Origin of the sequence: Streptomyces sp. TLI_55, from assembly GCF_900206255.1 — a bacterium.
In the GTDB taxonomy this organism is placed as follows: Bacteria; Actinomycetota; Actinomycetes; order Streptomycetales; family Streptomycetaceae; genus Streptomyces; species Streptomyces aquilus.
Genome location: NZ_OAOJ01000002.1, coordinates 344894 through 402564, shown reverse-complemented (window position 1 = coordinate 402564; position 57671 = coordinate 344894). Strand labels below are relative to the sequence as shown.

Genomic DNA, 57671 nt, shown 5'->3' with positions numbered 1-57671 from the left:
CGCACACGCCCTGTCGGCCTACCTTGACCTGGTCGCGCTCAAGCGGGCCGCCGACGCCGGCCCGGCCGAAGCGCTGGAGAAGGCGGCGGAAGTCGGCCAGGGCTGGCCCTTCCTGTATCTGCAGGGTGCACTGCGCCGGGCCCGGCTGGAGAAGATCCCGCCCTACCAGGCGCTTTCCGAGCTCGCCCGGGAGTACGACCTGCCAGTGCTGGACGACGTCGCCGACATCATGCGCGGCTCGGCGACGGACGGCGCCGCCGTCTACAAGGCCCTGAGGGCCCGTACTGCGGCGCTCAACGCCGAACTGCTGGCCGATCAGGCCGCCGAGGCGAACGCGGCCAGCGAAAAGATGACCGCGCCAGGAGCCCTCCTGGCCGTCCTGGTGATGCTGCTGATGGCCTTCCCGGCCGTGATCCGCATGCTCACCGTCTGAACGACCCATTCCAACCCGTCCACGCCCCAGAGAGGCAGAGAACATGAAGCACACCACCCACCGTTCCCGCCGTGCTGTGATCGACGCGACGGCACCGCGCACCGGCTCGCGCGCAGCGTCCCGGGGGCCGGCTCGAGGCCGTCGGCGAGCGCGCGCCTGGGACGGTGCGAACCGTGCGGTCCTACGAGTGGCATCGCGGGTGCGGGACGGCTTCGAGGAGGCCGCCCGCCGTCCGGACCGCGGCGACATCTCCACCACGACCGTCATCATCTGGGTGGCCGCGGTCACCGGGGCCGTTCTGATCGCCGGAACCATCGCCGTCGTGATCGGCAAGTACAACGGCCTGCTCGGCAACCTGTGATGCAGCCTCCCCAGCGGCTGGCTGCCTGGTGGCACGGGCGAAGATGGCACGACGACCGTGGGGACACCAGCATCCAGATGGCGATCATTTTCCCGTTCGTGCTGCTCGCCACGGTCGCCGTCATCCAGGCGTCCATGTGGTACTACGCCCGGCAGATCGCCCTGACCGCTGCCCGCGAGGGTGTCAGTGCCGCCCGCGCCTACCAGGCCGGTCCGGCTGACGGTGCGGCCCAGGCACGCAACGTCCTGGGCCGCACCGCCGGTGACAGCCTGAACGGCTACAGCGTCGCCGCCAGCAGCAGCGGTGAGCGGGTGCGGATCCAGGTGTCGGGCACGGCCCTGTCGATGATCCCGGGTGTTCCGGGCCTGAAGGTCACGCAGTCCGCCTCCGGCCCGGTCGAACGCTGGACGGTCCCAGGAGAGTGAATCACGTGCAACCGATGGCCCGTTGGGCTCGCAGATTGCGCAGCGATGAGGGCAGTGCCGCCATCGAGGCGGCCATCCTCCTGCCCGCGTTGATCATGTTCCTGTGTATGGCGATCGCCGGCGGGCGGATCGTCACGTCCGGCGCGAAAATCGACTCCGCGGCCGAGGATGCCGCCCGTGAGGCGTCCATCCACCGCACGGCTGCGGTCGCCCAGAGCGCCGCCCGGTCAGCGGCCGCCGAGTCCCTGGACGACCAGGGCATCACATGCGCCTCAACCTCCGTCACGGTCAACACCGGCGGGCTGAGTGTGCCGGTCGGGCAAGTGGGCACGGTCACCGCCACAGTGACCTGCACGGTCAACCTTTCCGACCTGCTGCTTCCCGGCGTGCCGGGGGCCAAGACGATGACGTCGACGGCGACCTCGGTCGTGGACCAGTACCGGCAGCGGGGTGAGTGATGATCACCCGCCAGCTGAGCCGGCCGCGAGGCCGATGGAATGACCGCGGCGGTGTCACGGTGTTCGTGGCCGCGTGCGTCATCGCCCTGATCGGCATCATCGGCGTCGCCGTCGACGGCGGCAGCAAAATGCGGGCCACCGAACGCGCCGACTACATCGCCGGCGAAGCCGCGCGCGCAGGTGGACAGGCCATCGACCCCGCCGACGCCATCACCGGAAAGGCCGTGACCGTGGATCCGCAGGCGGCGACCGCGGCAGCCCAGGCCTACCTCGGCTCCGCCGGCGCCACCGGCACGATCACCGTGTCCGGCGACGGCAAGACGCTCACCGTCACGGTCACCAGCACCTACGACACGAAATTCCTGTCGGCGGTGGGAATCGACTCGCTGGCGGTGACCGGCCACGGCACGGCCACGCTCCTGCACGGCGTCACGGCCCCCGACGAAGGAAACTGATGCGTACCACCCCCTCCCCCGCCGCAACGGCAGGCCGCACTCTGGCGCGGATCGGCAAGGCCGTGCTGAGCCTGCTGACCCTGACGGCCGCGGTCGCAGGGCTGCCTCTGCTGCTCGCGTGGGCCACCCCCGTCATCTGGGCCGCCACCCACGATGACGCCATGCACCTGCTGGACCGGCAGGACACCGGCGGCGTCTTCCTGCTGCTGCTCGTCGCCGTGGGCTGGATCGGGTGGGCCCAGTTCGCGTTCTGCACCGTCCGTGAGCTGGTCGCCCAAGTGCGGGGCCGCACCTGGCACGCCCCGCGCGGGATGGGCGCCTCCCAGCGCGCCGCAGCTCTTCTGATCGGCAGCATCATCGTTCTGCTGCCGACGAGTTCAGCCCTGGCCTCCGACGCCCAGGCCGCCCCCACCTCCACAGCAGCCCGCATCCCCGGACAGCCCCAGAGCGCCCACACCTCCGACGCCGACCCGGCAGCAACTGCCGCGGCGAACACACCCGTGTCAGGCAGCAGCATCTACACGGTGCGCGAGACACGGCCCGCCCAGAGCCTGTGGGGCATCGCCGAAAAGGAACTCGGCGACGGCGAGCGGTGGCGAGAGATCGCCGCCCTCAACGAGGGCGCCACCATGGCCGATGGAACGGTCTTCCACGCGAACAGCTTTCTCCAGCCCGGCTGGCAGTTGCAGATGCCCGAAAACGCCGCGTCCCCGACAGGCCTCCGCACTCAACTCGACGCCGGCCCTGCTGCGGCGGGCGAGAAGGGCGAGCACGTCGTCACGGTCCAGGCAGGCGACTACCTGTCGAAAATCGCCGAGGACGAGCTCGGCGACGGCGGCCAGTGGCCCGAGCTCTTCGAGGCGAGTAAGGACCGGCCGCAACCGCACGGCCTTCCCGAAATCACCAACCCGGACATGATTCACCCCGGTCAGCAGGTGACGATCCCCGCAGCCCGGCCCGACAAGCCCGCCCAGGACGATGACCAGGGTGACGCGCCGGACGGCACGGACACCACTGCCCCGCCCGCCCAGGACGGTGACAAGCACACGTCCGAAGGCCAGCCGGATGAGCCGGCACCCGCCCCCAGCCAGGCCACAACGCCAGCACCCTCCACGACAGCTCCCAGCACCCCGTCCACCTCCCCTGGCGAGCACCCCGAGCAGGAGCGCTCTTCTCCGCCCGCCGAAGGAGCCGCCACGCCCAAGCCCACCGTCACCACTGCGCCCTCAGCCGCCGCCCCGCCCGCGGCTACCCCCCATGCGTCTGACTCCGCCGCCCCCTCCCCCGCCGCGCCGACGCCCGCACAGCCGGTGCCAGCCCCCTCCGGCAGCGGTTCACTGAACCTGCGCATCGTGCTGGGCGCCGGCGCCCTGCTGGCCGCCGCCATCACCAGCGCTCTGGCCCTGCGCCGGACACTGCAACGCCGCCGCCGCAAGCCGGGCGAGACCATCGCCATCGTGCCGGAGACCTCCCCCGCTGAGGCCCAGCTGGCCCAGGCCGCCGAGCCCGCCGGTGCGGCCCGCCTTGATGTGGTGCTGCGGACCCTGGCCCACCACGTGGACCAGGACGAGGACACGGTGCTGCCACCGCTGCGTGCCGCCCGCATCGGGGCCCGCACGGTCGAGGTGCTGCCCGAAGACCTCGCCCAGGATCCGGTGACGCCCTTCGTCTCAGGGCAGGCCGGCTGGTGGTCCCTGCCGGCCGATGCGGTACTCCTCGACGAGCAGGCCGCCCGCGACGTGGCCGCCCCGTATCCGGGACTGGTCACCATCGGCACTACCGAAGCCGGCGACCTCCTGCTCATCAACCTCGCACAGCTGCCGGCGCTGCTGCTCGACGGCAACCCGGTCCACATCACCGAAGTGTGCACCTCGCTCGCCCTGGAACTGGGCATGAGCCCCTGGGCCGAGGCCGTCGAGGTCATCACCGTCGGCTTCGGCGAGGACCTGCCGCACCTGCTGCCCACCGCGCGGATCGCCCACATGCGCCAGGCCACCCACGCACTCCGCGATCTGAGTGAACGCCTGCTGGAGGCACATCAGATGCCCGAAACCCAGCACCAGCCCTACCTGATGCTGTGCGCGTCCGCTCTCGACCCGGACACGGCGTGGCAGCTCGCCGATCTCATCGACCGGGCCCAGTCCGTGCCCGTCACCCTGATCGCCCCGGCGAGCAGCGCGGCACCTCACTTCCCCGAAGCGGAGATCCTCAACGCCTCGCTCAGCGAGCCACAGACCATCGACCACGTCGGCGCCGACGTCACGGTGCAGCGCCTGGAGCACGCCGCCTACGTACAGATCACCACCGCCCTGCAGGTGTCCGGCCAGCAGGCCGACCCAGCTGAAGGGCCATGGCAGGACGTCCCGGACGAGCTCGACAACCTGGAGCAGCCAGGGAAGGCAGAGCCGCACAAGCCAGCTGTACCTGCCATCTCCGTTGCCTCCTCACCGGCACAGACAGCGGGTGCGGAGGGCACGGTCTACTCCGCGCTGCTGGCTGCCAGCGCCGATCCATCCGGTGCGCGCCTGCTGACCTCCGCCACGGCATCGCCGGCATCGAGCGATCCTGCCGAGGAAGCGAGCGCGGACACGGACACAGCCGTGCCCTCCGCTCCGGCCTCCGGGGGCGAGACAGGCGCCCCTGCTCCTGCCTCAGGCGCGGAGACTGCTGAAACCCTCCTCCCGGAGAGCACGCCGAAGTTGCCGGCCGAGCCGGAGGACGAAGGAAGTGAAGCGCGAGACCTGCACGTTCCCGAGATCCGGGTGCTAGGGCCGGTTGAGGTGACCGGCATCGACAGCACCGGCCACGGCCCGCGGATGGCGCAACTGGCCGCCCTGCTGTTCTTCCGGCCCGGGCGGAGCGCGGATGCTCTGTGCTCCGACATGGATCCCGTCAGCCCGTGGTCGACGAGCACCCTCAACGCACGCCTGCAGGGCCTGCGCAGTTCCCTGGGCAGCGACTCGTCCGGCAATCTCTACGTGCCGCGCCGCAAGTCGGGCGAGGACCCGTACCGGCTCGCACCCGGCATCCGCTGCGACTGGTCACGCTTCCTGCAGCTGGCCGAACGGGCACTGCCGCTGGGCCCGACCGGCCTGGAGGACCTGGAAAAAGCGCTGACCCTGGTACGGGGCAAGCCGTTCGGCGGCCGCCCGCTGCCCTGGGCCGAGCCCTTCCAACAGGAAATGATCACTCGGATCATCGACGTCGCACACACAGTGGCCACCTACCGCATCCCCCAAGGCCCGCACCACGACCTGAGCGCCGCACACCGGGCCGTCTCGACCGGACTCGACGTCGACGACACCGCAGAACTGCTGTACCGGGACTGGATGAGGCTGGAGGCTGCGCGCGGCAACCGGTCCGGGCTGCACACCGCCATCACCCGCGTACAGCAGGTCAACCGGGTTCTGGACTGCTCTCTCGAGACGGAGACCACGCAACTCATCCACGAGCTCCTCAACGGCTCGGCCAAGGCGGTGCGCAGGGTTCCGTAGAGCCCCCACGGCGACGGGCCGCCGGGGGCGCTACGGAGCGCGGCCGACGTCCCGGGCCGCGTAGGAAAGCAGTTCGCTGAGGGCCGCGTCATTGGATGCCGGCGGCCGGGTGCGCCACTCCCCCAGTGTGTCCCGGACCGTCTGGGCAACCGAGTGCGCATGCTCGGCCAGATCGTCGCCCAGGGCAGCCAGCTCGCCGTCCTGTGCGCGGCCGGTGACGACGACGGGCCCATGGATCGGGTACAGGATGATGCCCCGCCAGGCGCTCGCCAGGGCCCATGCGGTGATGTTCTGACCGAGCCTTCTCGCGTGTCCTTCGCCATGGATGTGCAGAAGGGCTCGACGGTGGTACAGGCCCTGATCGACGGTGCCGGTCGTCCCGAGGTGGTTCCGGATCGCGGCGTGCGCACCGGGATCGGGCAGGTCGATGTCCGTGACGGTGGTGTCTGGATCAATGCGCAGGGCGCGCATGGTTGCTCCTCTCTCGGTGCGCGTGCGCAGTGCGCAGACTGCGGACGGCACCGGCTGCGCAATGATCACCTCGGCTGCGCAATCATGGTCTGAGCTGCGGTTTCTACCGATTGCGCAGTCGTGGGTGCTGACCGAAATACGGGTGCGCAGCGGTGTACCGGCGAGGTCTTTCACTGCTGCTGCGCGTGGTGGCGGGTGAGTGCCTGCCAGCGCCGCTCGAAGTCGACGGCCTGCTCGGCGATGTAGTCCGTGGTGAGAGGCCTGTTGTGCTGCGCAGTGATCCCTCGGGCTGCGCACTCCTGCGCAATCGCATCGAGCGACGGGGCTGCATTGCGCACCCTGTGTTCCACCCAGACGCTGTAGACGCGGAAGGGCAGAAGGTAGCGGCGCAGGGTGCTCGGACTCACCGGCTTACCGCCGCGGCCGGTCATGCCCTTGGTGCTGGCGAGGTAGCCGGAGAGCTGCTCGGCTCTGGGTTCCTCGCCGTGCTCGGTCTGGTATTCCGTCCAGGCAACGTAGTAGCGGTCAACAGTGGTGAGCTCCGCGGGCTCCGAGGCTTCGTCGCCCTCCCCCGGCGGATCCGTAAGGGCGGCGCTCACTCTGGGGCCGCGCTTGTCCTTGGCGGGGTGAGCACCCGACCCGGCCGGTTCTGCAGGCTCCTCATCATCGCCTGCGAGGAGATCGTCTTCGGGCACCCGCGCGGCAGTCTCAGTGGCGTCCTCGGGCGGCGCCGTCTCGTCGAACTCGCGCTGCTGGAAAGCCGCGACGAACTCCTCCAGGTCTTCGCCCGAGATGGGCTGCCCGTTTCCGCCGGTGATCTGGTCACGGGCGTAGACGTACTGGGCGAGGATGGTGGCATCGGGATAGGTTCCGTACTCCTGCGCGTACGTGAGCCAGGCGTTGTAGAAGTAGTCACCCCACCCGTCGTCGGTGGCGTCCTCATCGTGACGGACCTGGGGGTCGTTTCCGTTCCCAGCTGAAGCCGTGTGCCGCTGCTTGAGGAGCTGCAGCAACGGCGCGAGTTGCTCATCCGACAGCGGTGCGCCGGCCGCGGTGGCAATGCCGTACTGGTCTTGGAGCCAAATGGCGAACTGCGCGCTGGTGGGCTCGACTCCGAAGGCCGCGATCCAGTTTCGGTAGGCGCCAGCGAGGTGCTGGGTGTTCCCTTCGTCACCGAGGCCGTGCGGCTGCTCCGCATGGGCAGCCTGTGCGGGCTGCACTCGAGGCCCGGTGGCGCCCACCGGGTCCAGTTCCTCCTCCAGATCGACAGCAACCTCGAGTTCGGGGCTTGGCCGCTGTCCCGGAAAGAGAGCGACGACGGACGGGTTAGCGCGAGGTGTAGATGCCACTATCCAGCCCCAACCATGGTGGAACAGGGCTCTGAGCTGCGGTTGCTTAATTGGAATTATGGCCACGGCGCCCAGGTTAGAAGCAATCTTGATTGCGGCCCGCGATAAAGGAATCGGGACTAGCCAGAGCCGGGGGCACGGAACGCCTCCGAAGTGCGGCATGGAGTAGCACTCGTGATGGTATTGTTCCCAATACTTCCTCGGCTGCCGTGGTGGACGCCAGCTGGTTCCATCCAGCGAGAGGAGGTAGGTGTGAGCATCGGCAATAGTTCCCAGGATGGGGATAAGGAGCCGGTGTGGGCGAAGCTGCTTCGTCGGGCCACTGACGTGGTCCGGCTGGTGGGGGCCGTGCTGCAGGCCGTTTGGTACGGCTTGAAGCTCTGGTGACCTGCATGTAGTTGCAGATAAGGGCCCTACCCTCTCGCGAAGGGCGGGCCCGTCTGCAGTCCGACACCGTTGTGGTACCTGCGCCCCGTGTTGTGCTTGGGAGAGCCTCGCGGGGCGTAGCCATGTGGACTGTTGGCAACCAACTCAGTGGTTGTGCAGCCACGATACCACGACTGACAAATATTCGGTGAAGGCTCCCGAATTTAGGATCACGCCACAAATTCCCGCCATCCCGGAAGACTTTCCGCACCTATCAATTCTTTCTGAAGGTCAACAACTTTCCACCTGAGAAGAAGTTACTCACATTCTCGTGGCAACTTCCTACGTCACCATTCCCGGTTGCCGAACATGAATCAGTGGAAGTTTTCGGCAACAGAAATCTTCAGTCGGCGTCTTCTCCAGCAACCTCTCGGATAACGGGCCAGGGCGTCGAAGCGTCGAGACGGGGGCGTCGTTACGGGGCCGTCTCGACGGGGCGTCGCCCAACGCGGCCCATCGGCCGTACAACGGCGACGACGCGGGTCAACGCATCGTGTTGTTGGGCGTTTGGTCGGTCAACACGGGGGAGTGACCGCGAGGCGGTAAGCGTTCCGACGACGCGTGTACGTCTCGTGGACGACGCTCGTCGCTCGTGTGCGGGCTGGAGACGACGCTGGTCAGAGCGTTGGAACGGGCGATCAACCGATGCGTACGCCGGTCAATTGACCGCGGGTTGACTGTTCGTTCCAGCGGCATGTGTACGGCTCGTGGACGACGCCCCGTCGTCGGTGTACGGGCGGTGACGACGCTGGTCAGCCGTTGGAACGGACGGCACACAACAGGAGGCAAACGCCCCGTTGTTGGGTGGCCCAACGGGGTGTTTGTCTGGGGCGTTGGGGTGGCTGGCCCGTTATCCGAGAGGTTGCCGACCAGCGGACTTGGGGCGGCCGGCCGGGTGACGTGGCGTCACCTGCGGCCCTCGGGATCGCTCTAAGGGGCTCTGCGCGTGCAGCTCTGCGGTACGCCTTTAGGTGCTCGTGGGCGATGCGTTTTCGTGTGCATGCGTGCACACGAAAGGGATGCACATGGATTCGTTCTTGGAGGACTGGGGTTACCTCGCCCGCTGTTCTTTATCGGGACCCAAATGGTCGTTGCGCGCGACTGCTGACAGTCCAGTGGGCCGCTTTGGGTTGTGGTCTCGGGCCTCTGACCTGCAGCCCCACCCTGACGCATCTATAGATGCGTACGGTGACGGCATGCCCTCTGCCGCGCCGCCTCCACCGATCCTGGTCACGCTGCCGGACGGCCAGGAGTTCTCTGGGGAAGTGAGGCTGTCGTGGTGGTGTGCACTTCGGGTTTGTGCAGTTCAGCCGGTCGTGGTCGAACTCTAGCTAGTGCAACAGCTGTAGTGCTATCGCTAGTTGGAGTGTCTCTGATGGCAAGTGAGTGATTTGGCGACGCTAGTGGGGCTCTGATTCACCCGCAGGCCGGCCGCGGCCGGCCGGGTCTCTGCCGCCGCGATGATCGCCTGGTCGATGCCGAGTCGAGGCGTTGCGCTGCCGTACCAGCGACGCCAGCGGGTCGCGTACCGGAGGTCCGTCCCTCACGGCGACCATGTGTCCCGGGTTTGGTCAGACGGCGGCTCCGACGTCGTGGTCTGGATGATGGTGAAGCTCGTGGACCCCCGAGATATATTTCGCTTGTTATATAACAGCGTGTGGCGGTCGCGTCGGGCGATGGCCGGATCGGAAGGGCGGGGATTCTCGGTGCCGCGGTATGTGGATCCGGAGGAACGGGTGCGCGACATCGTCGCGGCCTCCTTGCAGGCCCTCAGCGAGGGAGGACTCGCTGAGCTGACGCTCAGGAAGATCGCGCAGCGGATGGGCGGGTCCATCACGCTGATCACGCACTACTTCGCCAACCGTGAGGCCCTGCTCGACGCGGTACTGAAGTACACGCTGGCCGACGCGGACTCCATCCACGAGGAACTGGACCGGATCGAGGACCCGTGGGAGCGGCTGCGGGTCGCCCTGGAGTGGTTCCTCCCGGATACCGAGGAGGCGCTGACGCAGGAGCGTGCCCGGGTGGCGCTGCTGACGCACCAGGGCGCTGAACCCGTGATCCGGCAGCACCTGGAGCGCATGGAGCCGGCGATGCGGTCGGTGCTGAGGCGGGCCCTCGATGCGCTGGTACCGGCCGGTGAACTGGACGGCACGGTCGACATGGTCCGGGTCTGGGTGTCCGGCATAGCGCTGTCCGTGGTCGAGCACCCGGAGATCTGGACGCCCGAGCGCCAGCACGCCGCGCTGAAGCGCTTCCTCACGGTGCTGTCGTCCGCACCGCTCCCTGCCGGCTGAGCGGAGGGAATGAGCGGCCGGACCGGCCGGCGTCCGGTCGGTCCGCTGCTCTGCCTCAGGAGGCACGCAGGTCCACGATGCGGTCACTGGGCGGTTCGGCACGGAGCTCCGCCTTGGCGATCTTGCCGCTGGAGGTGTGCGGCAGGTGGTCGCGGAACTCGACATAGCGGGGCACCTTGAAGCGGGCGAGCCCCTGAAGGCACCAGGCCTCGATCTCCTGGGCGGTCAGGGTCGCCCCCGGCTTGAGCACGACGACCGCCTTGACCTCCTCGTCGCGCTGCGGGTCGGGGACCGGTATGACGCCGACCTCGGCCACCTCGGGCAGGGCCATGATCTGCAGTTCGACCTCGGCGGCGGCGATGTTCTCCCCGCTGCGGCGGATCATGTCGCGGGAGCGGCCTTCGTAGTAGTGCTGTCCGTCGGCGTCCTTGCGGACGATGTCGCCGGTGCGGAACCAGCCGCCGGGCAGGAAGAGTTCGGCGTTGGTCTCCGGGCGGTTGTGGTAGCCGAGCATCATGCCGGGGCCCCGGAAGCACAGTTCGCCGGGGCGGCCGGGCTCGACCTCGTCGCCGTTGCGGTCGATGATCTTCGTTTCGCGCTGGGGGAAGCACCAGCCCATGGAGCCGGTGCCGACGGTGTCGGTGCGTTCGTACGGGACGTAGGTGCCGTTGCCGACCTCCGTGCTGCCGTACACCTCGCGCGCCCGCAGGCCGAAGCGCCGTTCCAGCGGCTCGTGCAGGGTGGGCGGCAGAGCGGACACCGGTGCCTTCTTCAGGGCCAGTTGACGGTCGGCCTCGCTCTCTGGGAAGTCGAGCATGCCCTCGTCGATCCACGCCATGTCGATCTGGTGGTCGACGAGCCAGTTCATGAACTTGCGCCGGCTCAGCCCCGGCGTGACGTACAGGCCCCCACCGTTGCTGAGCGCCATCATCAGGTAGGCCTGGTTCTGCATGTAGTAGAAGGGGTGGTCCGCGAGGATCCGCTGTGCGTCGCCGATCGCCGCGGCGTAGACGCCGATGTGGACCCAGTAGGTGTGGGTGAGCAGGCATCCCTTGGGCAGTCCGGTGGTGCCGGAGGTGAACTGGATGTTGACCACGTCCCCGGGATCGGGTCGGTGGGTACGCGGCGTCGGAGCCTGCGAGGTCAGGGAGGTGAAGTCCTGCGTACCGGCGACGGGTTCGCCCACGGCGACAATCCGTTCGGCGGGTACCGGGCCGACGCGGCCCTCGGCCAAGTTGCCGGTCACGACCCCGGCACCGGCCACGAGCCAGCGCCCGCCCGCGTCGCTCAGCACGAAGTCGATCTCCCGGGGCGTGTACTTGGGGTTCATCGGCACGGCGACCGCGCCCGCCTCGATGACCGCGAGCCAGGCCAGCGGGAACTCCACCTGGTTGCCCAGCATGATGCCGACCTTGTCACCGGGCGTCACGCCGAGACGTTCGAGGCCGGTGCGCACCCGGCTGATCCGCTCGCGCAGTTCCGCCCACGTCAGCGTGGGGCCTCCGCCCTCGATGTGCGTGAGTGCGAGGTTGTCTGGCCATTGCTCCGCGGCGTAGTCCAGTGCTTCAGGGATGGTCTTGTCGAGCAGATGCTGCTGGTGTGCGGTGAGTTCCATGTTCAATGCCTTTCTACGGCGGTCAGAAGGTGGACCAAAGGGCGCGCAGTGTCGCGACGAATCCGGGCCGCTCCCGGCCCCTGACCTCGGCGCGCAGGTCGGTGACAAGGAGGTGGCCCTGGTCTCCGCGGTCGATGACCTCGCGGACGTGGCCGTGCACGCGGAAGGGGTCGGTGGTGCGGACCACGGAGACGAAGCGCACGTTGTCGAGGCCGTAGTTCCAGGCGATCCACGGGCCCTCGCACCACAGGGAGTGGTTGCACAGCACGTCGAGCAGGCTGAGCAGGTGGAAGCCCTCCACCAGGTCCTCGCCGTATCCGTCCTCGCCGCCATAGGTGTGCGGGTACTCGTCGTGGTACGACGCCTTCTCGAAGTCCTTCGTGCGGTCGTCGTCGACGACGAACCAGGGCGTGATGAACGTCCCGCCCAGCAGGGCCGGTGCCTGGGAGGGGTGGGGGGCGGTCAGGGTGGTGGCTCCCTCGGTGGAGAGGATGCCCATGATCGGCTCCTTTGTGTATCGACTGCTTTATTACGAGGGTGTGGGTCCGCCCGGGCATCGGCGGGCGGCGTGCTCAGGCGGAGCGTCGCCGGGGTTGCCAGCCGGGCCTGGGTACCGCGTCCAGCAGTGCCTGGGTGTAGGGGTCTTGGGGGTGGTTGAGTACTTCGGCGGTACGGCCCTGTTCGACGACGCGGCCGTGCCGCATGACCAGGCAGTGGTCGGTCACCTGCCGTACCACCGCCAGGTCGTGGGAGACGAACAAGAAAGCCACCGTGGTGCGTTCGCGGATGTCGCAGAGCAGGTTCAGCACCTGCGCCTGCACGCTGACATCGAGTGCGGCGACGGCTTCGTCGAGGATCAGGATCTCCGGTTGCAGGGCCAACGCCCGGGCGATCGCCACACGTTGCCGCTGCCCGCCGGACAGGTCGCGCGGGAGTCGCGCTGCATGCTGCTCGTCGAGGCCGACTTCGGCCAGCAGGCCCACCGCCCGTTCCCGGGCGGCGGTGCGCCCGAGCCCGATGCGCACGCGCAGGAGTTCGGTCAGGCCCGCGCCGATGCGCTGGCGGGGATCCAGGGAGGCGAAGGGGTCCTGGAACACCATCTGCACGGGGCGTACGGCCTTTCCGCGGCTGCCGGTGACGGTGACCGTCCCCGCGGTGGCCGCGTCCAGGCCGGCAACGATGCGCGCGGTCGTGGATTTGCCGGAGCCGGACTCGCCCACGACGGCCAGCGAGCCACCGCGTTCCAGGGTGAAGCTGACGTCGTCGACGGCGACGACCGCCTTGCCGTCCCGGGACCGGGCGGGAAACTCTTTGCGCAGACCCTCCACGACGAGGGCGGGAGGCGTGACGGTCCTGGTCATGAGCGCACCGCCTGGGGGAGCTCGGCGCCGATCTGTTCCACTCGATGACAGGCGACCAACCGGTCCTCCACAGTGCGCAGTTGAGGCCGGTCCGTCCGGCATTCCTCGGTGGCGAAGCGACATCGCGCGGCGAACGCGCAGCCCGGGCCCACCTCGTACGCCGAGACCGGACGGCCGGGGATCGGTTGCAGCCGCGTCACGGCCGTGGCGCTGGGCCGGCAGGCGAGCAGTCCGGCCGTGTAGGGATGCAGCGGACGGGAGTGGACCTCCGCGGTGGCCCCCCGTTCGACGATCGTGCCCGCGTACATCACGGCCAGGGAGTCGGTCACGGCGGCGGCCAGGTCCAGGTCGTGGGAGATGAACAGCAGACCGAGGTTCTGCTCCCGGATCTGCTCCTGGAGGATCGCCATCACCTCCGACTGCACGGTCACGTCCAGGGCCGTGGTGGGCTCGTCCGCGAAGACCAGCTTGGGGGCGGGCAGCAGCGCTGCGACGATCATCATGCGTTGCAGCAGTCCGCCGGAGAGCTGGTGCGGGTACTGGGTCAGACGGTGCTCGGGGTCGGTGATGCCGACGCTCGCCATGAGTGCGCAGGCGCGGTCACGGGCGTCGCGCGGGGCGAGGAGCTTGGCCGCCACGACCCCCTCGACCAGGAAGTCGCCCACCGTGCGCAGCGGGTTGGTGTGGGCGCGTGGATCCTGGTGGATCAGCGCGACGTCCTTGGACCGGTAGGCGGCGAGCTCGCGGCGGGAGAACCCGAGCACCGAACGCCCCTCGAAGTCGATCCGCCCGGACGTTACGGCATGCCGGGGCAGCAGCCGCATGGCGGACTTGACCAGCATCGACTTGCCCGAGCCTGATTCGCCGACCAGGCCCACGGTCTCGCCGGCCTTGACGGTCAGGTCCACGTCGCGGACCAGCGTGCGCCGGTCGCGGCGGCCCCCGGCCGTGATGCCGACGCCCCGCAGTTCCAGCAGTGGAGCGGTGTTCATCGGCTCCTTGTGGACCACGGTGTTCATCGCTTCCCTCCGAACCGCTGGGTGAGGCGTTCGCCCAGCACGTTGAACGCCACCACGGTGATCACGATGCACAGGCCCGCCGCCAGGCTCTGCTGCACGGCGCCGTCCAGCACCTCGGACCGGCCGTCGGCCACCATCAGCCCCCACTCCGCCTCGGGCGGCTGGATGCCGAGCCCCAGGAACGACACCGCGCCGAAGTCCACGAGGGCCGACCCGAAGCCGATGGTTGCCTGCGCCAGCACGATCGGCGTCACATTGGGCAGCAGATGCCGTGCGCAGATCCGCCAGGTCGACAGTCCGGCCAGTGCCAGGGCTTCGATGTACGGCAGTTGGCGCTGCCGTACCGCGACACTGCGCACCACCCGGGCTACATAGGGCGTGTAGACGAGTGTCAGGGCCAGGACCGGAGCCCAGAAGCCGGAGCCGAAGACGGCCGCGGCGACGACGGCCACCAGCACGCCGGGAATCGCGAACAACAGGGTCAGCGCCCGGTTCAGCAGCCGGTCGATCCAGCCGCCGTACCAGGCGGCCGCAAGCGCCAGCAGCGTGCCGAGGCCGGCACTGCCCAGCACGATGATCCCCGGGCCCGCGAAGCTCAGCCGGGCGCCGGTCAGGGCCCGGGAGAAGATGTCACGGCCGAGTGAGTCGGTGCCGAACGGGTGTGCGCCGCTGGGGCCTTGGCTCGCGGCGAGGATGTCGGTGGCGGCCGGGTCGTAGGGAGCGATCCAGGGGCCGATCACCGCCAGGACCACCAAGCCGACGGCCAGTGCCGCCGAGATCAGGAGCAGCGGATCGCCGTAGCGCCTGGGCTCCGTGCTGCGCAGGCGGAGAGGGGCTGTGAGTGTCGCCATGGGGTCAGCGTCCTTTCCGCAGGCGGGGGTCGAGGAGGTGCTGACCGGCGTCCAGCAGCGTGGTGACGACGACGAAGACCGTGACGATCAGCGCGCTCACCGCGGTCACCACGGGATAGTCCTTGGCGGAGACGCTCTTGATCAGCAGCGAGCCGATGCCGTCGATACCGAAGGCGGGCTCCACCACCACCGAGCCGGCCACCAGTCCGGCCACGGTCAGGCCGGAAGCGGTCAGGATCGGCAGGGCCGCGTTGCGCAAGATGTGCCGCCGGAAGAGCCAGGCGCGGGGCAGTCCCCGGCCCCGGCCGGTCAGCACATGCTCACCCTCCGCCTCCTCACCGATCGCGCTGGAGGTCAACTGGGCCAGGTAGGCGGCGTATCCGATGGACAGGGCGACCGCCGGGAGTGTGAGGTGCCAGAGCCGGTCGGTGAAGCCGCTGCCCGCGCCGCTGGTGGGGAACCAGCCGAGGTTCACCGCGAAGACCCCGATCAGGATGGTCGTGGCGACGAAGGCGGGCACCGCGATGCCCAGCCCGGTCAGGGCGTTGACCAGCGGGCGCCACCGCGGGCTCGTCCCGCCGATGCCCCCGAGGAACAGGCCCGCGAGCAGGATGAGGACCGCGGACATGCCCACCAGCAGGAACGTGGTGAGCAGGCGGGGCGCCAGCAGGTCGGAGACCGGCTGCCGGTACGTCAGTGACGTGCCGAGGTCTCCGTGCAGGGCGCCGGTCAGCCAGTGCCAGTAGCGCACCGGCAGCGGGTCGTCCAGACCGAGCCTGCTCCGCATCGCGGCGCGCGCGGCGTCCGAGGCATGCGGGCCCAGCAGTTGGGCCACCGGGTCGCCGGGAGCCAGGGCCAGGAGGGCGAACAGGAGGAAGGAGGCGCAGACGATCGTGGCGAGGGGCCCCGCCACGTAGGTCATCGTCACGGCCAGGCCCGGGACACGGACCTTGGCCCGGCCACCGGCCGCGGATGTGGAGGTGGACACGGACATGTCGTCGCTCCTACTTCTTCGCAGCGCCGACGTAGGCCATCTGCGGCATGGACCAGTAGGCGAACGAGGTGATCGCCCCGGTGAGCCGGTCGTTGAGGAAGGTCGTGGTGTTCGTCGAGACAAGCGGGATCACCGTGTTCGCCTTCTCGTACACCGCCTGCATCTCGACGATCGTCTTGGCTCGGCTCGCTCCGTCGAAGGTGCTGCGTGCCGTGTCGAAGAGCTTGGTGACCTTCGGGTCGTCGTAGTCGACGTAGTTGTAGGTCTGCTGGGGCAGATACAGGAAGCCGATGGTCTCCAGCGGGTCAGGGGCGGCGCTGAAGTTGGACGACAGGTACAGATCGACGCCCTTGCGCTTGGTGGCGTCGTAGCCGGCCTGTGCGTAGACCAGCGGCTGCATGCTCTGGATCTTGATGGTGAGGCCGGCTTCGCGGCCCTGCTGCTGCAGCAGCTGTGCGATGCGTGACTGCGCGTCGTCGCCGGCGGCGATCGCCAGGACAATCTCCTGGCCCTTGTAGGAGGAGGCCTTGACCAGCTTCTTCGCCGCGTCCATGTCGAAGGAGCGCGAGGTCTCGAAGGACTTGTACGCCTTCTCGTACTCCGCGCGCTGGGCGGTCGGCCAGGCTGCGGGGGCGATCATGGTGTACATGGGGGTGGCGGCCCCGTGGTACAGCGCCCTCGCGAGGCCCTGGCGGTCGATCATTCGCTGGAGGGCGGCGCGCAGGTCGGCGTCGGCCATCACGCCGTCCGGGCGGCTGACGTAGATGTTCATCGACTGGGAGGACAGGCCGAAAACCAGCCGGCCCTTCTTGGACTTCTGCAGGGCCGGCACCGAGGAGGCGGACAACTCGTACGCGCCGTCGATCTCGCCGGCGCTGAGCGACTGGGCGAGGGCGGTGGCGTCGGTGACGAAAGTGAACTTCACCGACTTGGCGAAGGGGCGCCGGTCGGGGTTCCAGTAGGCGTCGTTGCGGCTCATCGTGATGCTGTCGCCGCTGGTCCACTTGTCGAGTTTGAACGGCCCGCTGCACATCAGGCCGCCGGCCGGGGTACCGAGCTTGGCACCGGCCTTCTCGGCGAACGTCTTCTTCAGCACCACGACGTTGGCCAGTTCGCTGGTGAACATCTCGTCCGGCCGTTTGAACGCGACGGTCACCTTGTCGGCGGCGGTCGCCTTGATCGAGTCGACGTTGGCGAAGAGAAAACTGGTGACCTTCGACGGATCGGCCGACCACCGCAGGCTGTAGGCGACGTCCTCCGCGGTGACCGTGGACCCGTCCCAGAACTTGGTGTTCCGGTGGATCGTGAGCACGAGCTTTGTCGGCGTCTCCTGCCGGACACTGGCCAGATTGGGCTTGAGGTTGAAGTTCGCGTCCAGAGTGAGCAAGGAGTCGCAGAGGTTGCGGACCACCTGACCGCTCTGTGTGGTCACCGCGTTGGCCGGGTCCAGCGTGTCCGGCTCGCCACCTGTGAGGTTCCAGGTGATCCGGTCCACGTCCCCCTTCGCCGGCGGAAGCGAGGCGACCAGGTCGTCGGCGGATACCGGCTTCTGCCCGCCCGACGTGGCGCCGGAACACGCCGTCAGCGTGGCCGCGGCCAGTATGAGGCTGAGCACCGCGGTTCTCTGGATGTGTCGTGTAGCCATCGGGTCGCCCCTTCGTCGCAGCCTGTGGCCGCTTTCGAGCCAGTTGACGGCGAATGTATAGCGAGTGATGTACAACAGGCAATGCGCAATCTCCGGGTTTTCCCGCTCGTAACTTTCGCCAGAGACGACCCTTGACGCCGACGCGGCCGGGCGTTCATATATCAACCGTTGCACAACGTTCTTGAGGAGGCGCATCATGGTGGACGACCGGATTCTGTGGCTCAGCGCCGATGAGCTCGGCCGGCTTTATCGCAGCCGGGACGTCTCACCGGTCGAGGCGGTGGACGCAGCGCTGGCACGCATCGAGCAGGTGGACGGTGTCCTGAACACGATGGTCACGGTCACCGCGGACACCGCCCGTGAGCAGGCCCGGGAGGCCGAGAGGCGCTTCGCGGCGCGCGACGACCTGCCACCGCTGTACGGGGTGCCGATCACCGTCAAGGACCTGACCGACACCGCCGGGGTGCGCACGACCTACGGGTGCGTGGCCTACCGCGATCACGTGCCGTCGGAGGATGCGCTGGCCTGGGCCAGGCTCAAGGCGGCCGGGACCATCCTGCTGGGGAAGACGACCACGCCCGAGTTCGGACTGCTGGGCGTCACGGAAAGCAAGCTCACCGGCACGACCGGCACCCCGTGGGACCCCGCTCGCGCGGCCGGCGGGTCCAGCGGCGGGGCCGCGGCCGCCACCGTGGCCGGAATCGGCCCCCTGGCCTGGGGCTCCGACGGCGGAGGGTCCATCCGCGTCCCGGCCTCACTGTGCGGAGCAGTGGGCATCAAGCCGTCCGTCGGACGAATTCCGCACGCGGGCAACACCGACCCGGACACGACGGAGGGGCCGCTCACCCGCCGGGTGGTGGACGCGGCCCTCTTGCTCGACGCCACCGTGGGTCCGCATCCGCGTGACCGCTTCGCCCTCCCGGCCACCGGTGAGTGTTACGCCGAGGTGGCGAGGGCGGAGGGTGACCTCACGGGTGTCCGGGTGGCGGCGAGTGTCGACTTCGGGCTGGGGCCGGTCGACCCGGAGACCCGCAAGGTCTTCACCGCCGCGCTGGACGATCTGCGGGCCGCCGGTGCGGTGGTGGAGGAAACGGCGATCGAACTCCCGGACCCTCTTGAGTACTTCATCGACTACTGGGGTCCGGAGTACGTCATGGTGGCCGACGAGATGCGTGCGCAGGGCCTGGAAATCTGGCCGCTGATCGAGGACATCGTCGCCCGCGCCAGGTCCCTCCCAGCCGCCCGGGTCAGCTCCGCGCTGCGGGAGACCAAGACCCGCATCTATGAGGCCTATGCCGGCGTCTTCGAGCATGCCGACGTGCTGGTCTGCCCCACAACGCCGGTCCCCGCCTTCCCGCACGTCGGAGACACCGGGGGCCCCGCGCGGGTGGACGGGCACGATGTCCCTCACCCAGGGATCAATCTTCACCGCATGACCGAGTCGCCGAGTCACGCCGGACTGCCCGCCATGTCGCTGCCCTGCGGATTCACCGCTGAAGGATTGCCCGTCGGCCTCCAGATCGTCGCCCCGCTCTACGCCGACGCGCGAATGGTGTCGGTCGCGGCGCGCTATGAAAGGGCAACGGACTGGTGGAAGCGTCATCCGGAGCTGTGACGGTGCTCGGCTTCCGCACCGGTCCGTGAGGTCAGCAGCCTCCTCCTGTTTCCGTCGGGCACGCTTCGAGGTCAGAGCGCCTTGACTGCGCCGTCGTCGATGACGTAGTCGGCGCCGGTGATGTTTGCGGTCACGTCGGAGAATTGACGGACCGCGCCACGGTCGCACGCATCCCCGGACTGCCGCCCTGGCAGTCTTGCCTATCGGTCCGCGGTTCCTTTCTGGTTCAGGGCCCGGGTCAGTTCGCGGTTGGCCGCGCGGGCAGCCTCCAACTCCGCGTCTCTTTCCTCCAGGCGTGCCAACAGCTCGGTGTTCTCTTGCTCCAGTCGGGCAACCTGACGCTGAAGCTCTTCCTGGTCGGCGGGGGCACCGAGTCCCGATTCCCGCCACGCCTGCTCACCCATCAGCTCGGAGAGCCGGCGCTCCAGACGCCGGGTCTGGGCGGTGAGCCGGGTGTTGCGGGCGTGCGCGTTGGCGAGGTCAGCTTGGAGCGAGGCCAGGCTGACCGGGGGCCCGGCCGCGGGGTCCGATGCGGACGGCTGGAGTTCGGCGGCGTGGATTAGGGCGAGCAGGTCGCGGTGGCGGTAGAGGAAGGTTCGGTCGACGCCGGCCTGCCGGGCGATGCCGCTCACGCTGATCGCGGTGCCGTCCTGGGCGGCGTGCTGGATGGCGCTCTTCACGCGCTGTCGGCGGCGTTCGCCGTCCGCGCGGCGGCCGTCTGCCATGGCGGTGCTCATGCGGTCCTCGTGGTGTGGACGTCGGGCAGGGGCTGGCCGATGCGGGGCATGCCGAGCATCACGCTCCGGCTGCGGCGTACGACGGCGACGGCCTCGCCGATCTGGGCCTGTTCCTCGGTGGTGAGGTCACCGAGATCGGCTTTGACGCGCTCGATCAGCCGGCGCACCCGGCGGATCTCCTCCTGGGAGGGCATCGCCTCGCTGCGCGCCCAGTCGTCGGCGGCGAACGCCGACATCAGCCGCTCCCGGCTGCGCAGCAGGTCAGCCAGGTACGCCTGGAGGTCGGGCAGGTAGGACACATCGGTGCGGAAGTGGTCACAGCCCACGCAGCGGAAGCGGATAGGGCAGCTCTGTCCGCCGGCCGCGACGTTCGAGGGCTCCTGGCAGACACCGTAGGGAACGCTGACTTCCCCGATCGCCCGCCGTACGTGCTCGGAGTCCAGGAGCGACTGGGCCTTGCGCCACACGCGGGTGCCGCTGCGGTCGAACTGCAGGGCAACCACCCGGTCCACGGCGTCGCGCCGCCGTTCCTGGCTGACCCGGTAGTAGTTTTGGGTGGTTTTGAGATCGGAGTGGTCCATCAGCTCCTTGAGGAAGTCCGGGGCCACCCCGGCATCCGCGTGCCGCTGGGCGTAGCTGTGTCGGTAGGCGTACGGGAAGATCCGGCTCTTGTCGAAGGGCAGCATCCGGGTGACTGCCTGCCCGTTCTCCTCCACGGTCGTGGGGACCAGGAAGTCAGGCAGCGCGTCGACCCAGGTGCGGTGTCCTTCGCCGATCGAGTGGATCGCCTTGGTGCCGTGCGGGTTGGCGCGCATGCTGGGCAGCAGCTTCAACTCGCCGACGGGAGTGTCCGGGAACATCTCGCGCACCCGCTGCTGCTGGGTGGTGATGACGCCCGCGGTGGCCTTGCCGATTGGCAGCCGCCGCCCCTTTCGGTAGGACTTGTGGTTGTCGTAGACCAGGACCAGTGAGCCGTCGGGGTCGTGCCCCAGGCAGTCGAGGGGCAGGTCGCGGATCTCTTCGGGGCGCCGGCCGGTGTCCATGAGCAGTTCGGTGCCCACGCGGACTTCGCGGCTGATGAGCTGCTCCAGCTCATCGAGGTGGTCGCACAGCTGGCGCATCACCGCGTCGGGCAGGTCTTTGCCGGCCTCGGTGTCCTCGGGCTCGTCCGGGGTGTCTTCCCGCTGGAGGCGGAAGTCGGTCGGCAGGCCCGCCATCGGCTGGCCCGGATGTGTCAGACCCAGGGTGCGGATGCGAGTCAGCACCAGCGCGACGTTGCGTACGGCCTTGCTGCGCGTGTGAGCGGTGATCGTGCCGGTCTCGGTCAGGAACGCGAGCCGGTTGCAGAAGGCGACGATGTCCCGGCGGCGCAGGTCCGGCGGATGGATGCCGCCGTCCTCGCGTTGCAGGCGCAGGCTCTCCGAGAGCAGGTTCATGGCCGTCACGTACGGCTGGACCGCGCTGCCCGGCCGCTTGCCCCGCCGTCGGGGGAGGTCGTCGTACGCCCAGTGCTTCACCGCCTCGCGCAGCGCCGGCTGCGAGATCCGGGTGAAGTCCAGCGTGCCTGTCTGCCCCGTGAAGATCTTCAGATCCCACACATCCTTGCGGCGCTCCGACTCCGGCGTCGCCCCGAGCCGGTCCAGCCACATCAGCATCGTGCGCACCACGCCGCGCGTGGACTTCACGTGCGAGAGCGTGGCGAACACGTCCGGGTCGGCCAGCACCTCCAGGGTTGGCGTCTGCATCTGTCGCAGCCGGTCGCACAGCGGCCGAAGGAAGTGGTCCCACGTCCTAACGCCTGCCTCGGTGCGGGCCTGCAGCCCGTAGAGGACCTCCGCAACAACCCGGTCCGCAAGGCCCCGCAGACACAGCTCCCGGTCGGCGTTGACGGCCGAGGTCGTGCGCCGCCACACTTCCTCGTCGCTCACCTCACCGCGCTTGCGTGCGTACTTCAGCCGCAGGGAGTGTGCCTGGCAGTAGCGCGAGGTGTCGTAGTCGCGCAGTCGGTAGCAGACCTCCACCTCGCACTGCCCCGTGCTCGCGCGTGGGATGACCGCGGGGTGGTCGAGGAAGTCCTCCATGTTCAGCTTCAGGGTGTCCACCCGCTGGCGGTGGTGCGGATCGCACAGCGACACCTGGGCCGACTTTGCCGGCCGTCCGCAGCGCGGCACCCGGCACATCACCTGCCGCATGCCCAGCATCCGCGGCTTGGCGATCTGGGCGAAGGCCTCCACGGACAGGCCCGAGTCCTTCCAGGTCCGCTCGCAGCCCATGCACATCGGACGGCCGAACCTCACGCCCCTGGTGCAGCCCTTCACGCAGCAGTCCGGCATGCCCAGCACCGGATGGTCCTTGGGAAAAAAGATCACCCGCAGGTGCCAGTCCCACCCAACGAGCCGCAGGAACTCAGGATCCAGGGCGTCCACGATCTGCCGGGTCCGCAGATCCTCAACCGCGCTCGGCTCCGCGGCGAACAGCATCGGCGCAGTCATCCTTCACCCCGCCCGGACAGCTCGCGCGGCGAGGGGACCCGCTCGACCGCTTCCCGAACCCGGCTGCGGTCCGGGATCACATAGGGCGCAACCGAGCCGGGGTGCTCCTGCCCCAGCAGCATCTGCACCTCATCCCAACTCCCACCGGCATCCGCGACGTTGCTTCCGAACGCCCGACGGGCCATGTGCGGCCCGACCTTCCGCCCCAGCTTCGCCCGCTTCGACAGACGACCGAACAGCTCGCCCATCGCCGCCGGAGACATCGGCGCCCCGAGCGGCTCGCGGAACAGGTTCACAAGCAGGAAGTCGCTGCCCCCGGCCCCCAGCTGCTCCAGGCGCTCGTCGACGTACTGGTCGAAGCCCTGCACCACCAGGAAGTCCAGCGGCTGCACCCACGCCCGCTTCGACTTCGACCACGCTCGGTTCGCGTTGGCCCGGCGCCGCACATGCACGTGCGCGCCCTCCACGTCACAGCCCAGCGCCCGCGAGTCCGGCAGCAGATGGCAGTCGCTGCGGCGCAGCCCCGCCACCTGCCCCCGCCGCAGCCCCACCCGGGAGTGCAGGAGAACCACCAGCCGGTCCCGGGCACTGCGGCACGCCAGGAACATCGCCACCAGTTCCTCGTCCAGGGCCCGGTCGACCTCCGCCTGCGGCTCCTGCAACCGATGGCGGGCCCGCAACCGGTAGTACAGACCCGTCTCCTCGCCCTTTGCCTCCTCCGGCAGATCCCGGCTGTCCGCCAGCTCGTACAGCTGCCCCAGCACCGACCGCGGGGCCACGCCCACCGACACCGCGTACGACAGCAAGCCGCGTACCGCGGCCAGCACCCCGTTCACCCGACGCTCGCCCCGTACCGGCTTCGTCCCCGGACCCCATACAACCGTCGGGTTCTCGGCGCCCAGGCGACTCGGCGAGTAGCGCAGCCACACCATGAACAACCCCATGTCCGCGGCGGCCTCTTCCCACCGCCGCCCCGTCGCCCGGCACCAACGGAAGTAGAAGGCCGCCCCGCTGGCGTACGACCGTGTCGTCAGTTCCGTGCGGCTTCGTCCGAACCGTAGGAACCGAAGCCACTGATCGGCCACAGGCACGACACACAACTCGTCATCGACCACGGTCCAATACCGGGCTCCAGACGGCAGATCCACGGGGAAAGCCCGCACGCGCAACTCCTTCGAAGTGACGGTCCATGCAACAACCCGCCACAGAGCCACACCCCCCGAGAACGAGCCTCGGAGGACCAACGAAGCCCTCCCGTGCCACGTCACACCACAGCTCCACCCACCTCAGAAAACAGGAACTGCTGGGAGTCCTCCACGAACGCCGCTGCTGGTCGCTGGGCGGGTGGATGTACCTGGTGGGCCTGCCCATGTGGGCTACGGACTCCGCATCCGAACAGGTCGAGCCGCGTGAGTATCGGGTGTGGCTCCCTCCGGACCACGTCAGGCGGCCGGAGGGGGTGTCTTACGACGATGTCCCGACCGTTCCTCTGCCGGAGGCGAACCAGGGCGATGACTCCGGCCGGTGGGGGTGGAAGGTCCAACGGGTTCCGCCGCGCCAGGGTCTCTCTGGGGGCGTAGTGGTGCACGTCTGGGACTGTCAGGAAGCTCCGGAGGGGAACGAGGAGATCGACCTCTATGCAGCGTTGGAGGTGCTGAACACGGTGGCCGGCGCGGTCGCCTGTAAGGAGTGCGACGCCGCGGTGGCGCTCGGCCCGCTGATCGATCCGACGTGACTGTTACCGGTCGGGTGCGGGGGCGACGGCGTCGACCCCGCACGAGTGGTCAGCCGAACAGGTCGGCCTCCGTCTGAACCATGCGGCTCAGCATCAGCTCCATGAACTCGGCGTCGGATCGGCGAACGTGGGGAACCGGGGGAACCTCCCGGACGAGTGCGATACGCAGCATGTCGGCCACGTGGGGGCTGACGTCCAGGACGTGCTGCTGGATGGTCCACGGGGCCTCTTCGGTCCGGTCTATGTAGCGGATGTTCAGGTCGTGCCCCCGTCCGGGGTGGCGGTGACGTCGAAGCAGATCAGCTTCAGCTCGGGCTGCTGTTCCATGGTCTGCTCCCTTGTCGTTGCCCGCTCTCCTGATGGGCTCCGCCCGCCACGGTTCTGGGGTATCAGGAGAGCGGGTGATGACAAGGGAGGGAGCTGGTGGGGCGGGCTGTCCAGCAATCGATCGGTTGTTGGACACCGGAAGGGCGGCTTGCCTTTGACTGTCGCTCCATGTCCAACAGGGCTGTTCACACGAGAGGTTGGCTCATTGGGGCTCCGGTTCCCACAGGTCAGTGAAGTGTGACGTAGGCCACGCCTCTCAGAATTGACGCAAGGAATCGGCGTAACACACTCTTTTCCCGGCGGTTTTGAGCACTGCTCCTGATGGAGGGTTGTGTGCTCGATCCGCTCACCACCCTTCCCGATGGTGCACGCGCCCGGCAAACCGACTGGCGCGATGGACGGCACGCACGTGCCCGGGCCCCGGGAGGGCAAAGCTCATGAACGGCCAGCTCGATCTGCGCACGGCGCTGCTGTTGCTCGCCGGATCTGGCGCTACGTATGTCGCCTTCCTCCACCCCACCTTCGGTACTGCCCTGCTCGTGGGCGTCGGCGTGGTCACGCTCCTGCACCTCCTTATGAGGCCGTGACCGCCGCGCTACTCGTAGCCCGTCCTTGACGATCGCGGCGAGCAACCGACCGAGGAACCCTTACTCAGGGAACAAGGGAGAGTTGGCCTGCAGCCACTCTGTAGCTGCCTTGCGAAGCCTGTCGGGCGGGGCGCCCTCCGCCCTGACCAGGAAGAGCAGGAGTAGCTCGTTGAGGTACAGCTGGCCACGGATTACATGAAGGGGGTCGAGCGCATCGGGTCCGGTGAGCCTCTCGGCGATGTATCGGGCCGCCTCCGCGTGTTTGGCCTCGTCATCCCTCTCCAGGTATACCGTCAAGAACTCGATGGCGTAGCGGACAGCCTGCGTAGCGTTGGGTACGGGTTCCGTCATATTGCGACGCTACTTGCCCTGCTTCCCGCCGCAACGTCAACGTGTCCGGGCCGCTATAGGTAGATCGTCCGTGCCTAACCTCGGCGTGGCCGCAGAGTCGGGGGCTTGCCACTGGTGTTGGCGAGCATCCGGCGGACGGTCTCCGGGTGCCAGCGCTCCCCACGCTTCGGGCGGATCTCCTCGGCCTCCAGCACGGCGCAGATCTCCCGGAGAGACAGTTCGTCTTCGTCCCGGAGTTGGCGGGCGCGGGCGCGGCCGGCCTGCCCACACCGGCGTCACCGCTCAGGACCTGATCGCCGGATACCGGCAGATCATCGACCGCCCGCACAAAGCCGGCAAGTGCGTCGTCGGAGCCACCGTCGCTCCCTTCAAGGGCTGGTCCGAATGGGACCCTGCCGCCGAAGCCGTACGCCAGGAGGTCAACACGTACATCAGGACCAGCGGCGACTACGACGCGGTCACCGACTTCGACCGGGTCCTGCGCAGCCCCTACGACCCGGAGCGCATCCTGCCCGTCTTCGACGGCGGTGACCACCTGCACCCCAACGACAAGGGCATGCAGGCCATGGCCGACGCGGTCGACTTGGACCGCCTCGACTGCGGTCGGTAACACCCTTTCGGTGTTCATCCCCAGGTTCACCCGACTCCGGCAGTAGTCACTTCTCGTCGGCCGAGATTCCCTTCGACGGCTCCCGGCGTCGGGGCACCTGCCTTGCGGGGCTGAGGACTTGTGCCGCGAGAGGAAAGAACCGCCGGGTGGGTGGTGAGCCGTTCGCGAGATGGGCCGTCACTGGCCGACTGACTGCGCGACACGGTCCCTTGAGTCCCTCGGTAATCACCGCACACAGGTCATTCCCCCTTCTGTGCGTCTTGCCGCCCGGCAGTCAAACGACTGATCCGCGGCGGAGCAGCGTCCTCGACCATGGGGGCGTTGGCGACAAATCAGGAAAGGAACGGCACCATGACAGTCATCAACAGCCCGCTGCCGGACAAGGAACGAGCGATCGCGGGCACCGCCCTCCAGGCGACCCTGGTCGACCTGCTCGACCTCTCCCTGGTGGCCAAGCAGGCGCACTGGAACCTGTACGGACCGCGTTTCCGCTCCATCCATCTGCAACTCGACGAGGTGGTCACCACCGCCCGCGAGTACGCCGACACGGTGGCCGAGCGTGCCGCCGCGCTGGGGGTCAGTCCGGACGGACGGGCCGGGACCATCGCCGCGACCAGCGGACTGCCCGAGTACGCGGCGGGCTGGACGAAGGACGTCGACGCGGTGGAGGCCCTGGTGAAGGCGTTCTCCGCGGTGATCGGGCGGGTGCGGGAGCGCATCGAGGCGACCGGTCCGGCGGATGCCGTGACCCAGGACCTGTTGATCGGTCTGGCCGCCGATCTGGAGAAGCAGAGCTGGATGTTCCAGGCCGAGAACCGCGGCTGAGGACGACAGGGGCTGAGGCTTGCGGGCTCTGGACGCATCGCGGGCGGGGCCGTCGGCTTCCGCCGGCCCGCCTGCGGTCAGGCCGTGTCTTTCGGATCAGCCCGGGGCCGCGGGGCTGGGCAACCCTGTGGGGGGGTTGTGAGTCTTCTGATCGATCACGTTGTGATCGAAGCCAAGAGGAGACCAACATAAACGCCATACGTAAGACCCTGACCGCCACCGCTGTCGTCGGTGCCGTCCTTGCGGGTTCCGCTGCCTGCGGGACGGTGGAGCAGTTGTCCGCGGGCAGGAAGCTCGAGCAGGCCTTCGAGGAGCTCGGGAAGGAGAAGACGCTCTCCTTCGAGGTCGACCTGGACACCGATGCCGCGTCGCTGAAGGCGCTGGACGCCTCGTCCGATCCCGAGCCCGGCGAGGAGATCCCGGACGAGGTCGCCGAGTTGCTCAGCGGGGCGAAGGTCACGGTGACCGTGCAGTCCAAGAAGCCGCTCGAGAAGTCCGGCGAGAAGGACCTCGTCGGCACGGCCATGAAGGTCAGCACCCCGGACGGCGACCTCATCGAGTACCGGGTGATCGACGACTACACCTACATCCGTGCCGACATGGACGCCGTCGGCAAGACCATGGGCAGCCCCCTGCCGGACCCTGCCGATCTGCCCCCGGAGGCCGGGGCGATGAAGGCCGTTCTCCAGGGCAAGTGGGTGAAGGTCAACACCAAGGAGATGAACAAGGCCGCCGCCGGGGGCGAGGACGCCGAAGGCGGTGCCGCGCCGTCCCTCGACGCCAAGACGCAGAAGAAGCTGGTGACGGCGCTTCGCAAGGTCATCGCCCGTGAGGTGGTGCTCAAGGCCACCGGCGGCAAGGACGGCATCGAACACGTCACCGCAACGGCTCCCTTCCGCACGCTGGTCACCGAACTGCTCGGCGAGATCCGGCCCGTGGTGAAGAGCCTGCCGCCTGGGGGCATGGAACTGCCCACGGCCAAGGATCTGAAGGACGCCCCCAACGCCAAGGTGACCGCGGACTTCACCCTCAAGAACGGTGAGCTGTCCCAGGTGCACATCGACCTCGCCAAGCTCGCCGAGAACGCCAAGGTGAAGAAGCTCGGCCTCACCCTGCGGATGCGTGAGGGCACCCTGCCCGGTGCACCGGCCGGCGCCACGACGCTCGACCTGCCCGACCTCATGAACAGCTTCCTCGGCGGGGCGGCGATGAGCGACGCCGAGTTCGAGACGAGCGGTCTCGACGACCTCCCGAAGGACGCGTACTGACCGCAGTTCGATCTCGCTCACGGAGCGCTACATGTCCGTCTGCCGTAGCAATACGAGCGCACCCCTACAAGTATGTGCCGGAACTCGCCGCGGGCCGAGACTCCTAGGTCACCGGAACGTCGCTGGCACTGCCGGGGCGCCGCTCCTGACATCAGGTGACGATTGCCAACAGGCACACTGGACATCCGCCTCATGATCCGCGCGACAGTCTTGCGGCAGGCAAGAGGGGCACAGCTGGATGTCGTCCCGCTCGATGTGCCAGCCAGCGAAGGCCACACGTGCGAGAGCGCGGCTCATGGCCTTCTGCAGGCTCTCTTCTGAGGGCATGATCGGGCCCGAGATCATGGTGTGCCCCACGGCGGGAGTTTCGACGTCGCCTGTGTGCTGCAGGCCGCATCCATCGCAGCTCAACATCGCCGTACCGGTCGTGGGGCGCTTCGGGTCCCCAAAGGCAATAGCCAGCATGCGCCAGAAGTACGCCCTGGCCTGGGTCGGCGGAAAGGCGACGCGCTGTGAGCAAGGGGGGACATGCCCCATAGGTGTCACAGATACCGCATAACTGTGACACCGGAGGGGCTACCGGACCCCGGATCGACGGGACGTGAGGTTGGGTCGGCCCGCCTGGCACGGTCGGCCTCTGCGACCCGCACCGGAAACTGATCAAAGCTGCGGACCTGAGTCGGCCGGGCTTCTGTGGTGGGAGCCGCCGTCAAGAAGTTCGCTCCGACAACGAAGCCATTGCGGTCAGTGCACTAGCGGCTGGTCTCGAGGTCGTTAAGGACAGCGAGAACTGGGCCCCAGCACATGCCGACGGTGTCGCGGTCGGGTGTGACGCCTCGTTCTTGTTGTCGGCGTAGGTGGACGAAGTTGCGGTAGTCGCGGACGATCTTCATGAAGTCGTGGGCGTCCATTTGGATCCAGCCGCGGGTGCGGGCGGTGTCGAGCAGCAGGGAGAAGCTTGCTCGTTCGGGGGCGACAGGCTTGCCGTGGGGTAGGGGGAAGCCTTGCAGGAGGGTGGGGTCGCGGTGGGTGAGGACGTCCAGGAGTAGTGCTTCGGCGAAGCTGCCGATGCCGATGAGGGTGAGGCCGTAGGCGCCGTGCTGTTCGCAGATCTGGGTTTCGGTGACGCGTTCCATGAGCTGCTGGAGGAAGGTTTCGCTGCTGACGAGGGGGCGTATGCGGGCTTCGAGGTCGTCGGGGATGGTGAAGACGGTGGTGTGGCCGTCGGCGCCGGGCTGGCCGAGGACGGGGCGTCCGGAGACGTAGGTGACGGTGATGTCTTCGGCGACGAGGTGCGTGTTGAGTGCCTGACGGATGAGGTCGGCAGAGGCGAGGCCGTCGTCGTATTCGAGCGGGTCGCAGATGCGGCACAGCAGCCGACTGACGGCGGCCGGGTCGTCGATGCTGGTGAGGAGGTCGGTGAGCCAGGTGATGCGGGGTGAGCCGTCGTACTCGGCAGGCTGGGGCCAGCCAGCGCGCTGGAGGAGCTGGGTGAGTTGGTAGCCGCGGCGTTCGAAGGGGCCGTCGATATCGACGATGAGGCGGGCGACGCGTTCGAGGGTGAGGGGGTCGAGGGGTTTCACTGCGGGGTCTCCTTGTCTGCCGTGTGCTGGGCTTGTTCGAAGACGCGGGTGAGGCGGTCGACGATGACGCGGCCGCGTTTTTTGAAGCCCAGTTCGCTGATGGCCTGGGAGATGCGGGTCTCGCGGTCGAGTTGGAATCCGTCGCTCAGCAGCCAGGACGCGAGGGCCAGCAGGTCGGTGTCGGAGTAGTCGCCGATGCGGTCTGCTGCGGGCAGGTCGGGGCGGGGGCCGCGTGTGACGGTGGCAGTGGGCACGCCTGTCGCCGGGCGGGGCGGGTTGGTGGGGGCGCTCGCGGTGTCGTCGGCTTGCTGTATGGCGTCGCGCCAGGTGGCCAGGAGGCGGTCGAGTTCGGTGTGGGGGTTGGTGAACCAGTCGGCGGCCCAGATGCGGTGGAAGCGCCAGCCGAGCCGTTCCAGGTGAGCCTGGCGCAGGCGATCTCGGTCGCGGGCGCTGGGTGCGCTGTGGTAGCGCTCGCCGTCGGTTTCGACGGCGAGGATCATCTGGCCGGGGCGGTCGGGGTGGCCGAGGGCGAAGTCGATGCGGTAGCCGGACACGCCCCACTGCGGTGTGACGGGGACGTGGGCGGCTTCGAGGGTGGCAAGGACCTGTTGTTCGAAGCCGTTGAGGTTCCAGTCGGTGCGTGCGGTTCCGGTGCGCTGGAGGTCTCCTCCGTGGGAGCAGTACTCGAGGAAGGCGCGTAGCAGTTCGGGCCCGCGGTTGCGGGTGCTTTTGAGTTTGGCGGGGTCGAAGTCGTGGTGAGTGAAGGAGCTGACGACGGTCATCGTCTGGCGGGCGCGGGTGATGGCAACGTTCAGCCGGCGTTCTCCGCCGTCGTTGTTGAGCGGGCCGAAGGACATGGACAGCCGTCCGGTGGCGGCTTTGCCGTAACCGATGCTGAGGATGATGGCGTCGCGTTCGTCGCCTTGGACCTGTTCGAGGTTCTTGGTGAAGAAGCGTCGTCGGGGTCCGGCGTCGGGGCTGAAGAATTCCTGGAGTTCGGGGTGGTCTTGGAGGGCGGCGCGCAGGGCTAGGGCGATGCGGTCGGCGTGGCGTTGTCCCATGGTGATGACGCCGAGGCTGAGGTGGGGTGTGTGGGTGGCGTGGTCGATGGCCAGTTCGACGACGCGTTCGACTTCTTCGGGGACGGAGCCGCTCTGGCCGGGCTGGGCGTAGCCGTCAACGGTCTCCAGGCGGATGGGGCTGGTGAGGGTGGTGCCGGGGAAGGTGACGAGCCGGTCGTTGTAGATGGCGTGGTTGGAGAAGGCGATCAGGCGTTCGTCGCGGCTGCGGTAGTGCCACTTCAGGGAGTGGACGTGGGGCAGGCGGCTGCAGAGCATGTCCAGCAGTGACTCGTAGGAAGCTGGGGGTGCGGCGTCGTCGAGGTCGTCGTCGGTGTCTTCTTGTGTGCCGCTCAGGACGCGCTGGAAGAAGGTGGTGGGGGGCAGCTGGTGGGGGTCTCCGGCCACGATGACCTGCCGTGCGCGCATGATGGAGGTGATCGCGTCGTGCGGCATGACCTGGCTGGCCTCGTCGAAGATCACAACGTCGAACAGGCGTGTGGGCGGCAGGACTCGGCTGACGACGAGGGGTGACATGGCCCAGCAGGGCTTGGCCGCCAGCAGCACGTCCGGGGCTTTGTCGACGAGCCGGCGCAGCGGCAGGTGCCGGGATTTGCGGCGGGCCTGGGTGCGCACGAGGGTGTCCTGGTCGCGGTGACTGTCGCGGACTTGGCGTAGCCGGATGGCGACCTCGTAGCGGACGCGCGCGGGGTTGGCGTCGAGGTGGATCAGGTCGTTGCGGCGGAACTGCTCGACGGTGTCGTCATGTTCGAGGCGGGTGAAGGAGCGCAGGTAGGCGGAGCGCAGACGGGCTTCTTCCAGCACGGACGCCCACCACAGGTAGCGGAACGTGGCGAGTGCCGTGTCCGGGTCGGCGTCCGCGTCTGCCAGGTCGTTGAGGAACACGTCGAGACCGGCGGCTTCGAGCCGGTCGGTGAGCTGGTTGAGCTCGGGCATGCGCAGCAGGATGTCTCGGTCTGCGTCAAGGCGTTCGATGGTCTTGTCGACTTCGCCGGCGGGGGCGTTCTCCCAGCCGTCCCAGCGCACGCACAGGGCTATTGCGGCCAGTTGGTTGCGCAGGTCGGTGAAGGCGCTCGCGACGCGGGCGAGGCCGGGGACCGTCCAGGGTGTTGCGTTGTGAGCGACGGACAGGGACTGCCAGGTGGCGTGCTGTTCGGCCGCCTGCAGGAGGGCGGCGTGCAGCGCGGCACGTTCACGCAGACCGTGCTTGGACAGGCCACGTGCGGTTTTGATCAGTTTCCGGCGGCGCCACCAGCCGATGGGCCGCTCGTGTTCCTTGCGCCAGGCCGTGCTCGCGGTGGCGGCGATGAGGTCGTCCAGGCCGGGGGCGTAGACGGCCGCCTCGAAGCGGGTCAGTGTCGCGTTGACGTCGTGCAGCAGGGTGAGCGTGGCCTGCCAGCTGTGGAGGTCGTCCGCGCGTCGCAGGCCTGCGCTGTCCACCAGGTTGTGCAGAGCCCGGCGGGTGTCGTCCAGCGCGGTGCCGGTGAGCTGGTCGAGGCCGGTCACCACTGCGCGCAGCTCGTGTTCGGTGCGGGCCTGTGTGTGGGACCAGGGTGATTCGCCGCGGCGGACGGTCAGCCCCTTCTTGGCGACGAAGGTCCGCAGGTCCTGCTCGGTCTGGCGGTAGTGCTCGCCGTGGAGGCGGGCCAGTGCGGAGCCGCGCAGGCGGAGCCGGGTGTGGTGGGCCGTGGGGCAGCCCATCAGGTGGGTGAGTGCCTGGTGGGGGCTCACCTGCCACGGCTCGAGTGGCTGGTGGAACTCTTGGATGTGGCGCAGGGCTTCCTCGCGGTAGTGGGCCAGGCTGGTGTGCAGGCCGGCTGTGCGGGGCGGAGCTTGCTGGCCGGCCTGTTCCAGGGCCTCGTGCAGCTGCTGGGCAATCTGGCGGCGGCTGAGTTTGTTGCCGTGGAGGTCGAAGACCAGGCCGTCCAGGCCCACGGTGGCGAGATTATCGGTGACGGCTTCGATCGCGGCGCGTTTCTCGGCAACGAACAGGACGCGTTTACCCTGCGCGGAGAAGGTGGCGATCAGGTTGGCGATGGTCTGGCTCTTGCCCGTTCCCGGCGGTCCTTCGATCACCAGGTGAGAGCCGGCCAGAGCGGCGCTGATGACCTTTTGCTGGGAGGCGTCCGCGTCGAGGACCAGATACTCCGATCGGGGTGGGATGTCGTCGGCGCTGGCTGGAGCGCGGGAGCGGGTGTCCTCGGCCAGGGCGTGGTTTGCCTCCCTGTCGCCGGCCAGGGCGGCGATCACCGGGTGGGTGGCCAGCAGTTCGGTGGCGTTGCGCAGGTCTTGCACCATGGGCAGCCGATCGAAGCTGAAGATGCCCGCCACGGTGCGCTCTTCGAGTTCGGCTGTCAGGTGGCTGCGGTGAAGCTCGGAGGCGAGGAACGCGTACGCGAGGCGGATGCGTTCGGCGGGATCCGCGCACTCCTCTAGCGCGGTGGCCACCTTGTCGGCGAGGGCCTCTGTGTCGCCGTCCATGCCGTAGTGGCGGCTGAGCGCGTACAGCAGCACCGGATTGATCTCTGGCTCGCCGGCCGCTTCGAGAACGAAGTCGTTCTCGGAGGCGGTGCGCGGCTGGATGGCCAGAGGCTGCAGCAGCAGGGGGGCGCGCAGTGCCGGTATAGGAGTGCTGCCGCGTGTGGGCGGCGGGTCGACGAGCAGCAGACCGAGCGCCAGGCGTCCGGCTTCGATGCCCTGTTCTTCGTCGAGTTCGACCATCCTGCGGCGCAGGCTCCGCACGCGGGTGCATGCGGCAGCGTGGTCGGCGGGATCGGGAAAGAGGCCGTTCAGACGGGTTTTACGGCCGGCCAGCAGCGCGGTCAGGGTTGGCGGATGCGCGCCGGTGACATCCAGTGAAGCGGTCTTGGTGTCCTTGAAATGCAACAGCGTGTTGTAGGGCCCGAAGTCGACCAGTGCGTCGGCCCACTGCTGGGCCTCAGCGGCCACTTTCGCATGTCGGGCCTGGCCCACGATGGCTTCCACGTGTCACCCCTTGTGATTCGGCTGAGTCCGGCCCGCCTCGCGCCGGAGTTCGCCCCGCGTGAGGCGAACAGGCAAACGTAAGAGGGCCAAAGCGCCTTCAGACAGGGGGAGTTGGAGCGCGCGCGGGGCGTGAAAGAAGCATTTGCGGCGCACCGGGAGCGCCTGGGCGCTGGCCAGCCTTGCCTCCTCTCCGCATATGGCGGGCAGCTGCCCCAAGTACAGGGGGGATCTCCACCATTGCCGGGGCCATGGCGTTCCACGGCGCGGGCCGGTCTTGCTGGGTCTCACGTCTCGTCTTGCTGGCGGCGATCGATGCGCGGCGGTGTACCGGAAGCGACGTTCCAGTTGAGGTCTCCCGTTTCCGGACAGGCCCGCCACGTCTGAACCAGTCCAGCGGCTGCCAGTTGGTCGAGTGTGCTGGGCAGTTCGGTGGACCGGGTGCCGCAGGCGCGGGCCATCTGGTCGGGTTCGGCCAGGCCGCTGCCGGATTGCGGATCCGTGTGCGCGGCAAGGTAGACGCCGGCCAGTCGGGGCAGCGGTCCGGTTGCAGCTGGTGCGGAGCCGACGCGCAGGGCCCAGTCGGCGGCCTGGCGCCGGTCTGGGCGGGCGATTGGCCGAGGAGTGTGACATCGAGGAGTTCAGCGGTGATCACCGCACCGTCATGGGCCGGCGCGGTGCGCAGCCAGCGTGCGTGCTCCAGTTCGTGCCATGGTTCCGAGGCGGCGTGGAGGCGGAGGCTGCGCAGCACGCCGTGGGGCAGCCGGACGTGCATGGTGGTGTTCATGCGGAGTGCACACTGCAGGGCCAGCAGGCGTGCGGTGACGGAGGTGCCCTCGGGGAGGGCTGCGGCGAGGTAGCTGAGCATGTCGCGGACCCGGGTGCGTTCCCCCGCTCCTTTGGGGTGGCGTCCGCCGCGTCGCCGGGCGGTTGCTGCGGCACAGGCGCTGCAGGCGCGAGGTCGGCAAGAAACCTCCGCTTCTCTCCAAACCTCAGGCGGACCAGAGGCTTCGCCCTTCGCGTTTGGGAATCTGCCGCCAACGTCTAGTGACGTATCCGCAACCGACGTCCTCGCCCTTGCCCCCACCCAGTATTCAGACATGCCGGGCCGCCCTGCTAAAAATGACCGCTGCCACCAAGCCAGCCTCACGCAGGTCCGGCCGAGGTAGAGTGAGCAAAAGTCGAGCTGCTGATCTTCAAAAGACCAGGTCGTTAAGTGTCTTCCCCATACGCGTGGGGGCCTGCCCTGCCCTAGTGACTGGCCCGACAGCGCCGCCCCGTCTTCCACATACGCGTGGGGGTCCGTCCCGGGAGCTCCAGGCCGACTTCGACCCCAGTGCGTTTTCCCCACACGCGTGGGATCTGTCGTCAGCTCCGCCGCCCGGGACCGGCTCTCGATCGCCGTCCTCGCGCACAGGGCGGGTCGGGGCAGGGGCATGATCGATGCCGGTTTCTGCTAGGCGGGGCGATCAGCTCGCTCCGTTGACAGAGCGCGAGGCGAAAGCTTCGGTCTTCTGCACTTCCCACGGGCGGCCAGCGTCCCGCAAGCACCCCCTCGGCCTGGTCATGGATTCGGCGAGCGGGTTGCTTCTATGCGCAGTCGCCGGGCGCGAGCCAGAGTCTGGTGTGCGCCGGAGTGCGGCGTTCTGGTTTTTCACGCGACGGCGCACCCTGTATCAGAGTCATCCTCTGTCAGGAATGCTCATTCTCTTTCAGTCGTGGTCAAATCCTGAAAGCACCTGGGCAAATTATTACCGGAGTGCACGCTTCCGCAGATTTCTTCGCACGGTAATGCGGTCACTTACCCGTTAGTGACTCACTCCGATAGCCGAATGGATCGCCAGAACGCTAGGGTCACGCCGAAGGTGGGCCCCGGCTCAAGGCTGGCTACCAACGGACCAGGGCCCCTCCGCATTTTGAACAGCCGTCAATTCCTTGAGGAGAAAGATGACTGCTCCCAATGTCGTCCAGGGCACCGTGGTGTCCGGGACGCACGCGGACGGTAGCAATGCCGCCGGTTTCCGCGCACGTCTGCGTGCCCTCCTTGTCACGGTGAGCCTGGGCCCGGTCGTCGTGCTGATTCTGTCCTTCGTCCTGCCGTCCGCTGGGGCGTGGCCTGCTGAGGCGTGCGTGGCGTTCGCCGCCATCGCCGCGGCTGCGGGGCGCGGGTCACGGATCGATTTTCTGTGGGCCCGGCTGGACTGAGGCTGCCTCAGGGGACGGCCGGTGCGCTGTGTGCGCCGGTCTGTCCCCCCGGCGGCTGCGTTGCCCGCGTGGGCGCAACGCTGTGCGGCCTGCAGAAAAGTTCAGAAGCAGAGAGGAAGACGTACGTGGCGACTGGAACGTCGCAGGCAGATACATGCGCAACATGCAACGGCCCGCTGGTGCAGACGGCGGGTGCCGGCCGTCGCCGCAAGTACTGCGGCCCCGGTTGCCGCCGGCGCGCTCAGCGGCACCGGCAGGGACGCCGGGCTAAGCGTGCAGACCAGCAGGCTCCGTTGGGTGCGGCGGTGGCCGCCGAGGTGCGCCGGCTGGCGCAGCAGCTGCTGGACAGCGAGATGCGTGAGGAGGAACTGGGCTCGCTGCTGGAGCGGGCCGAGGCGATCCGGCGGGAGCTGGAAATTTATACCGCGGCTGCGGTGCAGGATGCCCGGCACCGCGGTGAGAAATGGGAGGACGTGGCCAAGGCCGCTCATGTCGCGCCGGAGACGGCGCGAGCGCGCTGGGGGCCAGAGCGGGTGGCGCGGATGATGGATCTGCATGCCAACGAGAAACAGGCTGCGCCGGCGCGCTGGCGTGGAACGGGCACGGCCCGGGCCGCGGACCTGGTGGAGGGTGAGAGTGCCGAGACCGGCGGCGGGGGGGCTCCTTCCCCGGCGGACCAGTTGGCTTCGGCGCTGGCGCAACTGCAGGCGGCCAGCGGGCTCACCATCCGCGAGGTGGCCAACTCCACCATGCTGTCGCCGTCGTTCATCTCGCGTGTCCTGTCGGGTGACCGCCTGCCGACCTGGGACCTGGTGTGTGCGCTGGCGAGGTTGTTCGGCTCCGATCCGGCGGAGCTGCGTGTGCTGTTCGAGGCGGCCCACGGGCTCACGGCTCCGGCGCGGCAGCCGGTCGCCCAGGCCCTCGCGCAGTTGCACGCGGCGGTGCGCGGACTGTATCTGGCGGCGAAGTCGCCCTCGCCGCAGCGGATCGAGCTGCTGACGGCCCGCGCGATCGATGCCACAGCCGCGCGCCGGGTGCTGGGGGGCGTCGACGTTCCCGAATGGGAGGTCCTGGCCGCTCTTGTCCATGCCCTGGGCGGGCGTCCGGTGGACTTCCAGCCGTTGTGGGAGGCGGTGCACTACACGTTCTTGATGTGCGACGATCCCCGCCTGCCGGAGGGCACGGTCCACATTGCCCTGCCGGGGCAGGTGCCATGAGCGCACATTCCGCCGTGGCCGGTGCCGCGTTCCCGGCGGGCGCTGTCCGAGCGCCGGGCGGCCGGACGCCTCCCCCTGCCGGGCGGTTGCGGGCCGAGCGGGCGGCACTGGCTTCCTATGCCGCCTTCCGCGAAGGCCGCTACGAGCCCTATTTGCAGTTCGCCGCCTTGTGTCTTGGCAGGAGTGGTCCCGCGCAGGCGGCGGTCACCGCGGCTTTCACCGAGCTGGCGGTGGCCTGGACTGCGATCCTCGGCAGTGCCGCTCCGGCTGCGGTGGCCTGGCGCATTCTTCACGACCACATTGACCGTGCACGCGGTGTGCAGCCCGCCGGCCGCAACGGCGGCCCGACGGTACGGGAGCTGCGGGACGATGTGCAGGTGCTGAGCCGGCAGATGTACTTGAGCTGTGAGCGCATCGCCGAGGTGACCGGGGTGCCGCCTGAGCAGGTGTCAGGCCTGTTACTGCGTGCCTCGCTCGAGTGATGATGCGTTGCGTTCAGGCCGAACCGCTGCACCATCGCCGCTACACTCTGTCACCCACCGGGTGCGTTGTCGGGGCGCCCCGGGGCGGGAGGGGGCGCGGGTGTTGCCGTACGGGGTGGATGTCACGGTTCCGAGCGTGGCACGTATGTACGACCATCTGCTGGGAGGGCGGGACAACTATCCCGCGGACCGGGCGGCCTGCGACGAACTGCTCCATCATGTGCCGAGCATGCGGGAACTCGCGCTGAACAACCGGCAGTTCTTGCGGCGTGTGGTGCATGTGCTGGCGGCCGAGTACGGCATCCGCCAGTTCATCGACCACGGATCCGGCCTGCCGACCCAGGACAACGTCCATGAGGTGGCACAGCGGGTGGCCCCGGACAGCCGGGTGATCTACATCGACAACGACCCCATCGTCCGCACGATCGGCGGGCTGCTGCTGGAGAGCAATGAGAACACCGCCGTGCTGCAGGCGGACATGCGGGACACCGACGCGATCTTCAGCAGTGAGCCGGTGGACCGGCTCATCGACCTCACCCAGCCGGTGGCGGCGCTGTTCGTATCGGTACTTCACTGCCTCCCGGACAGCTCCCAGCCTGCCCGGCTGATCGCCGAGGTCGCCGACCGGCTGCCGACCGGCAGCATGATGGTGGTGTGCCAGCTGGTCAGCGACTCCGCTCAGGTGCGGGACGTCGTCACCCACCTCATGGACGTGCAGACCCAGGGGCATTGGGGGCGGGTACGGGAGAAGGCGGACGTGGCCGCGTTCTGCGCTCCGCTGGATCTGGTGGAGCCCGGCCTGGTGGAAGTCTCCGCGTGGCGGCCCGGGCAGGACGATGTGCCTGCCCAGCTCACCTGGGAGTGGGAGGAGTACGGAGGTGTCGGCTTCGTACGCGGCTGACGTCCGCTGCCGCGGCGGTGCTTAGCGCCATGCGGCCAGTGCTGCTGTCAGCAGCGAAGGGCTCTGTGCGGGCGGGCTGGCCACGCCGCACAGGTTGTTCAGCACGGCCAGATAGCGCTCGGACTCCGCGGGCTTTTCCCGGTACATCGCTCCCTCGTACTGCTCGAGGTACACCATGTCGGGCAGGTACTCGGAGGCGAAGAACCGCAGGTGCACGATCGGATGCCCGATGGCGCCCGCGGCGCCCACGCTCAGCGGGGCGATCTGCAGGCGCAGGCGGTAGGGAAGCTCTTCCAGCAGCGCGAGGAGGTGCTGGATCTGCCGGTACATCACCCCCGGCGTGCCGACCTGACGACGGAACACTTCGGAGTCCATGACGGCCAGCAGGACCGGCGGCGTCGTCTCACGGCGCAGCATCTCGATGCGCTGCACGCGCAGCGCCACGCGTTCTGCGATCTGGCGGGCCGGCATGGTGGGGTGGGCGGCCCGCATCACGATCTCGGCGTACTCCTCGGTCTGCAGCCAGCCGGGCACCAGTTGGGGCTCGTAGGAGATGATGCGCTGGGCGGCCGGCTCCATGGCGAGCAGTGGACGCAGGAGTGGCGGAACGGACTGGGCGTAGGGCTGCCACACGTCCGGTTTGGCTGCTTCCTCGAGGAGGTCGGCGATCCGGTGCCGTTCCCGGGGATCGTCCACACCATAGGCGTCGAACAGGTACTCGACCTCCTCCGGCTTGAGTGGGGACAGGCCGTTCTCCATACGGCTGATGGTCGACTCGGAGGCGTTGATGCAGCGGGCGGCCTGGCGGGGTTGGAGGCCGACGTGGTCCCGGCAGCGTCGCAAGTGCCCGGCGAGCGCCTTGCGGTGGGCGGCCGGCCCCCACTCAGGGCGGTGCGGAAATCCGAGAATCGACGGCGGCTTCCGCGCGGCTGCCATACGAGGTGCTCCTGTTCCTGCGGTTGAGGAGGCGAGTATGGCAGCCGGCCTGCGGCCATGTCAGGAATTGGCCATGACTCTACCTGCAGTTACTTGACCGCGAAATCAAAATCGCCGTCCCTGACGCCGCCTAGGAATGCCTCGATCTCCTCGCGGGTGTAAATGAGCGCAGGCCCTGTGGGGAACCTTGAGTTGCGTACCGCGATGGCGCCGCCTGTCAGAACGGCCATCTCCACGCAGTTGCCGTTGCCTCCGCTGCGCCCGCTTTTACGCCACTGCGCGCCGTCCAGCGTGTCCGCGCTGACGCCGTTGTCCACCTGTGCCATGCCTCACCGTGCCCTTCTGAAACGATCCGGGGCCAGCCCGTTCCGCAAAGCGAATAGCCGTTCATGCGTACGAATACACGGGCTCTGCAATTGCAGCCCCTCGCTTGCAAGAACGACGAGCGGGCCGCGATAGTGACGGTCAAGACGGCACGCCGTGCCCGGCACGGCATCAGTTCGGGGGACGGACGATGACGCCAGGTCACGACGAGAGTTTTCTGCCAGACATCGCGCCTTGCGCGCACCAGCCCCGAAGACAGCCATCCCTCTTCCTGGGCCAGCCGCCGGCGTCCACCGAGAACCTGGCCGTCCGCACGGCGCTGGGCAGCACTCCGTTCACCGCCCGACGTATCCCGGCCACGACCAACTGCTGCTACATCGCCCGGCAGTTCACCCGGCAGGCCATGCTCCGCTGGAGCCTTGCCGACATCAGTGACGATGCGGTTCAGATCGCTTCCGAACTCGTCGCCAACGCCGTCCGCCACGGCCGGAGCCGGTCCACCGCACGCGACAGTGCGCAGGGCGCGGTATGGCTGGGCCTGGCCCTGCGCCCGCAGACGCTGCTGTGCATCGTGCGTGATCCCAGTCGGCGCCGCCCTGTCCTCGCCCCTCCCCCACCGCTGGGCGAGCGCCATCGCGGACTGCCCATCGTCAAAGCCCTCAGCAGCACCTGGGGCTGGACGACCGACGGCCAGGCCCCGGGCAAAACCGTCTGGGCACGCGTCGCCCTCCCGGCCGCCTGACAAGTCTCGCGCCCGATGCGCGGCAAGCCGTCGGGGTGCGACGGATCTACAGACCGCGTGGGCCCAGCGGCACCCCTCGCTGCCAGGAAGCCTGGGGGCTCACAGCACAGCAGAGAGCGAGATGCTTCCTGCTAGTCTTCAAGAACTCGGGTTGCCAAGGACCTTCCCCATCTCAAGTGGGGGTCTGTCCTTCACCTCGCGGGCGACGACCTTGCGCAGCGGGCCTTCCCCATATACACGTGGGGGTCTGTCGGTGGCAGCCGAGGGCCTTCTGGCCGCTACAGACTCTTCCCACAGACGTGGGCCCGCCTTGTACCAATCGGGCCGACAGGTCATGAGTAGCAAGCGGCGCCTCGGCGTCGCTACCAACGGCATGCACGAGGCTCTGACAGTTGGTTGGGCACCCCGTGGTTCGGCAGCAGGTCCTGGCGCGAGCCTTGGGCAGGGCAGGGATGTCAGTCCGCGATGTGATGATGCATATGTGACAGGGAAACCGAGAGTTGTGATGTGGCTTGCAGTGCTGTGCAGCTTGGCGGCGGTGGGGCTGGGAATCGCTGCGGCTCTCGCTAGTCTCAACATGGCTGGTCAGGTGGCAAGTGTGCCTGGGTCGGTCGCGGGCCTGGTCGGGGTTGTGCTGAGTTGCTACGCACTTGTGTGGCTGTCTGCGGCCGGAAGCCTCGAGACGGCCACGGCAGCAGCGGGAGCGCGATTCGTTGCCGCAGCACCGGCTGCCGCAGTGACGTTCGGTTCAACGCAGACTATGGGTGAGCGCGGTGGCGCCGTGGCCGACGAGATCTGCGAGGCGTCTTTTGGAGACGACACGGGCGTATGAATCCGTCGCGGAAACCCAAACCAGCTCCCGGGGCGAAGAGCCTCCCTGCTGACCGGCCGTCCTTGATGCCGGATGCACGGGTCGTGGCGTCCGCCCCGCGCTCTGTTGCAGCCGCCGCGGGCATCGATGCGGTCACCACAGGCGACTACAGCCCTCTGACGGTCAACATGTACCCGACGGCGCCAGCGCCGACCGCGTTGGCATCCCTTCCCGCTGCGCCCCCGAAACTCAGCGGCCGAGACGCTGAGGTGGAGCAGGTGCTGTCGGCTCTGCGGCCGCAGAACGGTTCGCCGCGGCAGAACATGGGTCCTTCAGGGGCTTCAGCGATCGCGGGCTCGGCTGCCGAGGGTTTCGTACCGCCGGTGCTGGTGACCTCAGTCGCCGGGCTTGCCGGTGTGGGCAAGACAGCACTTGCCGTGGCCTGCGGGCATAGCGCCGTCGAAGCCGGCTGGTTTAGCGGCAGCCTCTTCATCGACCTGCATGGATACGACGAGAGCCCGGTGCAGCCAGGCCAGGCCTTGGAGGCGTTCCTGAGGGCTCTCGGCATCGACGCGACTGGCATTCCCCCAACTGCTGAGGAACGTGCAGCGTTGTACCGGTCCGCACTGGAGGACCGGGCCGACCAAGGACAGCGCCTGCTCATCGTGGCTGACAATGCCGCCAGCGCGGACCAGGTCCGTCTCCTGCTCCCCGGCAGCAGCCGGCACCAGGTTCTGATTACTTCCCGGCACACCCTGCCGACTATCAACGCCCGTCTCCTGGATCTTGCTGTGCTCAGCCCGGAGGCGGCTGTAGCGCTCCTGCAGCATGCCTTGCAGAGCGCCGACCCCACCGACCAGCGCGCCCGGGGGGCCACAGACGGCATCGAGGAACTGGCCGCCCTGTGCGGGTACCTCCCGCTGGCTCTGCACATCAGCGCCGCCCTGCTGATCCTGGATCCCGACCAGACTTTCGCCGAACTCGCCGCCGACCTGGCTGCGGCCCTCTCGCGGCTGAGCCTTCTCGACGATGGAGAGCGGGCTGTGCGTGCCTCCTTCGATCTCTCCTACCGTCGGCTTCCCCCAGATCACGCCGAACTCTTCCGTCTCCTGTCGCTCAACCCCGGCCCCGACATCGGCCTTGAAGCCGTGGCGGTCCTGGCTGACCGGCCGGTGCCAGCCGTGCGCAGCATGCTCCGCGCTCTCGTCCAAGCGCACCTGGTGGCGTCTGTGAACAGGCGCTGGTCAATGCACGACCTTGTGCGCGAGTACGCCACCGAACTCGCACACGACACTGGGCAGGCTGCAGCAATCGATGCGAGCAGAGGGCCGTGGGAGGCGGCAGAGCCTCACGTTCGGGCATGCGGCCGGCTACTCGAGTACTACGCCACAACCGCTCTCGCGGCGAGTGCACATCTGACCGCGGGTGCACGCTCAGCTGCGGCAGGCGGATTCGCTGATCAAGACGAGGCGCTGGCCTGGCTGGACAGGGAGCGTGTCAACCTCACCTCGTCCGTGGCCGTCGCAGCTGCCATCCAGCACCAGGAAATCGCTGTCCAACTCCCGGTGATCCTCTACGATTACCTCCTCTGGCGCGGGTATTTCGACGACTTGATCGCCGTGACGACGATCGCGTGCGGCGTTGCCCACCAGGCGGGAGCGGTCGCCGCCGAAGCAGGAGCATGGAACAACTGCGGCATCGCCCTGACTGAGGCATCACGCTTCGAGGAGGCTGTCCTCGCTCACAGGCGTGCCGCCGATCTCTTCGCCTCGGTGGACGATGACAACGAACGCGGCAAGGCACTCAACGGGCTCGGCTCGGCGCTGCGCGAGTCTGGAAATCCCGCCGACGCACTCAAGATCTACGAAGAAGCCCTGGCGATCCAAAGGGCGTGTGAAGACCTGAAGGAACAGGCCGCGGTATTGAACAACCTGTCCCTCAACCATCAGGCGTTGGAGAACGTCGAAGGAGCATGCGCGGCAGCAGAAGAGGCCGCCTCCCTGTTCCGGCAACTCGGCGACACCACAAACGAGTCGAAAGCACTGTGCACGGCAGCATTCGCACTCCAGGCCTCGGGGCAGCCCAAGGAAGCGCAGGCGTTCTGCGAGCGGGCCATCGAAGCCGCCAGCCGCACCGTGGCTAGTCCGCTCGACGAAGCGGCAGTCTTGCTGACCTGTACCGAACTCCTGACCGACCTCACGCCGCAGCAGAAGATCAGCTACCTGCTGCAAGCCCAAGCAGCGTGCGAACGCGCCAACGCCCAGGATCTGTACGCGCACACGCTGGCTGCCTTGGGCCGGGCATGGATCACTGCGGGCGATTGGGACCAGGGCGCCGTTCATCTCACTGACGCAGCAACTATGCTTGACGATCTGGGTCTTGCCGACGAAGCGGCTGATATTTGGGAGCTGCTGGCGCTGCTCCAGTCCTGAACCAAACCGTAGGCCGAGCCGATCCGTCTCGCCCCTGCAAAGCGGTGGCTGGTCAGCACTGACAGCTTGCACCGGCCTCCGAGCTGCGAACTGTGCTGTGCTCTTCCCGGGCAGTAGGGCAGCGGCTCACGGGTAGTCGGGTGCCGAGGTGCGACGGGTGCGGGCACAGGCTGAAGTCCCTTGCCGCACATGTCGGTGCGCGCCGGACACGAATGCACCACAAAGACGCTGCCCCATAGAAGCCAAGCCGCTCCCACCTGTTCGGTGGCACGGGCCCACCGGCCCAGGCAGCGTAGGAAAGCACATAGAGACGACCTACTGATCGTCACATCGCAGGGCGGAGGGCCTTCCCTCATTCGTGGGGGTTGGTTGACGTGCTCGGCCCAGGACATCGTCTTTGCACGCGCGTGTGTGGAGAGCATTCATGCCGCGGGACCGATCGCCGTGCGCCCGCAGAGTGAACTGGCAGAGCCCTTCCCGCACGTGCTGGAGTGGCATAGCGGTTCTGTTCCTGATCAGGCAAGTGCCTGTCACTCAAACGTGTGCAGACTCCAGCCAGTTCACGTCCCTCCCGTAGGGCTGGACGTACTGTCACATGCCTGCTGCATGAACCGCAGGGCCGCACGGCGGCCAGGACAAGGAGAGGAGCACCGAGGTGATATCGGATCCGCACTGGAGTGAGCGCGGGCTATGCCGGACCGGCGATCCAGACGACCTCTTCGTCGAGGGGGCCGCGCAAAATCGCGCGAAAGCGCGGTGCACCGGCTGTCCCGTGCACACCGAGTGCCTGGCTTACGCCTTGGACAGCCGTATCGAGTTCGGGGTCTGGGGTGGCATGACCGAGCGTGAGCGACGGGCGCTCCTGCGGCGTCGGCCCACCGTTGTGTCATGGCGGCGCCTGCTGGAGGCCGCCCGCGCGGAGCAGCAGAGTACTCCCCCAGTACGTGCCGACGAGGCGATCCCCACGCAGAGTGCGACCTGCTCCCTGTCAGCGCGCTAAACCGCGTCCGCAGCACCACGGCCACCGCGACGATGACGCAAGGTCGGACGACCGCCCCGAGAGCCATCCGATGGAAGCACACACTCCCCCGCGGCAGCAGCCGCCTGCTACCTCTACGCGGCGGTGTGCAACACGCTGGACGACAGCTGGTCCGACGTGCCCGTCACCTGCGCCGTGCGCCCCGCCAGTCCGGCTTTGCTGCACCGCTCGCGCCGTGGCAGGAGCCGACAGTGAGGAACACGACTGCCGACTGGTCGACGCCATCGGACACCACGGTCGCCGCATCCGCCAGGTCCTGTGCCCGCCCGCATCTTTCTGGTACGCCGCGTGCAACGGCGTACCGATGCCGGTGCGCCGGCGTCGCGGCGCGGTCCAGGCTGGCTGTGACGTCGTTCAGCGGCCCCAGCATGTTGGCCTCAAGCGGCCCCAGTTGGTGAAGATCCTGAGGCATCGGGACGTCTTGAAGTGGCCCCGGGAGTTGGCTTGCGCCGGGACCACCCGGCGTGCCCTGTGTGCTGGTTCTGGTCAGGCGGGACCGCGGGTGGGTGTCAGGCGGTGGCGGACCCATACGTTGGGCTCGACGTAGACGGCGTGGTCGTGCGCGGTGTCGCAGTGGACCGGGACCAGCGCGCCAGGTACTACGACGTCTCCGTCGCGGTCGAAGGGAAGTCCGGTCCATCGCCGCCATTCGTCCAGTGACCCGCTGATGGTCATGGACGCGGGGGCGACCTTCTCGATGACTGCTCCTGCCTTGACGTGCACGCGCATCCATGGGTCGGCGGGGAGGCCGTCGTCTCGCTGTTGGCCGATGTACTCGGCCATGGGCAGGGAGGGTTGGAGGTGCTTGGCGGTAGGCCGGACGGGAGCCAGCAGGGTGCTGACCCCTTGCCGGGCGACGGCGTCACGCAGAGCGGCGAGCATGCGGTGAGACAAACCCTGCCCGAGGTAGTCGGTGTCGATAGTGATGTCGAGTGCGCTGGCAGTCGTCGTGGGCCGGTTGTGACGAAGATCGGAGAATGCCCAGACCATGACCCGGTCCCAGCCCTGGGCAGGGAGTTCTTCGCGGTCGGGCAGGGAGGCGTTGAAGGGCGCGCTGCGCCCACGAGCGATGACCCGGTCGCCGTCGGTGGCCACGACGCAGTAGTGCGGAAAGTCCTCCGCGACGCGGTTGAACAGGGCGTTGCCGACCGCATCGTGGAGCATGAACGCGGGCCAGTCCTCACGGATCTCATAGACCCGTGAGATCAGCTCGGGACGTTCGGCGCAGGTCGTGATGATGATGTCGTCGATAGCTGCCACGCAGCCGCAGCGTGCCAGAGGCTCGATGGAACGACCACACATTTTCACGGGCGTCGCCCACGCACCCCTGCAGCCCAGGTGACCGCGGATTCCTATTTCGCTTCGCCGTTCCTGTGGGCTTTGGTGCGGGCCAGGCGGTAAGACTCGGTTCCGGTCTCGATGAGGGTGGCGTTGAACGTGAGCCGGTCCACGATCGCTGCGCAGAGCCGGGGGTCGGTGAAGGTGCGGCTCCAGCCGGTGAACGCTTCGTTGGAGGCGATGGCAATGCTGTTCTTTTCCTCACGCTCAGTGAGAACCTGGAAGAGCATTTCGGCGCCGCGGCGGTCCAGTTCGAGGTAGCCGAGTTCGTCGATTTCGAGCAGGTCGACACGTCCGTAGCGGGCGATGGTCTTGCCGAGCTGCTTGTCGTCGGCCGCTTCGACCAGCTCGTTCACCAGGGCCGCTGCGGTGGTGTAGCGGACGCGGTAGCCCGCCATAGCGGCCGCGATGCCCAGCGCAATCAACAAGTGGGACTTGCCGGTTCCCGAATCCCCGATCAGACAGAGCGGGTAACCCTTGGTAATCCATTCACAGGTCGCGAGATTGTTGATCAACGCCGGGTCGACGTTGGGATTGGCCGTGTAGTCGAACTCCCTCAGGGACTTCTCACGGGGGAAGCGGGCAGCGCGGATGCGGCGCTCGGCCCGGCGGCGGTCGCGGTCCTCGCACTCGGCCATCAGCAACTCGGCCAGGAAGCCCGCGTAGGACAGTCCCTCGCGTTCGGCGCGGGCGATGGTGTCGCCGGCCTGGGCCCGCATGGTGGGCAGCCGCAGCATGCGGCAGGCAGTGTCGATCGCAGCGTCGGACGCCTGTGAGGTCAACGCGTGGTGGGCCGCGGTCATGTCGATTCCTTCCGGCTAAGGGTCAGCAGTTCGTCCCACTGCTCCAGGCGGGGCAAGGGCCGCTGGTCCTCGGGCAGGGCCCGGGCCAGGCGGCGCGGGGTCAGCGGAGTGACCGGGGCAGGATCAAGGCGCGGCGGCTCGGGAACGGGCTGGCTGGCGGTGACCGTCGGCGTCCGGCCCGCCGCCTGGGCGGCCTTGCGGGCCTCCAGCGCGATGACGTCCTCATGGAAAGTGCCGGCCGACAGGGCCGCGCGGATGCCGGCCACCACATCGGCGTGCTGCTGGTGGCGGTGCAGCAACAGCACCTTCACCAGGGCTTTCGTTCCTTCGGTGTCGCCGAGGGTCTTCTTCGCCGCGGCCCAGAACGCCTCGTGGACGGCGGTGAACGTGCCCGCGGCGCGGGCCTGGTGCAACGCCTCGGAGCGTTCCAGGGCGCCGGGTTTGGTCAGCAGCGCCTCCAGGTAGTGGTCCAGCACGAGGCGTTCGGTGCCGCGGCCGGCCAGCCTCGGATGGCGGGCGATCTCCCGCCGCCCGTCATAGACGGTCAGCTCCTCGCAGGTCAGCGTGACGGTGACCTTGCGGTCGATGAAGCGGACCGGGACCGAGTACCGGCACATCTTCACGGTGATCATGCCGTAGCGGTCGACGCGGGGCGTGAGCGTGATTCCGGTGGTGAACGGGTCGTCCGGCAGGGGCAGCAGGTGTCCGGCCTCGCGGGCGAAGTCCTGTGCGATCGTGCGTATCCTCGCCCCGATCCGCCGCTCGTCCTCCCGGGCCTCGAACTCGGCGAACCGGGCGTTGAGTTCATCCAGGCTGTCGACCTGGGGCACCGGGGTGAGGTAGTTGCGGCGGAAGTAGCCGACCTGGCCCTCGACCCCGCCCTTCTCGTGAGCGCCGCGCAGTCCCGGCTCGCAGTAGAACGGGGTGAAGCCGTAGTACTCGTGGAAGTTCGTCCAGCGTGGGTTCTCCTCCCGCGAGCGGCTGCGAAAGATCACCTTTGTCACGGCCGGAGTGAGGTTGTCGTAGCGGACCTGCCCGGCCGGCACCCCGCCCAGCGTGTTCAGCGCGTGCACGTGCCCTTCGAAGAATGCCTGCTGACTGCACGACCGCGAGATACGGTGCACGGCCTTGCCCGAATACGCCAGCCGGAAGGCGAACAGGTAGCACCGCGTGCGGTGCCCGGCGACATCCACGTAGACATCGCCGAAGTCGACCTCGGCGTCCGCACCGAGCGCGTTGTGCCGGGTCACGAACGCCTCCACCGGCGCCCCCACCTGGGCCGCGATCTCCTTGCGGCGGGCGGCGACAAAGTCCCGCACCGTCGGATACGGAATCGCCTCGCCGAACTCCTCCTCGATCCGCGCGACAATCCGCCGCACGGTGTGCCGCTGCTTGCGCGGCGCATCCAGATCGGCCTGCAGCCAGGCATCGACCGTCTTCTTGTACGGCTCCATGCGCGGCGAGGTCTGTACCGGCCGACGCCTCGGCGTGGGCACCGGCGAGGCCAGCGCCTCTCGTACGAGCCGACGGTGGACGCCGTACTTCCGCGACAAGGCCCGGACCGACAGTTGCTGCTGCCAGCTGTCTCGCCGGATCCGGTCGAACAGCTCTTGCTTGGACATGGACATCCACAGCACCGCCCCTGCCGGAGACCACAGGAACCGTCTCACCGCAAGAGCCGGGGTGGGGCCATTTCACCCCGTCACCACCCCGCAATGCGTCCGTGCGACCCTCCAACTGGGGCCGCTTGAGGCCAACATGCTGGGGCCGCTGAGCGACGTCACAGCCAGTCCAGGCTGCGGCACGGCGCGGCGACCGGCACCTGCACGGCACCATCCGGGAAGGGCATAACGGCCAATGAGCGCATCCGCAGGCGTGAGTCCCTACGCGACCGGCGGGGGCGGGACCGTGCTCGAGCATCACTTCGGCGCCGTGCTGCTTTCGCATCTCCTGACGCAAACGCCGGTGCCCGGTCTGGGCGACCATGTCACGCCCGTCGAGGTACGGTTCCAGGCTCGTGCCGTGACAGCGGTGGACGACTATGTGGTGACGGGGCGTGCGGGCAACGGTGCGTTGCACTATCTGTCGATCGCTGTGCGGCGCCGCCCCCGGCTCGCTGTCAGCGACTCCTCATCGGTCGAGCTGATGCGGTCTTTCCTGGCCACCCTGCAGCAGCAGTGGGCGTATCTGTGCGCGGGCCGCTGGCATCTGGCTCTGGCCGTGGCCGCGCCTTTCCCACGGGCGGCATCGGTGCAAACTCTGACGACAGCTGCTGCGGCTGCTGGAAGTGCTGGTGCGTTCCGACACCGCGTGGCCGAGCCGGGACGGCTGAACAAGTCCGCTCACCGCGCGCTTTGGGACCTTCAGTCCCTGATCTCGGCCGCCGTGGCCCATGGTGCTCCTGATTCGGGAGTTGCTTGCGATGCCCTGACGTGGCGGCTTCTGGCGCACCTTTCGGTTCTTGAGCTGCGCTTGGAGGGCGTACGGCCTGTTGACCGGACCGCGGCGGTGGAACGGCTGCAGTCGATGGCCTGCCTGACAGGGGCAGCCGATGGGGATGCGCTCTTCTCCCGGCTGCGGGAGTGCGCAAGTGACTACGCTCCCGCCGGGGCGACTGTGAACCGGGAATCCTTGCTTCGGGCTCTGCGCGGCGCACCGTTCATCCGTGACGAGACGCCGAAGGTGACAGTGCCGCTGCCCCGGCCTCGCCGCGGGCAGGCTGGCGGGTCGAGGCTTCCTCGTGTCGTGTGGTCGCACCCCGGCCTCTTACGGCCGCATGCCCGCCAGCCACGCGTTCATGACGGCACTCTGCTGGTCGTGGACGGCCACGTTCTGCACGCCCTTGACACTGCTTCCGGCAAGGCGCTGTGGAAGCCGAAGTCGATGGGCTACGACAATCAGCCCCCGGTGGACGGCACCACCGTGTTCGCCTCGGCGATCGGGAGCGCGCTGCGTCCTCGCAGCCTGCACACCGGTCTGGAGACCGGTCCCCGGATCGACAAGTGCGCGGCGGGACAGGCGGTGTGTGCTCGTGGCACTCTCTACGTGCCTGATCTGCAGGGCGTCTTGCACGTGTACGACACGGCTTCGGGGCGGCGCCTGTGGAGCTGGCGGCCGGAGCCGGCGGTGTCTGGGTTCCTGGAGACTCCGCGTGTCGTGGGTGACTGCGTGTTCGTCACCTGGACCGGCTGCGACGCGTCCAGGCCGTGGACCCTGCTGGCTCTCGACACCGAAAAGCGCCGCCCACGCTGGGCCGGACCGATCCGTCTCGCTTCTGCACAGCGGTGGCTGGTCAGCGCTGACAGCGTGTACGTGATCTCTCCCGGTGAGCGGGAAGAAGCGCCGTGGCTGAGCACCTACGACGTGCACAGCGGGGCGTTCGTGCGGCGGGAGCAGCTGCCCGGTCCTGTTGTGGGCATGCTGTCGTCGCACACCACGCTTCATCTAGCCCACCAGGACGGCCACGTCTCCTCCTGGAACGCCCTGTCCGGTGAGAACCGCTGGACAGTCAAAGTGGCCAAGGCCCTTCGGGCCCGCCTGGTGGCTGCGGGTGAAGAGATACTCGTTGCGGCCTGGGACCCTGGCAGGATCTTCGTGCTGTCGGACGCGACGGGAGAGAAGGTGTGGGATGCGCCCGCCCGGCCGGCGGCATCATTCGAGGCGCCCGCCTACGTAACGGGCGGCGCTGCCTGGGCGGTGAGCCGTGCGGGAGTACTGCAGGGATGGGATCTTCAGACCCGTCGCCGTCTTGGGGCCATCGACGCGGGCCTGGTGTGGGAGCCTGCCGAGCAGGGCGTTCCTCAGTTGTCGGGCGGTGTCTTGTACATCGTGACCAAGAACGGCAGCGTTCACGCGATCCGCCTCGAGGAATCCTCGTGACGCACGTCCGGCGCTGAAGCGTCCCCTCACCAACGCCACCGGTCCAGGCGCTGTCGCAGTCTGGCCAGGGGGGTGGGGGCGGAGTCGGCGATGGCCTCGTCGAGCTGGCGGCGGTCGCGTTCACGGTTGTCGGCAATCTCTGCGTCCGAGTAGCGGCGGCTCCAGCGGATTTTGCCCTCGCGAATCCAGTAGTGGGACCGGCAGACAAGCGCCCAGTTCCCGATCGAGGGTGCTAGGGACACCGTCTCGCCGTTGTAGGTGAAAGACCACTGCGCCGGTGACAGTGGTGTGATGACTTCTTCCCCGCAGCCGCAGCAGCACAGGTGGCCGCAGGTGCGGTACGAGATGGAGATGTACAGCACGCCTGGATCCATGGAGGCCGGAAAGGTTTCGACGAATGCCGGGCGCAGGCGACTGACAGCAGTCATGCAAGGTCCTCGTTGGCGATCTCGTTGGTGATCAGCGAGTAGGTGGCGAAGCCTTCTGCGGTCGCGTCTGCGTAGACGCCGAGGAAGCGTTTCCAGCGGTTGACTGCAAGGATCGCGTTGAGGGCGTTGAGGTCGGCGGTCTGGATGTTGCGTGCGTAGGCGTCGCGTTCAGGAGCGGGGGCGGGGATCCGTCCGCGTGCTTGTTCACGCCGTCCGGGCAGGCTGGTCGTCACGCGCAGCAGCCCGCTGAGCCGACCGTCGATCTCCTCGATGCCCATGCCGACGTCGATGAACGGCACGTCGTTGCCTTCCAGCCAGTCCATGACGGCGGGCTCGCTCGCCGCATCGTCGGAGGCGAGGAAGACGAAGGTCGCCCCGTCGAGGAGGGCGAGGTTGTCCTCGTCCAGGTAACAGCTTCCTCGGCGGGGCGGCGATGAGCGACGCCGAGTTCGAGACGAGCGGTCTCGACGACCTCCCGAAGGACGCGTACTGATCGCACCGAGCGCGGGTCACCGCCTCGGCAGCCGTCGCAGCGGGCGCCGCTTCGTTCAGTGGCGGCGCCGCTGCGACGAGGCCGTCCGGCCACCCGCGCCCGCGTTCTTCGCACGCTGGTGGCTGCGGCCTCTTTGGCATCGGCCGCCTCGCGGAGGATGGTCTGACTTCGGCGGAGCTCCTCTCCAGCTTCCTCGGCGCGTGTCCGGGCCCGCTCAATTCCCCTCTCGCCGTGCCTTCGTACGCTGATCGCTGCTCTTGGCCTGGGGCTTCGCCTTCTGTGTCGGCGCCCGACAGACCCACCCCACCAGCCGGAGACACGGCGAGCGGATTCAGGCGCCGGGCAGCTTGGGGCCCACGGTCTTCTGGCGGGCGGAGGCCGTCTTCGCGGTCCTGGTTGCCGTCTTCTTCGCCGGGTTCTTGGTGTGGGCCAACAGGGCTTTGACTCGGATGCGCGCGCTGTACTGGTAGCGCACTGAACCTGGCGCGGTGAGCGGGTACGTCTGGGCTACCGTCAACTTCCGCGTCCTACCGTGTTGGGGCTGTGCACCCATCCCGGCCCACAAGGAGCACTTGGCCGTGAACGTCGAGATTCCCCCGCACGTCCGCCAGACCGTTTCTCAGCTCGGGGACGGTGTGCCTTACGCGCTGAAGGTCCCGGCCGGCCGGCTGGCGGATGATCCGGATCTGGGTGAGCCCTCGAGTCTGCCCGGCATCCTCAACGTGATGATCGACGGCGATCTTTTCGAGGACTGCCCCACCCTGGCCGTCGGCTACATCCGTGAGCCCGACAGGATTGAGATCCGATTCGTGACCCCGGCCTCCTTCGCTCAGCCCGCGACAGACACCGCTCGCGAGCCTGAACAGCAGGGGCAGGAGCGGGCTGTTGATCCCGGTGTGGAGGCGGTCACCGTCCGGGAGGTGGCGGACGCCTGGCGGCGCATCACTGGGTGGCTCCAGACCCACGCCCCCGTCTCTCACGCGGCTTTTCGGGCCGGCGCGAGTTCCGCTGCCGTCGCCGCCGTGGAAGGTGAACTCGGAGTGCGGATACCCGTGGAGCTGCGCGCCCTGTGGCTGTTGACCGCGGGCGATGACGGGGCCCATGGGTGGGGGTGCCTGCCGGGCAACCAGGCTCTGATGACCTTGGATGCCGTGCGGGCCCTTTACCGGATGAAGATGGACGCGCAGGTCTCGCGGGACGCCCTCAACTCCGGGCGCCCTGAAGAGGAACGGATCACCGTGTGGAACGCCACCTGGATTCCGGTGATCGCCCTGGGGCCGTCCGATGGCTCCTCAGGCCTCTACCTGGACGCTGCGACCGGTTACCTGGGCCGCTGGTCCCGCTACAACGAAGCCCCCGGCGATGAGCGCGACACGTTGGTCACCTATCTGGAGGAGATGGCCGACATGCTGGAATCACCGGCTCTGGCCGCGCGGGACAAGCCAGGGCTGATCGGGGAGACGTTGGTGTGGCTGAGCAGTATCGACCCCGCGCAGGAAAAGCGGTGGCGGTCTCTGACGAATTGACCCGCGGTCAGGCGTGGGGGCCGACCCGGCGGCCGGCTCCCGCGCGGTCATGTGCCGGCTGGCGCTCGCATTGGCTGCCGATCTTTTTCCACTGCAGGTCGTTGCCGCGGACGTGCAGTGTTCGTATCCCGGCAGGGTCACGAAGAAGCCGTCGCCTGGCCCATTGGGCACGCTGCGGGCGTCGGCGAGAAGGCCGAAGTTGGCCGAGCCGTCTCCCATCTTGTCGGTGAACAGCGCAGCTGAGCGCATTTGGTGGCCGAGGACACCAGGTTGACGCTCTTGGGGTAGCCGCATCACAGGCAGAGTGTGTGAATCGCCGTACCCTGTCCCCCGTTGCAGCAGGCGGCTCGGCGCATCCCCGGCGTGACACCGGTCACTGAGGTCCTCGCCCTTCTGCATGTAAGAAACGTGTCGCCACGCCCATTACTCCGTGTGAACTCCAGGACGGAAGTGGGGCGCGTAGCGCTTGCCGAGCATTTTCAGGGTGTTCGGGGCGGGGTGCCGCCCTGCCGTGGGCAGGTGTCCGGGGCCTCTCCGCGCCGTACTTGAAGCGGCTGCCGCACGCGCCCCGGATGCGCTGACCGTTCCTGGTCGGCGGCTTCCCCCATGGTCACGAGGTCCGCTGCGGCCTCGTACAGGCAAGGTGGTTCGCCCGCCGGGTCGGCCCGTCCGATCAGCTCTTCGGCGAACCGGTCCTTGTGCCACCCCAAGACGACGGACAGGAGCCGTTTTCATGCGTAGACCCAGCGGATACATCACGGGGGCCGTCGCCCTCACCCTAGCGCTCACCTCGGGATTAGTGAGTGGAGCCGCCGCAGCGCCCCAGGGTGCCGCCGATACGGCGAACGCCGCGAAGGCGTCGAGGACGGTGACGCTGATCACCGGGGACCGGGTCATGGTGAGCGCGGCCGGCCAGGTGCTCGGGGTGAAGCGGGCGGCGGGCCGGGAGCGCGTCCCGTACTCGGTGCGGAAGGTCGCCGGACACACCCACGTGATACCCGGCGACGCGGAACTGCTGCTGGCGACCGGCAGGCTGGACCCGCGGCTGTTCGACGTGACCGAGCTGGTGGCGGACCGCTACGACGACGCGCACCGGTCCGACCTGCCCCTCATCGTCACGTTCCGGGACCGGGGGAAGCGCTCGACGAGTATGTTCACCGGGACCGGGGCGCAGATCCGGCGCACGCTGCCGGTCGTGAACGGGACGGCGGTGCACACCGTCAAGAAGCGCGGTACCGCGTTCTGGGACGCCCTGACCGGGACGAGCTCGGCAGCGGGCGCACCGGAACATCGGCGTTCCAGCGGCGAGTTCGCCGCCTCGACGGGCGTGAGGAAGGTATGGCTGGACGGCGCTCTGCGGACCGCCCTCGACAAGAGCGTCCCGCAGATCGGCGCCCCCATCGCCTGGGCCGCCGGCTATGACGGCACCGGCACCAAGGTCGCCGTGCTGGACAGCGGGGTGGACAAGGACCACCCGGATCTGGCGGGTCAGGTGATCGCGGAGCAGAACTTCTCCGATTCCCCCGACATCAAGGACCGCTTCGGCCACGGCACGCATGTGGCGTCCATCGTCGCCGGGACCGGGGCCGGGTCCGGCGGCACGTACAAGGGCGTCGCGCCCGGGGCGAAGATCCTGGACGGCAAGGTCCTGAACGACCGCGGGAGCGGCGAGGAATCCGGCGTCATGGCCGCCATGGAGTGGGCGGTGGCCCAGGGCGCCGACATCGTCAACCTCAGCCTCGGCGGTGAGGACACTCCCGGCACCGATCCGGTGGAGGAGGCGCTCGACCGGCTCTCCGCCGAGACCGGCACGCTCTTCGTCGTCGCGGCCGGGAACGAGGGGCCGGGCGAGCACACCATCGAAACCCCGGGCAGCGCCGCGGCGGCGCTCACCGTCGGCGCCGTCGACAAGACGGACCGGCTCGCGGACTTCTCCAGCCGCGGCCCACGGGTCGGAGACAGCGGGGTCAAACCCGACCTGACCGCGCCCGGTGTCGCGATCACGGCGGCCGCTTCCCCCGGCAGCGTGCTGGAGACGGCGAACCCCTCCGGCATACCGGGCTACATCACCCTCGACGGCACCTCCGCGGCGACCCCGCACGTCGCCGGCGCGGCCGCCCTCGTGGCCCAGCAGCACCCCGACTGGAGCGGCGAGCGGATCAAGGCGGTCCTGACCGGTTCCGCCGTACCCGGGGCGTACAGCTCGTTCCAGCAGGGCACCGGCCGTACCGATGTCGCCCGCGCTCTCGGGCAGCACGTCGTCACCGAGCAGGGGCCGCTCGACTTCGGCCGGCAGGAATGGCCGCATGGCGATGACGAGCCGGTGAGGAAGCAGCTCACGTACCGCAACCTGGGGACCGAGCCGGTCACGCTGGACCTGTCCGTCGACGCGCTCTCGGCGGACGGCAAGCCCGCGGCCGACGGCATGTTCACCCTCTCTCCGCAGCGGCTCACCGTTCCCGCGGACGGCGAGGCGAGCGCCACCGTCACGGCCGACACCCGGGCCGGGAGCAGCGACGGCACGTTCGGCGGTTCGGTGTCCGCCGTCTCCGCCGACGGCAAAACCGAGGTGCGCACCGCCGTCGGAGTGGAGCGCGAAGTCGAGATGTACAGCCTGACGCTGAAGCACGTCGACGAGAACGGCGTTCCCACGGCCGACGCCGTGACCGAGGTCCAGGGCGTGGACGGCGACTTCCACGCCTCCTACGCCGACGAACAGGACGGCGCACTCACGGTCCGGCTGCCCAAGGGCGACTACTCCCTCAGCGACATGATCCACCCCGGCTTCCAGTCCACCAGCCACGCGCTGCTGTTCCAGCCGAGGCTGCGGCTGGACAAGGACACCACCGTCACCTTCGACGCCCGGCAGACCCGGCCGGTCCAGGCCACCCTGCCCGATCCCGCGGCCACGAACGTCGATGCGCTGATCACCGTCGGATGGCAGCGAGGCAGGGGTCTGGACCCGGGCCTCTTCACCTACAGCTACCCCGACTTCAAGAGCTTCACGGTCGGGCAGCTCGGTCCCGAACTGCCCGCCGACCAGGCCTACGCCCAGTACGCGGGCACCTGGAGCCACCAGGACGCCGACCGGCCCGTGAACTACCACCTGGCGTGGAAACGCACCGGTTCGCTCGGTGGCTTCAGCACCGAGGTCGCCCAGCGGCAACTCGCCACGGTCGACTTCCGGATCGGGTCGCCCACCGCGGGTGAGCCCGTCGCCCTCTTCGCGCAGCCCCTCACACCGGACGGCGAGCTCACCGCCCTGGGCACACCGGTGCCAGGGACCCTGCCGCTGCGGGGCACCGACTACGTCCTCGGCGACGGCATCAAGTGGAACTTCCTCGTCGAGACGGGCTCCGGTCCCGACACCGAGTTGTGGACCACCGGCAGTTACCGGGCCGGCGAGCACTACACCGAACGGTTCAACGTCGGCGTCTTCGGCCCGGCCCTCGGCAACACGCGCACCGCGCCGCCCTTCCTCACCCCCGGCATCGCACGGAACGGCGACGTCATCCGGGCCTACCTGCCCCAGTACAACGACGGCGCCCGGCACTGGAACACCCACGCCGGGACACTGCGGACGAGCTCCCTCCAGGTCGACGGCACGGAGGTCCCCGAACCCAACGGCGTCTCCCCGACCGAGGGCGTCGCCCAGTACACGGTGCCCGCGAAGGACAGCACCTACAGGATGACCCTGGACTCCACCCGTGATCCCGCGTCCACACCGGTCAGCACCCGGGTCAGGACGGTGTGGACCTTCCGCTCCGCCGAGACACCGCAGGGCGCGTGGTCCACGCTGCCGCTGTCCGTCGTCCGCTTCACGCCCCGCCTGACGCAGGCCAGCACCGCCAAGGCGGGCCAGAGGTTCGATGTGCCCTTCCACATCGAGGGCGCAGCCGCGGGACACCGGCTCAGGAAGCTCTCCTTCGCCGTCTCCTACGACAACGGGAACACCTGGCGGTCCGCCGAGGCCGTCGGCGGTACTCATCTGTCCCTGCGGCACCCGGCCGAGGCGGGGTCGGTGTCCTTGCGGGCCGAACTGACCGACGCCCAGGGCAACACGCTGGTCCAGACGATCGAACGCGCCTACCTCACCACCACATAGACCGCCGGATCTGCGGACGACCTCGACCGTGCTGCGCCGACGATCCACGGCCCCGGCGGAGGGGGCTGCCGGCCCGCCACGGGACACGTGGTGCCCACGAACGCGGGTAACGCACACATACTTTGGTATGACCCCGAGGCGCGGAACGCCTGTCTTTCGACATCG

At 68.5% G+C, this 57671-nt stretch carries 47 protein-coding genes and 1 pseudogene (1 of these 48 cut by a window edge); 23 read left to right on the top strand and 25 right to left on the bottom strand.

Going from position 1 to position 57671, the window contains the following annotated elements; translation table 11 throughout:
* The 6 genes from CRP56_RS44620 to CRP56_RS44600 all read left to right on the top strand — a co-directional run.
* Window positions 1-433, top strand: partial view of a type II secretion system F family protein gene (locus CRP56_RS44620; RefSeq protein WP_097275636.1) — the final stretch only. It extends 452 nt beyond the left edge of the window; 433 of the gene's 885 nt are visible here — the last part of the coding sequence; its start codon lies beyond the left edge, outside the window; it ends in the stop codon at window positions 431-433.
* A 187-nt stretch (window positions 434-620) separates the two neighbouring features.
* Window positions 621-794: a hypothetical protein gene (locus CRP56_RS47905; RefSeq protein WP_179851392.1), complete on the top strand. Its 174-nt coding sequence runs from the start codon at window positions 621-623 to the stop codon at window positions 792-794.
* Entirely contained in the window at window positions 794-1219 is a 426-nt protein-coding gene (locus tag CRP56_RS44615; protein WP_179851391.1) for a TadE/TadG family type IV pilus assembly protein, read from the top strand. Before CRP56_RS47905 ends, CRP56_RS44615 begins: the two co-directional genes overlap by 1 nt.
* A 14-nt stretch (window positions 1220-1233) precedes the next feature.
* Entirely contained in the window at window positions 1234-1677 is a 444-nt protein-coding gene (locus tag CRP56_RS44610; protein ID WP_097275632.1) for a TadE/TadG family type IV pilus assembly protein, read from the top strand.
* Window positions 1677-2132 (top strand): TadE/TadG family type IV pilus assembly protein, encoded by a 456-nt coding sequence (locus CRP56_RS44605; RefSeq protein WP_097275630.1) that lies wholly within the window; start codon window positions 1677-1679, stop codon window positions 2130-2132. Before CRP56_RS44610 ends, CRP56_RS44605 begins: the two co-directional genes overlap by 1 nt.
* Complete coding sequence (locus CRP56_RS44600; RefSeq protein ID WP_097275628.1) at window positions 2132-5626, top strand: LysM peptidoglycan-binding domain-containing protein; 3495 nt, start codon at window positions 2132-2134, stop codon at window positions 5624-5626. The genes CRP56_RS44605 and CRP56_RS44600 overlap by 1 nt, the downstream gene beginning before the upstream one ends.
* A gap of 30 nt (window positions 5627-5656) precedes the next feature.
* On the opposite strand, the gene CRP56_RS44595 is transcribed toward CRP56_RS44600, so the two are convergent.
* Entirely contained in the window at window positions 5657-6097 is a 441-nt protein-coding gene (locus CRP56_RS44595; protein ID WP_097275626.1) for a hypothetical protein, read from the bottom strand.
* Window positions 6098-6267: 170 nt separating this feature from the next.
* Window positions 6268-7338 (bottom strand): hypothetical protein, encoded by a 1071-nt coding sequence (locus tag CRP56_RS44590; protein ID WP_143665022.1) that lies wholly within the window; start codon window positions 7336-7338, stop codon window positions 6268-6270.
* 2210 nt (window positions 7339-9548) lie between these two features.
* Between CRP56_RS44590 and CRP56_RS44585 the strand changes: the two genes are divergently transcribed.
* The gene (locus tag CRP56_RS44585) at window positions 9549-10169 is read left to right on the top strand and encodes a TetR/AcrR family transcriptional regulator (protein ID WP_257042314.1); all 621 of its coding nucleotides are present in this window, start codon (window positions 9549-9551) and stop codon (window positions 10167-10169) included.
* A gap of 55 nt (window positions 10170-10224) precedes the next feature.
* On the opposite strand, the gene CRP56_RS44580 is transcribed toward CRP56_RS44585, so the two are convergent.
* From CRP56_RS44580 to CRP56_RS44550, 7 genes are all read right to left on the bottom strand, one after another.
* Window positions 10225-11784 (bottom strand): class I adenylate-forming enzyme family protein, encoded by a 1560-nt coding sequence (locus CRP56_RS44580; protein WP_097275621.1) that lies wholly within the window; start codon window positions 11782-11784, stop codon window positions 10225-10227.
* Window positions 11785-11806: 22 nt separating this feature from the next.
* Window positions 11807-12283 carry a hypothetical protein gene (locus tag CRP56_RS44575; protein WP_097275620.1) on the bottom strand — a complete coding sequence of 159 codons (477 nt, stop codon included), beginning with the start codon at window positions 12281-12283 and terminating at the stop codon, window positions 11807-11809.
* Window positions 12284-12356: 73 nt separating this feature from the next.
* Entirely contained in the window at window positions 12357-13145 is a 789-nt protein-coding gene (locus CRP56_RS44570; protein WP_097275619.1) for an ATP-binding cassette domain-containing protein, read from the bottom strand.
* Window positions 13142-14164, bottom strand: coding sequence for an ABC transporter ATP-binding protein (locus CRP56_RS44565; protein ID WP_257042311.1), 1023 nt, complete (start codon window positions 14162-14164; stop codon window positions 13142-13144). The genes CRP56_RS44570 and CRP56_RS44565 overlap by 4 nt, the downstream gene beginning before the upstream one ends.
* Entirely contained in the window at window positions 14161-15015 is an 855-nt protein-coding gene (locus tag CRP56_RS44560) for an ABC transporter permease (RefSeq protein WP_257042309.1), read from the bottom strand. Before CRP56_RS44560 ends, CRP56_RS44565 begins: the two co-directional genes overlap by 4 nt.
* A 4-nt stretch (window positions 15016-15019) precedes the next feature.
* A complete protein-coding gene (locus CRP56_RS44555) occupies window positions 15020-16009 on the bottom strand; it encodes an ABC transporter permease (RefSeq protein ID WP_257042308.1) in 990 nt (329 codons plus the stop codon).
* A gap of 10 nt (window positions 16010-16019) precedes the next feature.
* Window positions 16020-17654, bottom strand: coding sequence for an ABC transporter substrate-binding protein (locus CRP56_RS44550; protein ID WP_257042307.1), 1635 nt, complete (start codon window positions 17652-17654; stop codon window positions 16020-16022).
* 196 nt (window positions 17655-17850) lie between these two features.
* Between CRP56_RS44550 and CRP56_RS44545 the strand changes: the two genes are divergently transcribed.
* Window positions 17851-19269: an amidase gene (locus CRP56_RS44545; RefSeq protein WP_097275617.1), complete on the top strand. Its 1419-nt coding sequence runs from the start codon at window positions 17851-17853 to the stop codon at window positions 19267-19269.
* Window positions 19270-19469: 200 nt separating this feature from the next.
* Here CRP56_RS44545 and CRP56_RS44540 read toward each other — a convergent pair whose 3' ends face one another.
* The 3 genes from CRP56_RS44540 to CRP56_RS44530 are packed head-to-tail and all read right to left on the bottom strand — an operon-like array spanning window position 19470 to window position 23442.
* Window positions 19470-20006, bottom strand: a complete 537-nt coding sequence (locus tag CRP56_RS44540; RefSeq protein WP_179851390.1) for a DUF6262 family protein — start codon at window positions 20004-20006, stop codon at window positions 19470-19472.
* On the bottom strand, window positions 20003-22498 hold the full coding sequence (locus CRP56_RS48095; protein ID WP_218878129.1) for a tyrosine-type recombinase/integrase: 2496 nt from the start codon (window positions 22496-22498) through the stop codon (window positions 20003-20005). Before CRP56_RS48095 ends, CRP56_RS44540 begins: the two co-directional genes overlap by 4 nt.
* Window positions 22495-23442 (bottom strand): tyrosine-type recombinase/integrase, encoded by a 948-nt coding sequence (locus CRP56_RS44530; RefSeq protein WP_257042306.1) that lies wholly within the window; start codon window positions 23440-23442, stop codon window positions 22495-22497. Before CRP56_RS44530 ends, CRP56_RS48095 begins: the two co-directional genes overlap by 4 nt.
* A gap of 245 nt (window positions 23443-23687) precedes the next feature.
* Here CRP56_RS44530 and CRP56_RS44525 point away from each other — a divergent pair, with 245 nt between their 5' ends.
* The gene (locus CRP56_RS44525) at window positions 23688-24233 is read left to right on the top strand and encodes a DUF6233 domain-containing protein (RefSeq protein ID WP_306459481.1); all 546 of its coding nucleotides are present in this window, start codon (window positions 23688-23690) and stop codon (window positions 24231-24233) included.
* Window positions 24234-24282: 49 nt separating this feature from the next.
* Here CRP56_RS44525 and CRP56_RS48870 read toward each other — a convergent pair whose 3' ends face one another.
* The gene (locus CRP56_RS48870) at window positions 24283-24414 is read right to left on the bottom strand and encodes a hypothetical protein (protein ID WP_257042305.1); all 132 of its coding nucleotides are present in this window, start codon (window positions 24412-24414) and stop codon (window positions 24283-24285) included.
* Window positions 24415-24997: 583 nt separating this feature from the next.
* Here CRP56_RS48870 and CRP56_RS47900 point away from each other — a divergent pair.
* Window positions 24998-25147, top strand: coding sequence for a hypothetical protein (locus tag CRP56_RS47900; protein WP_179851389.1), 150 nt, complete (start codon window positions 24998-25000; stop codon window positions 25145-25147).
* Between the two features lie 60 nt (window positions 25148-25207).
* Here the strand turns inward: CRP56_RS47900 and CRP56_RS44520 are convergent, their stop codons facing one another.
* On the bottom strand, window positions 25208-25498 hold the full coding sequence (locus CRP56_RS44520; RefSeq protein WP_097275613.1) for a hypothetical protein: 291 nt from the start codon (window positions 25496-25498) through the stop codon (window positions 25208-25210).
* 74 nt (window positions 25499-25572) lie between these two features.
* Window positions 25573-25692: a hypothetical protein gene (locus tag CRP56_RS49420; protein ID WP_179851388.1), complete on the bottom strand. Its 120-nt coding sequence runs from the start codon at window positions 25690-25692 to the stop codon at window positions 25573-25575.
* Window positions 25693-25760: 68 nt separating this feature from the next.
* On the opposite strand from CRP56_RS49420, the pseudogene CRP56_RS44515 reads away from it, so the two are divergent.
* The 3 genes and pseudogenes from CRP56_RS44515 to CRP56_RS44505 all read left to right on the top strand — a co-directional run.
* A pseudogene (locus tag CRP56_RS44515) lies at window positions 25761-26108 on the top strand (GDSL-type esterase/lipase family protein); the annotation flags it as partial.
* Window positions 26109-26459: 351 nt separating this feature from the next.
* Window positions 26460-26933, top strand: coding sequence for a Dps family protein (locus CRP56_RS44510; RefSeq protein WP_097275611.1), 474 nt, complete (start codon window positions 26460-26462; stop codon window positions 26931-26933).
* A gap of 266 nt (window positions 26934-27199) precedes the next feature.
* Window positions 27200-28201 (top strand): hypothetical protein, encoded by a 1002-nt coding sequence (locus tag CRP56_RS44505; RefSeq protein WP_097275608.1) that lies wholly within the window; start codon window positions 27200-27202, stop codon window positions 28199-28201.
* Window positions 28202-28953: 752 nt separating this feature from the next.
* On the opposite strand, the gene CRP56_RS44495 is transcribed toward CRP56_RS44505, so the two are convergent.
* Complete coding sequence (locus CRP56_RS44495) at window positions 28954-29784, bottom strand: hypothetical protein (protein ID WP_097275604.1); 831 nt, start codon at window positions 29782-29784, stop codon at window positions 28954-28956.
* Window positions 29781-33848 (bottom strand): AAA domain-containing protein, encoded by a 4068-nt coding sequence (locus tag CRP56_RS44490; protein WP_143665021.1) that lies wholly within the window; start codon window positions 33846-33848, stop codon window positions 29781-29783. Before CRP56_RS44490 ends, CRP56_RS44495 begins: the two co-directional genes overlap by 4 nt.
* 1944 nt (window positions 33849-35792) lie before the next feature.
* Here CRP56_RS44490 and CRP56_RS44480 point away from each other — a divergent pair.
* From CRP56_RS44480 to CRP56_RS44465, 4 genes are all read left to right on the top strand, one after another.
* Complete coding sequence (locus CRP56_RS44480) at window positions 35793-36050, top strand: hypothetical protein (protein WP_097275599.1); 258 nt, start codon at window positions 35793-35795, stop codon at window positions 36048-36050.
* A 305-nt stretch (window positions 36051-36355) separates the two neighbouring features.
* A complete protein-coding gene (locus CRP56_RS44475; protein WP_257042304.1) occupies window positions 36356-37267 on the top strand; it encodes a helix-turn-helix domain-containing protein in 912 nt (303 codons plus the stop codon).
* Window positions 37264-37749, top strand: a complete 486-nt coding sequence (locus CRP56_RS44470; RefSeq protein ID WP_143665020.1) for a hypothetical protein — start codon at window positions 37264-37266, stop codon at window positions 37747-37749. The genes CRP56_RS44475 and CRP56_RS44470 overlap by 4 nt, the downstream gene beginning before the upstream one ends.
* 61 nt (window positions 37750-37810) lie before the next feature.
* Window positions 37811-38650 (top strand): SAM-dependent methyltransferase, encoded by an 840-nt coding sequence (locus tag CRP56_RS44465; RefSeq protein WP_373559790.1) that lies wholly within the window; start codon window positions 37811-37813, stop codon window positions 38648-38650.
* 21 nt (window positions 38651-38671) lie between these two features.
* Here CRP56_RS44465 and CRP56_RS44460 read toward each other — a convergent pair whose 3' ends face one another.
* Both CRP56_RS44460 and CRP56_RS44455 read right to left on the bottom strand, forming a co-directional pair.
* The gene (locus tag CRP56_RS44460) at window positions 38672-39586 is read right to left on the bottom strand and encodes a helix-turn-helix domain-containing protein (RefSeq protein WP_097275592.1); all 915 of its coding nucleotides are present in this window, start codon (window positions 39584-39586) and stop codon (window positions 38672-38674) included.
* Between the two features lie 89 nt (window positions 39587-39675).
* Window positions 39676-39912 (bottom strand): DUF397 domain-containing protein, encoded by a 237-nt coding sequence (locus CRP56_RS44455; protein ID WP_097275590.1) that lies wholly within the window; start codon window positions 39910-39912, stop codon window positions 39676-39678.
* 188 nt (window positions 39913-40100) lie between these two features.
* Here CRP56_RS44455 and CRP56_RS44450 point away from each other — a divergent pair, with 188 nt between their 5' ends.
* The 3 genes from CRP56_RS44450 to CRP56_RS44440 all read left to right on the top strand — a co-directional run bounded on the left by CRP56_RS44450 (window position 40101) and on the right by CRP56_RS44440 (window position 44895).
* Complete coding sequence (locus CRP56_RS44450) at window positions 40101-40652, top strand: ATP-binding protein (RefSeq protein WP_097275587.1); 552 nt, start codon at window positions 40101-40103, stop codon at window positions 40650-40652.
* 915 nt (window positions 40653-41567) lie between these two features.
* Window positions 41568-43895, top strand: coding sequence for a tetratricopeptide repeat protein (locus tag CRP56_RS44445; protein ID WP_179851387.1), 2328 nt, complete (start codon window positions 41568-41570; stop codon window positions 43893-43895).
* A gap of 655 nt (window positions 43896-44550) precedes the next feature.
* Window positions 44551-44895: a WhiB family transcriptional regulator gene (locus CRP56_RS44440; protein ID WP_097275583.1), complete on the top strand. Its 345-nt coding sequence runs from the start codon at window positions 44551-44553 to the stop codon at window positions 44893-44895.
* A gap of 525 nt (window positions 44896-45420) precedes the next feature.
* Here the strand turns inward: CRP56_RS44440 and CRP56_RS44435 are convergent.
* The 3 genes from CRP56_RS44435 to istA all read right to left on the bottom strand — a co-directional run bounded on the left by CRP56_RS44435 (window position 45421) and on the right by istA (window position 48697).
* Window positions 45421-46194, bottom strand: coding sequence for an N-acetyltransferase (locus CRP56_RS44435; protein ID WP_257042300.1), 774 nt, complete (start codon window positions 46192-46194; stop codon window positions 45421-45423).
* Between the two features lie 92 nt (window positions 46195-46286).
* On the bottom strand, window positions 46287-47075 hold the full coding sequence (gene istB, locus CRP56_RS44430; protein ID WP_097275579.1) for an IS21-like element helper ATPase IstB: 789 nt from the start codon (window positions 47073-47075) through the stop codon (window positions 46287-46289).
* Window positions 47072-48697 (bottom strand): IS21 family transposase, encoded by a 1626-nt coding sequence (istA, locus tag CRP56_RS44425; protein WP_097275770.1) that lies wholly within the window; start codon window positions 48695-48697, stop codon window positions 47072-47074. The genes istB and istA overlap by 4 nt, the downstream gene beginning before the upstream one ends.
* Before the next feature lie 235 nt (window positions 48698-48932).
* On the opposite strand from istA, the gene CRP56_RS44420 reads away from it, so the two are divergent.
* Window positions 48933-50954: an outer membrane protein assembly factor BamB family protein gene (locus tag CRP56_RS44420; protein WP_097275577.1), complete on the top strand. Its 2022-nt coding sequence runs from the start codon at window positions 48933-48935 to the stop codon at window positions 50952-50954.
* A gap of 26 nt (window positions 50955-50980) precedes the next feature.
* On the opposite strand, the gene CRP56_RS44415 is transcribed toward CRP56_RS44420, so the two are convergent.
* The 3 genes from CRP56_RS44415 to CRP56_RS47350 all read right to left on the bottom strand — a co-directional run bounded on the left by CRP56_RS44415 (window position 50981) and on the right by CRP56_RS47350 (window position 52392).
* Complete coding sequence (locus CRP56_RS44415; protein ID WP_143665019.1) at window positions 50981-51382, bottom strand: DUF6527 family protein; 402 nt, start codon at window positions 51380-51382, stop codon at window positions 50981-50983.
* Window positions 51379-51705, bottom strand: coding sequence for a hypothetical protein (locus CRP56_RS44410; protein WP_097275573.1), 327 nt, complete (start codon window positions 51703-51705; stop codon window positions 51379-51381). Before CRP56_RS44410 ends, CRP56_RS44415 begins: the two co-directional genes overlap by 4 nt.
* A 501-nt stretch (window positions 51706-52206) precedes the next feature.
* Window positions 52207-52392, bottom strand: a complete 186-nt coding sequence (locus CRP56_RS47350; RefSeq protein ID WP_143665018.1) for a hypothetical protein — start codon at window positions 52390-52392, stop codon at window positions 52207-52209.
* A gap of 61 nt (window positions 52393-52453) precedes the next feature.
* Here CRP56_RS47350 and CRP56_RS44400 point away from each other — a divergent pair, with 61 nt between their 5' ends.
* Together CRP56_RS44400 and CRP56_RS44395 are read left to right on the top strand one after the other, a co-directional pair.
* The gene (locus CRP56_RS44400) at window positions 52454-53401 is read left to right on the top strand and encodes an SMI1/KNR4 family protein (RefSeq protein ID WP_097275569.1); all 948 of its coding nucleotides are present in this window, start codon (window positions 52454-52456) and stop codon (window positions 53399-53401) included.
* A 733-nt stretch (window positions 53402-54134) separates the two neighbouring features.
* Window positions 54135-57506, top strand: coding sequence for a S8 family peptidase (locus CRP56_RS44395; protein WP_097275567.1), 3372 nt, complete (start codon window positions 54135-54137; stop codon window positions 57504-57506).
* Window positions 57507-57671: the final 165 nt, after the last annotated feature.

Bases quoted from the DNA above. Each gene is read 5' to 3' on its own strand.
- CRP56_RS44615 (WP_179851391.1), top strand. From the start codon at position 794: ATGCAGCCTCCCCAGCGGCTGGCTGCCTGGTGGCACGGGCGAAGATGG.
- CRP56_RS44610 (WP_097275632.1), top strand. From the start codon at position 1,234: ATGGCCCGTTGGGCTCGCAGATTGCGCAGCGATGAGGGCAGTGCCGCC.
- CRP56_RS44605 (WP_097275630.1), top strand. From the start codon at position 1,677: ATGATCACCCGCCAGCTGAGCCGGCCGCGAGGCCGATGGAATGACCGC.
- CRP56_RS44600 (WP_097275628.1), top strand. From the start codon at position 2,132: ATGCGTACCACCCCCTCCCCCGCCGCAACGGCAGGCCGCACTCTGGCG.
- CRP56_RS44595 (WP_097275626.1), bottom strand. From the start codon at position 6,097: ATGCGCGCCCTGCGCATTGATCCAGACACCACCGTCACGGACATCGAC.
- CRP56_RS44585 (WP_257042314.1), top strand. From the start codon at position 9,549: ATGGCCGGATCGGAAGGGCGGGGATTCTCGGTGCCGCGGTATGTGGAT.
- CRP56_RS44580 (WP_097275621.1), bottom strand. From the start codon at position 11,784: ATGGAACTCACCGCACACCAGCAGCATCTGCTCGACAAGACCATCCCT.
- CRP56_RS44575 (WP_097275620.1), bottom strand. From the start codon at position 12,283: ATGGGCATCCTCTCCACCGAGGGAGCCACCACCCTGACCGCCCCCCAC.
- CRP56_RS44570 (WP_097275619.1), bottom strand. From the start codon at position 13,145: ATGACCAGGACCGTCACGCCTCCCGCCCTCGTCGTGGAGGGTCTGCGC.
- CRP56_RS44565 (WP_257042311.1), bottom strand. From the start codon at position 14,164: ATGAACACCGTGGTCCACAAGGAGCCGATGAACACCGCTCCACTGCTG.
- CRP56_RS44560 (WP_257042309.1), bottom strand. From the start codon at position 15,015: ATGGCGACACTCACAGCCCCTCTCCGCCTGCGCAGCACGGAGCCCAGG.
- CRP56_RS44555 (WP_257042308.1), bottom strand. From the start codon at position 16,009: ATGTCCGTGTCCACCTCCACATCCGCGGCCGGTGGCCGGGCCAAGGTC.
- CRP56_RS44550 (WP_257042307.1), bottom strand. From the start codon at position 17,654: ATGGCTACACGACACATCCAGAGAACCGCGGTGCTCAGCCTCATACTG.
- CRP56_RS44545 (WP_097275617.1), top strand. From the start codon at position 17,851: ATGGTGGACGACCGGATTCTGTGGCTCAGCGCCGATGAGCTCGGCCGG.
- CRP56_RS44540 (WP_179851390.1), bottom strand. From the start codon at position 20,006: ATGAGCACCGCCATGGCAGACGGCCGCCGCGCGGACGGCGAACGCCGC.
- CRP56_RS48095 (WP_218878129.1), bottom strand. From the start codon at position 22,498: ATGACTGCGCCGATGCTGTTCGCCGCGGAGCCGAGCGCGGTTGAGGAT.
- CRP56_RS44530 (WP_257042306.1), bottom strand. From the start codon at position 23,442: ATGGGGTTGTTCATGGTGTGGCTGCGCTACTCGCCGAGTCGCCTGGGC.
- CRP56_RS44525 (WP_306459481.1), top strand. From the start codon at position 23,688: ATGCAACAACCCGCCACAGAGCCACACCCCCCGAGAACGAGCCTCGGA.
- CRP56_RS47900 (WP_179851389.1), top strand. From the start codon at position 24,998: ATGAACGGCCAGCTCGATCTGCGCACGGCGCTGCTGTTGCTCGCCGGA.
- CRP56_RS44520 (WP_097275613.1), bottom strand. From the start codon at position 25,498: ATGACGGAACCCGTACCCAACGCTACGCAGGCTGTCCGCTACGCCATC.
- CRP56_RS44510 (WP_097275611.1), top strand. From the start codon at position 26,460: ATGACAGTCATCAACAGCCCGCTGCCGGACAAGGAACGAGCGATCGCG.
- CRP56_RS44480 (WP_097275599.1), top strand. From the start codon at position 35,793: ATGACTGCTCCCAATGTCGTCCAGGGCACCGTGGTGTCCGGGACGCAC.
- CRP56_RS44470 (WP_143665020.1), top strand. From the start codon at position 37,264: ATGAGCGCACATTCCGCCGTGGCCGGTGCCGCGTTCCCGGCGGGCGCT.
- CRP56_RS44460 (WP_097275592.1), bottom strand. From the start codon at position 39,586: ATGGCAGCCGCGCGGAAGCCGCCGTCGATTCTCGGATTTCCGCACCGC.
- CRP56_RS44455 (WP_097275590.1), bottom strand. From the start codon at position 39,912: ATGGCACAGGTGGACAACGGCGTCAGCGCGGACACGCTGGACGGCGCG.
- CRP56_RS44450 (WP_097275587.1), top strand. From the start codon at position 40,101: ATGACGCCAGGTCACGACGAGAGTTTTCTGCCAGACATCGCGCCTTGC.
- istB (WP_097275579.1), bottom strand. From the start codon at position 47,075: ATGACCGCGGCCCACCACGCGTTGACCTCACAGGCGTCCGACGCTGCG.
- istA (WP_097275770.1), bottom strand. From the start codon at position 48,697: ATGTCCAAGCAAGAGCTGTTCGACCGGATCCGGCGAGACAGCTGGCAG.
- CRP56_RS44420 (WP_097275577.1), top strand. From the start codon at position 48,933: ATGAGCGCATCCGCAGGCGTGAGTCCCTACGCGACCGGCGGGGGCGGG.
- CRP56_RS44415 (WP_143665019.1), bottom strand. From the start codon at position 51,382: ATGACTGCTGTCAGTCGCCTGCGCCCGGCATTCGTCGAAACCTTTCCG.
- CRP56_RS44410 (WP_097275573.1), bottom strand. From the start codon at position 51,705: ATGGACTGGCTGGAAGGCAACGACGTGCCGTTCATCGACGTCGGCATG.
- CRP56_RS44395 (WP_097275567.1), top strand. From the start codon at position 54,135: ATGCGTAGACCCAGCGGATACATCACGGGGGCCGTCGCCCTCACCCTA.